A 56137-nucleotide genomic window follows, 5' to 3' on the forward strand; every position below is an offset into this window, starting at 1 on the left:
GACCCAAGGCCGATGCGCAGCGAGGCCCCGCCTTAAGTCCTCAGCGATTCGGGCGCGTTGCGCAGCGCTTTGMASTACCCGCTGTGTACCCTCGGAGGTTGTCCCACAACGACGCACCTCAAGCGTTCGGGCTTATCCCAACACGATGCTGCGGGCGTTATCAGGCCATTCTCTTTGGGTTACTTTCGACGCGAAGCTAGTCCCGTGGGATCTTTTGGGCCAGCAAGAGAAAAGTGACTCGGTCGGCGGCAGCCGATCGAAACGCCCGCCGCGTAGGCGGCACGCTGGCCTCGTGGCGACAACGGAGACCAAGGCTCTGGAAGACCAGCCCTTCGGCTATTAAAGAGCGCCTCCGGCCTCCGCCTGGATGACGATCAAAAGCGCGCATCCAAGTGGGCGAAGCCACCACCACCCACCCAACCCCCTCACTCCTCCAGCGCCGCCGCCGGCACCCGATCCACATCCTCACTAGGCATGCACCCCGGCACCACGGCATCAGCCTTGAACATCCACCACTCACGCCGATTCGCATGCCCCAGGCTCACCGCCTTGCTGCGATCCACGCACTGAGCCATCACCCCATCCAGCGCAAACAACCAGCGATGCTCGGGATCGGCAGCCTGCCATTTCACCGCAGCGCTGTACTGCTCATGCCACGGTCGCGTAAAACCGAAATCCGTAGCGGGATGATTGAACATCAGCAGGTTCTGTTCCTTCCACGCCACCATGCCGATCTGGTCGCCCGCCGGCAGGCGCTCGCGCACGTCCTGCATCAGCCCGGCAGCCGAGCTGGAATCGTTGAGGATGGGGTAAGCCCACAAGCTCCACACCAGCCACATGGCCGCCATCCCGCCAGCGACGGCGGCGACGGCGCGACGCATGCGCAGCGTGGCGATCAGCAGCAGTTGCACGGCGCCGATGGTGACGAACATCCACCACAGCGCATGGCCGCCATCATCAAAACCGCGCGCCGTAGCGAACTCGCTCGCAAACTTCGGATGCGCCACCAGCGCCGTGGCGCCCACGCCGAGCATGGCGGCGCCCATGATGCCGATGAAGACGAGCCCAGCCGCACGCAGCCAGCGCTTCTGCAGCAGCTCGTCCAGATACGGCGCACTGACCAGCGCCAGCATCGGCAGCGCCGGCATGATGTAGACGTCGCGCTTGCCCTTGGGAATCGAGAAGAACACCAGCAGCAGCACGATCCAGCCCAGCGGCAACAGGATGCGCGCGTCCCTGGCCTTGAGCGACTGCCACCAGCGCGGCAGCGTGCCCGGATAGGTCAGCGACAGCGGCAGCCAGGTGAACAGCACGATGGGCACGTAGTACAGCGCGTTGTGGTGGTGATCCCAGGACTTGCTGTAACGGCCGGCCGTCTGGTGGAACAGGATGTCGTTGATGTAAGCGGCATAGGCCGGATCGCCCGCGTGCGCTTTCGCGCCCAACAGCATCGGCACCAGCCACAATGCCATCGCCAGCAACAGCGCAACCAGACCCAATGCCCAGCGCCACCAGGCGCCCTCACCCATGCGCGACACGCCATTCCACTGGCCAAACGCGGCCACCAGATACGGCACAAACATGAAGAGCGCGAGCACGCCAACGCCCTTGGTGATCACGCCCAGCCCCGCGCAGAAACAGCCGAACCAGAACGCGCGCCAGTTAGGCCCTTTCAGCATATGCACCAGCAGGCCCCAGTTCGCCGCCGTGATGTAAAACATCACCAGTGGATCGATCTGCGCCCGTTTGGTCTGGTAGACGAACTGGAACGTGATGAGCAGGGCCGAAGCGGCATACAAGCCGACCTGGCGATTCCACAGGCGGCGGCCGAGGTCATAGACCAGCGCCAGGCAACCCAGTGCCGCCAGCAGCGAAGGCAGCAGGAAGGCGATGCGCCAGCTGCGGATCACCGTATAGCTGGCAGCTTCCAGCCAGAACAGCATCGGCGGCTTGTCCGAATACAGTTCGCTGCCGCGATGTGGGAACAGCCAGTCGCCGCTCTCCACCATGTGCTTGGCAGCCAGCGCAAAGCGCGGTTCGTCCGACGGCCAGGGATCACGCAGGCCCATGCCGGCGCCGATCACCACCAGGGCAATCAGCAGCAACAGCCAGAATCGGCGGCGTTCCAGGGGAGTGGCTTGAGAAAAGACAGACATGCGTGGATTCCGGGGCTGCGGCGGGCCGCGTCGCAAACTCATAGCTTAATGCCGTGGCCCGAGCTTAACGGCCTTGGCCTGGTTCCTGGCTTAGCGGCGGCGCCTGCGGGCGCCTTCAGGCCTTCTCGAGGACGGCATAGTACATGCCGTCCAGGTCGCCATCCCCGGGCAGAACCTGCCAGCCCACACTCGCCGCCTGTCCCACTGGCAGGGAGAACTCCACGACCCGCACATCGGACCGGCCCTGGAGCCAGGCGCCGACCACGGCGTCGTTCTCGGCGCGCAGCATGGAACAGGTGATGTAGACCAGCCGGCCGCCCGGCGCCAGCAGCGGCCACAGGGCCGTCAGGATGCGCTTCTGCTGGGCTACGAGCGGGGCGATGTCGCTGTCGCGGCGATGCAGGCGTACATCGGGCCGCCGGCGCAGCACGCCAGCAGCCGAACAGGGCGCATCGATCAGGATGCGATCGAACGGCTTGCCGTCCCACCAGCCTTCAGGCTCGCCTGCATCGCCGACGACGATATCGGCCTTGAGGCCGAGACGTTCCAGGTTCTGGCTGATGCGCTGGGTGCGCCTGGCGTCGAATTCCAGCGCCGTGAGCGAGAGATCCGCGCGCTCCAGCAAATGGCAGGCCTTGCCGCCAGGCGCGGCGCAGGCATCGAGCACGCGCTGGCCGTCGCGCACGTCAGCAAGATCGGCGGCAATCTGCGCGGCGCCATCCTGCACTGCGAACTCGCCGGTGGCGAAACCGGGCAGGCGGGTCACGTCGGTGCTGTGCGGAAGCACGATGCCGTCAGCGAGCCACGCATGGGCATCGGCCGTATAGCCGTCCGTACGCAGGCGCTCGATCAGCGAGTCGCGTTCACTGCGGCGATGGTTGACGCGCAGCATCAGCGGCGGCTCAACATTGTTCGCCGCCATCACCGCATCGGCTTGCTCCGGCCAGTCGCGTGTCAGCGTCTTGGCCAGCCACAGYGGATGCGCGTGTCGCGTCTGCGGCTTGGCGTCGAGTTCGGCCAGCAGCGCCTCGCGTTCGCGTTGCCAGCGACGCAGCACCGCATTCACCAGTCCTGCCATGCGCGGGCGTTGCAGCGCTCGCGTGGCTTGCACCGTAGCGGCCACGGCGGCATACGCCGGCAGCTGCAGGATTTCCAGTTGCACCAGTCCCAGTACCAGCAGTGCATGCACCACGGGCTCCTTCTGGCGCAACGACTTCTCCATCAGGCGATCGAGCAYGGGGTCAAAACGCAGCCACCAACGTGCACCATCGCTCAGCAAGGCCATCAGCAGCGCGCGATCGCGACCGTCGGCCAGCTTGGGCGCATGACGCTCCATCGCGTCGCGCAGTGAAGTGCCGCGCAAGGCGACGTCGGCAAGGGCTTGGGCGGCTAGAGCGCGGGTATCGGTCATCAGGGGAAGGTAGTGGATGTGGGTGAGAAGCGGGGGTAAACGGAAGCGCGCTTTTTAGCTCGTCATTCCGGCGCAGGCCGGAATCCAGTAGCGTCAGTGCTCGGTTTTCGCTGGCGCTCATGAGACTTACCACTGGCGTCGCGAAAGCCAATGGTTCCCGCTACTGGATTCCGGCCTGCGCCGGAATGCCGATCTTTAGAGGCCGCGAGTCTTCATGGCGTTGAAGTAATCGGCCGCCGTAATGCGCTTGCCACCCGCACGCTGCAACGCGGTTACCCGCAGCACGCCTTCACCGCAGGCGATATCGATACCCTCGCGGCTTATGCCAAGCACCGAACCCGGCGCACCGCTGCCTTCGATGGCGCGCGCGGCCCAGATTCGYAGCATTTCGCCAGCGACTTCACCTTCAGCCACCGGCCACGGATCAAAGGCGCGCACCTGGCGCTCCAACTCAATCGCCGGTCGCGTGAAGTCGAGTCGCGCCTCGGCCTTGTCCAACTTGTGCGCGTAGGTGACGCCTTCGTCCGGCTGGGCCTGGGGGGCCAAGCTTTCACCGGCCATCACACGCGCCAGACCCTCAGCGAGCACGTCGGCGCCCAACATGGAGAGGCGATCATGCAGCGAGCCGCCGGTGTCCTCGCCGCTGATCGGCGTGCGGCGCTCCAGCAGTACCGGGCCGGTATCCAGGCCGGCTTCCATCTGCATCAGGTCGACGCCGCTTTCGCTGTCGCCGGCCASGATGGCGCGMTGGATCGGCGCCGCGCCGCGCCAGCGCGGCAGCAGGCTGGCGTGCACGTTCCAGCAGCCCAGGCGCGGAATGGCCAGCACCTTGCGCGGAAGAATCAAGCCGTAAGCCACCACCACCATCAGGTCCGGCGCGTACGCGGCCAGTGTGGCCCGTGCCTCGTCGGACTTCAGCGATTCGGGTTGCTCGACGGGAATGTCGGCTGCCAGGGCCGCCTGTTTGACCGGGCTGGGTGTGAGTTTGCGGCCGCGACCGGCGGGGCGATCGGGTTGGGTGTAGACCGCCACCACCTGCGCACCGCTCGCACGGCACGCTTCAAGGCAGGGTACGGAGAATTCGGGAGTGCCCGCGAAGACGACGCGGAGCTTCAAGCGGTGGCCGCCTGCTTGCGCTGCTTTTCCAGGCGCTTGAGCAACATGGAGCGCTTGAGCGGCGACAGATAGTCCACGAACACCTTGCCGGCGAGGTGATCCATCTCGTGCTGCACGCACACGGCCAGCGGGCCTTCAAACTCGTGCTCGATCTCGTTGCCGTCCACGTCGTTGGCTTTCACCTTCACCTTGAGGGCGCGGGTGACATCGGCGTAAATGCCCGGGAACGACAGGCAGCCTTCCTGGTAGACCTGGGCGCCGTCCTTCTCGATGATGCGTGCATTGATCAGCGCCAGCGGCTCATTGCGCTCGTCGCTCATGTCGGCCACCAGCACCTGCTTGTGTACATTCACCTGGGTAGCGGCCAGGCCGACACCATTGGCGTCATACATGGTCTCGAACATATCGGCCACGAACTGCTTGAGTTCGGCGTCGAACACGGTCACCGGTTCGGCCTTGGTACGCAGGCGGGGATCGGGAAATTCGATGATGGTCAGTACGGACATGGCTTTACCTCAAGCGCCGAAACTGCGGGCGAATCGGTGAAAACCAAGCCCCGGGCGCATCTAGAATGACCTTTATTGTACGCCGCCAAGCGCCCGTCTGGCATGCTGTTTTGCCAACTGGTCACGGTTGCGTGAACAAGTTGTTCGGTTACACTCGCCCGAGCGTCGGGGGATGGGGGATTCCCGTTTATGATCAGAAAGTCCATAGGGCTGCTGGCCGGCATGCTGGTCACGGTGGCTGTTTACGCTGCGGGCGCGCAATTGCGTGCCGATCACCCGGATACCTATACGGTTCGAAAGGGCGACACCCTTTGGGCGATTTCCGCACGTTTCCTGTCCAAGCCGTGGCTGTGGCCGGAAATCTGGCAAGCCAACCCGCAAGTGCAGAACCCACATCTCATCTATCCGGGTGACGTGCTGAATCTGTCGTTTGCCAACGGTCCGCGCCTGGGCTTGCAGCCCCGCGTGCGTGCCGAGGGCGATGCAGTGCCGGCCATTCCGCTGGATCAGCTGCAGACGTTCCTCAAGGAAATGCGCGTACTCAACAGCGACCAGGTCAAGGCACTGCCTTACGTGGTGGGCTTCGAGGAAGCGGATCTGCGCGGCACGGTGGGCAAGAACGTCTATGCCCGCAACCTGCAGTCCGAGCCGGGCCAGCGCTTTGCGATCGTGCGTCCCACCCAGACCTTCCGCGACTTCGACAGCAAGAAGGGTCGCGACAGTGGTTCGGATCTGGTCGCCCATCCGCTGGACAGCAATGTGTCGCTGGTCCAGACGCCGTGGAAGGAAGATTTCCGCGCGGACGGCCACTACGGCCATGGCGAGGACATCGGTACCGAGGTGATGGTGATCGGCACCGCCGAGGTGTTGCGCACCGGCGACCCGACCACCTTGCTGCTGTTGAACGGCACCATGGAGATCAACAAGGGCGACCGCCTGTTGCCGATCGACGACAAGCCGTATGACGCCTACTACTACCCGCATGCGCCCAAGTCGCTGCCGGGCAATGCGCGCGTGATCGCCTTCGCCGATGCCTACGATGCGGTGGGTCCGCATCAGGTAGTGGCGTTGAATATCGGCTCGCAGGATGGCGTGGACAACGGCCAGACCTATTCGATCTACCAGCCGGGCGAAACCATCAACGACGACGTCGCCCACAACAGCTGGAATCGCGGCACCGGCGTGGACGTGACGCTGCCCCAGGAGTTCGTGGGACACGTGATGGTGTTCCGCACCTTCGACCGCGTCAGCTACGGCCTGATCATGGATGGCCTGCGCCCGGTGCACAGGCACGACAAGCTCGAACTGCCGAACTAAAACCCCGGCGGTACAGGACGACAGAACGGCGCGGTCACGACCGCGCCGTTTTTTTTTGCGCCGTGCCTAGGCTGGACGGCGATGAACGACCCTCAACATCTACGCACCTGGCTGATCCTGCTGCGCACGCCGCGCCTCGGGCCGGGCGCGCTGCGCGAACAGCTGGCGGCCCATGACGGCCAGGTCGATGCCGTGCTCGCGGCTCTCCAGCAACGACTGGCCGACCTGCCCGCCGACACCCGCCGCTGGCTGCAGCGCCCCGACCCGCGCCGTCTCGACGCCGATCTGGCCTGGCTGGCGCAGCCCGGCCATCGCCTGATGCTGTACACCGACGAGGACTTCCCCCCGCAGCTCGAAGCGATTGCGCAGCCGCCGGCGGTGCTGTTTGTCGCCGGCGACGCCAGCCTGCTGTTGCACGCGCAGTTGGCCATCGTCGGCGCTCGCGCGGCGACCCTGAGCGGTTGCGCCGACGCGCGCGCCTTCGCCCAGGACCTGGGCCATGCCGGCTTCACCATCACCAGCGGCATGGCCGAGGGCATCGATGGTGCTGCCCATCTGGCCGCGCTCGAGGCCGGGCTGCCTACGGTGGCCGTGGTGGGCACCGGACTGGACCGCGTCTACCCGCACAAGCACCAGGCCCTGGCCCGGCGGCTGGCGGCCGAGGGTGCGCTCGTGAGTGAGTTTCCGCCGGGGACGCCGGGCCGCGCGGATCACTTTCCCCGCCGCAATCGCCTGATCGCCGGCTTGTCGCTGGGCACCCTGGTGATCGAGGCCGGCCTGCAATCGGGCTCGCTGATCACGGGCCGCCTGGCGGCCGAACAGGGGCGCGAGGTATTCGCTTTGCCCGGTTCCATACATAATCCCCTCGCTCACGGTTGCCATCGGCTGATTCGCGATGGTGCGCGGTTGGTCGAAACGGCTGCCGAAATCGTGGAAGCGCTTGCTCCTGTTGCTGTCGCGCTGGGGCGTGAGCTGGCAAGCCGGTTACAAGGCCTTGCCGTCGCGTCTCCTCAAGAGACGGCGTCCGAAGCCGATCCATCCCGCCGGGCCTTGCTCGACGCGCTCGGTTACGGGCCGGTCGCGCTCGACGATCTGGCGGGTTTCACCGGCAAAACTGTCGCAGACCTTACATCTGTGTTGTTGATGCTGGAGCTGGACGGCCAGGTCGAAGCGCTGCCAGGCAATCGCTACCAACGCTTGCCGGGCTAGCGTAAGGCCAACTGCAGCGCGCTTTCACATGGTTCAGCTTGACGGCGTGATGCCGCCATGCCTTTAACTAAATATAGGAAGCCGGCCCGGACAGGTCGGCTATAGATGGCGGATAGCAAGCTTCATGGCAAAAAACCTGCTTATCGTCGAGTCGCCGGCTAAGGCGAAGACGATCAATAAATATCTCGGCAAGGACTTCCAGGTCCTGGCTTCCTATGGCCACGTGCGCGACTTGCGCCCGAAGGAAGGGGCGGTCGACCCGGACAACAACTTCGCCATGGCCTACGAGGTCATCGACCGCAACGAGAAACACGTCGACGCCATCGCCAAGGCGGCCAAGCTGGCCGACGACATCTATCTGGCGACCGACTTGGATCGCGAAGGTGAGGCGATCTCCTGGCATATCAGCGAGATCCTCAAGGAGCGCGGCCTGACCAAGGGCAAGACGCTGCATCGCGTGGTGTTCTCCGAGATCACGCCCAAGGCGATCAAGGCCGCCGTGGCCTCACCGCGCCAGCTGTCGCTGGACATGGTCGATGCGCAGCAGGCGCGCCGCGCGCTGGACTACCTGGTGGGCTTCAATCTTTCGCCGGTGCTGTGGCGCAAGGTGCAGCGCGGTCTTTCCGCCGGCCGCGTGCAGTCGCCCGCGCTGCGCATGATCGTGGAGCGCGAGGAAGAGATCGAAGCCTTCGTCGCTCGCGAGTACTGGACCATTGAAGCGGCGATGCGCCACCCGGAGGGTGATTTCAACGCCCGCCTCACCAAGCTCAACGGCAAGAAGTTCGAGCAGTTCGACCTCACCAACGAGCACGATGCGCTGGCCGCTCGCCATGCGCTGAAGCAGGCGGCACACGGCCACCTCACCGTCAGCGAGGTTGGCAGCAAGGAGCGCAAGCGCCGCCCGGCCCCGCCGTTCACCACCTCCACGCTGCAGCAGGAGGCCGCGCGCAAGCTCGGTTTCTCCACCAGCCGCACCATGAAGGTCGCGCAGGGTCTGTACGAAGGCGTGTCGATCGGCAGCGAGGGCAACGTTGGCCTGATCAGCTATATGCGTACCGACTCGGTGGCACTGTCCGAGGACGCCGTGGTCGAGTTGCGCGAGTTGATCGCACGCGACTTCGGCACCAAGGCGCTGCCGGATCATGCGCAGGCCTACAAGTCCAAATCCAAGAACGCGCAGGAAGCGCATGAGGCGATTCGCCCGACCTCGGCCATGCGCACGCCGCGCGACGTGTCGGCGTATCTCAACGATGAGCAGCGCAAGCTTTACGAGCTGATCTGGAAGCGCACGGTTGCGTGCCAGATGATCCACGCCACCCTCAACACCGTGTCGGTGGAATTCGCCGTGCCGCACGTGCACGGTGGCGATGCCTCGTTCCGTTCGACCGGCACCACCGTGGTCGATCCGGGCTTCCTCGCCGTATACGAGGAAGGCCGCGACCAGAAGACCGCCGACGACGATGACGAAGGCCGCCGCCTGCCCAAGCTCGACGTGGGCGAGAAAGTGGCGCTGCAGGACATCCTGGCCGACCAGCACTTCACCGAGCCGCCGCCGCGCTACTCCGAAGCGAGCCTGGTCAAGACGCTGGAAGAGCACGGCATCGGCCGTCCGTCGACCTATGCCAGCATCATCCAGGTGCTGCTCAACCGCGAATACGTGTTCCTCGACAGCCGCCGCTTCAAGCCGACCGACGTGGGCCGCGCGGTGAGCAAGTTCCTCACGGCGCATTTCACCCGCTATGTCGACTACGACTTCACCGCCAAGCTCGAAGACGAGCTGGACGCGGTGAGCCGTGGCGAAGAAGCCTGGGTGCCGCTGATGGAGCGCTTCTGGCAGCCGTTCAAGCAGCAGGTGGACGAGAAGACCGAAACCGTCGATCGCAGCGAAGCGACCGGCGCGCGCGAGCTGGGCAGCGATCCCAAGAGCGGCAAGCCGGTGTCGGTGCGCCTGGGCCGCTACGGGCCGTATGCGCAGATCGGCGACAAGGACACGGACGAGAAGCTGCAGTTCGCAAGCTTGCGTCAGGGCCAGAGCATGCACACCATCACGCTGGCCGACGCGCTGGAGCTGTTCAAGCTGCCGCGCAAGCTCGGCCAGGCTGAGAACGGCGATGAAGTGTCGGTGGGCGTGGGCCGCTTCGGTCCGTTCGTGAAGCAAGGCAGCACGTACGCCTCGCTCAAGCCTGAAGACGATCCGTACACCATCGAATTGCCGCGCGCCCTGCAGATCGTGCAGGAGAAACTGGAGATGATCGCCAACCGCATCATCCAGGACTTCGGCAACGGCGTGCAGGTGCTCAACGGCCGCTTCGGTGCGTACATCACCGATGGCGAAAAGAACGCGCGCATTCCCAAGGACCAGGAGCCGAAGGAACTGACCGAAGCGCAGTGCATCGAATTGCTCGCCGCCGCACCGGTCAAGAAGGGCCGCGGCGCGTTCAAGAAGACCGCCAAGAAGGCAGCCGCCGAGAAGAAGCCGGCGGCCAAGAAGGCGGCCGCCAGCAAGACGGCCACCAAGAAGGCCCCGGCGAAGAAGACCACCGTCAAAAAGGCTGCGAGCAAGAAGACCGCCACGAAGAAGACGGCGGCCAAAAAGGCTCCGGCCAAGACCGCCACCAAGAAAGCTGCCGCCAAGAAGGCGGCAACGGAAGCCTGAGTGACGGCTCGCTTCAGCCTGTCCGACCTGGATGCCGCCGCCGCGCTGCTGCGCCGCGGCGGTGTGCTGGCCTATCCGACCGAGGCCGTGTTCGGCCTCGGTTGCGATCCGCACAATCCCGTCGCGTTCGAGCGCCTGTTTGCGCTCAAGCAACGGCCACCCACCCAGGGCGTGCTGTTGATTGCGTCGGAGTTTGCCCAGGTCGAGCGCTATATCGATCTGTCCGCCGTGCCCGCCGCCGTGCTGGCGCAGGTGCGCGAGAGCTGGCCCGGACCCAACACCTGGATCTTTCCGCGCTCCGCGGACGTTCCGGCCTGGGTGGCCGGCGCGCACGCCGGCATCGCCCTGCGCGTGACGGCGCACGAACCTGCTGCTGCGCTATGCCGCGCCTATGGCGCCGCCCTGGTTTCCACCAGCGCCAATCCGCATGGCGAGCCGCCGGCGCGCACCGCTGACGTAGCTGCCGGCTACTTCGGACCCGCGCTGGACGGCCTGCTGGACGCACCGACCGGCGATCAGCTACGCCCCACCGTGATCCGCGATGCGCTCTCGGGCGCTATCATCCGTGCCTGAGTGAAGCCGCAAGGACTTGCTGACCGGGTCAGCGAGGATGAACGGTTTCCGCATGCCACGCGCTCTCAGTAGGGAGTGATTCAGTGGCTACCGCGAGGATGGGGATCATCGCGGGCTCTCTATTCCGTCCGCACGTCGGACCGGCCTGGCCGGACCGAGGGGCAGACTGCCGTTGCCGGAGAACACCTTGGCCATCGTTTTTGAAAACGTCCAGCTCGAACGATCCGCCATCGAGTTGCCGTTGCTGGCAGCGACCGCGCCGGATCGCCCGCTGGTGTGGCGCGATGGCGAGCCGGTCACCGCCGCGCGCTTCCTGGTGCACGTGCTGGCGGTCGCCGAGCAGCTGCCGGTGGCCCCTGCCGCCGTGAACCTGTGCGAAGACCGCTACGCCTTCCTGGTGGCCTTCTGCGCCATTGCGCTGCGTGGCCAGACCAACCTGCTGCCGTCCTCGCGCGCACCGCAGGCCGTGGCCGAGGTGATGGCCGCTCATCCCGGCAGCTATGCCCTGGGCGAACTTGCACTCGATGCGCCGCCGAGCCATTACCGGCATCTGCCGAGCCTGATGGACGTCCCCGAGTCGCAGGCAGACCTGACGATTCCGACCCTGCCGGCCGACCAGGTCGTGGCGATTGGCTACACCTCCGGCTCGACCGGCACGCCCAAGGGCAACCCCAAGACCTGGGGCAGCTTCAACGCCAGCAATGCGGGCAACCTGCGCATGCTGCACGACTCGGTGGCCACGCAGTTCCACGTGGTGGCGACGGTGCCGCCGCAGCACATGTACGGCATGGAGATGTCCGTGCTGCTGCCCCTGCTCGGGCATATCGCCGTCCATGCGGGCCGCCCGCTGCTGCCGGYGGACGTGGCGGCTGCGTTGGCCGAGGTACCCGCGCCGCGCGTGCTGATCACCACACCGGTGCATCTGCGTGCGCTGATCGAATCGGGCGTGACGTTGCCGCCGATCGACGCCATGGTGTCCGCCACCGCGCCGATGCCGGTGGAGCTTGCGCAGGCGGCTGAGGCGCGTTTCGGCGCGCCGCTGCTGGAAGTGTTCGGATCCACGGAAACCTGCGTGTTCGCCAGCCGCCGTTCGGCCAATGACGAGCCGTGGCTGCTGTACGACGACGTGCAGCTGCATCCCCAGCCCGACGGCACGCAGGTGCGCGCACCGCAGCTGGATGAGCCGATGACGCTGGCCGACATCGTGACGCTGCATGACGGCGGACGCCGTTTCCGCTTGTGCGGACGTCATTCGGACTTGCTCGAGATTGCCGGCAAGCGTGCTTCGCTCGGTGATCTCACCCGTCGGCTGCAGGCGATCCCGGGTGTGAAGGACGGCGTGGTGTTCCAGCTGGAGAACGGCGATGCGCTCGGTGTGCATCGCATTGCGGCGCTCGCGGTGGCGCCGGACATGGATGAGCAGACCATCCTGGACGCATTCCGTCAGTCGGTGGATCCGGTGTTTTTGCCGCGGCCGTTGAAGTTGGTGGCCGGGTTGCCGCGCAACGAGACGGGGAAGTTGCCGAGGGCCGCGTTGTTGGCGCTGCTCTAGCCTTGCTCTAGCTTTGCTCCCTCTCCCCTGCGGGGAGAGGGCTGGGGTGAGGGGCGGGTGCTCGCGGGAACGTTTCTTCTTCGCCGTCGTCCCGGCGCAGGCCGGGAGCCAGAGCCTCGGTTTCTGGTTGTCGCGTTACCGCAAGGGTGCCGCCTACGCGGCGGGCGTTTCGATCGGCTGCCGCCGACCGAGTCACTTTTCTCTTGCTGGCCCAAGAGATCCCTCGGGACTAGCTTCGCGTCGAAAGTAACCCAAAGAGAATGGCCTGATAACGCCCGCAGCATCGTGYTGGGATAAGCCCGAACGCTYGAGGCGCGYYGTTGTGGGACRACCTCCGAGGGTACACAGGGGATACTTCCAAGCGCTGCGCAACGCGCCMGAATCGCTGAGGACTTAAAGCSGGGCCTCGCTGCGCATCGGCTGTGGSTCACAGATGGCGCACTTGGTGCCGCRCCTGGCGCTTGGCTTGTCTGTGGGAGCGCACCCTGTGCGCGACGGCCACGCTGGGGTGTACCGCTCCGTWGGTTTGTCGCGCACAGGGTGCGCTCCCACAAAGAACTGAGCGGCAGCATTGATCCGCCATCCACAGGCCAGCGCGATCCCTTGTAGGAGCGCACTTGTGCGCGACCGCGGAGCTCAGATGTRCCGCTCCGTAGGYTGGTCGCGCACAAGTGCGCTCCTACAGTTGCGCCGTGGCCAGCTTGCCGCCACGCGATGCGCCGCACTCCTCACTCTCACCTGGCCCCAACCCAGCCTCCCGCTGAAGCTCCCCCGGTGCTGCACTGCGAAAACCCCCGCCGCCCTTTACAATGGCCCGCTGCGCCGCTCCAGGCGCACCCCTATGGCAGTTGGAGTCCCCATGAAAGTCCTGGTCATCGGCAGCGGCGGGCGTGAACACGCGTTGGCGTGGAAGCTCAAGCAGTCGCCGCGCGTGAGCGAAGTGATTGTCGCCCCGGGCAATGCGGGCACGGCGCGGGAAAAGGGTGTGCGCAACGCCGACGTGGCGGTGACCGACCTGGATGGCTTGTTCAAGTTGGCCAAGGACGAAAAGATCGGGCTGACCGTGGTCGGTCCCGAAGTGCCGCTGGTAGCCGGTGTGGTCGACAAGTTCCGCGCGGCGGGGCTGCGCTGCTTCGGCCCGCGCGCGGTGGCCGCGCAGCTGGAGGGCTCCAAGGCATTCGCCAAGGACTTCCTGCTCCGCCACAACATTCCCACCGCGCGCTACGCGGTGTTCACCGAACTCAACCCCGCGCTCGCCTATGTGCGCCAGCATGGCGCGCCCATCGTGATCAAGGCCGATGGCCTGGCCGCGGGCAAGGGTGTGGTGGTGGCGTTGACGCTGGCGGATGCCGAGCAGGCGCTGCATGACATGCTGGGCGCGCATCAGTTTGGCGATGCATCCGCGCGCGTGGTGATCGAGGAATTCCTCGACGGCGAGGAAGCCAGCTACATCGTGGTGAGCGATGGCCAGCACGCCTTGCCGATGGCGAGCAGCCAGGACCACAAGCGCCGCGACGAAGGCGATCTGGGTCCCAACACCGGCGGCATGGGCGCGTATTCGCCKGCGCCSGTCGTCACGCCTGACGTCGAGAAGCGCATCCTCAAGGAAGTGATCGAACCCACCCTGCGTGGCATGGCGATGGAAGGTGCGCCCTTCATCGGCTTCCTCTACGCCGGCCTGATGATCGACAAGAGCGGTACGCCCAAGGTCATCGAGTTCAACGTGCGCTTCGGCGATCCGGAAACGCAACCGATCATGCTGCGCCTGAAATCCGATCTGGTGGATCTGATCGAAGYCGCGCTCGACGGTGAGCTGCATCACACGCATGTGCAGTGGGACGCGCGCCCGTCGCTAGGCGTGGTGATGGCGGCGGGTGGTTATCCGGGCAAGGTGCGCAGCGGCGACGTCATTACCGGGCTGGACAGCGATTTTGGCCCCAGCGTGAAAGTGTTCCACGCCGGCACGCAGCTCGATGCGCAGGGCAAGGTCGTCACTGCCGGCGGTCGCGTGTTGACGGTGTGTGCGCTGGGCAAGGACATCGCGGCTGCTCGTGAACACGCTTATGCGGCAGTGGCCAAGATTCACTACGAGGGCGGCTTCTGCCGTCGCGATATCGCGCATCGCGCGCTGCATCGCCTCTGAGCTGATCGATTCATCCCGCTGAAAGCCCCGGATTTCCGGGGCTTTTCTTTTGCATCATCCGTGACAGCGCATTCATCGCGCCTCTTCCACGATCTTCTTCAGCGAACGCAGTACGTCGCCAAAATCGCCCGTCACCTGCGGCCCGATCGCCTCAGCCTCGGGGCCGGTGATCCCGGTGGCGTAAGTCACTCTCACCCGATGTGGCGAGAGTGCTTCGATACGGTGGTCGACCACAACGCGCGTTTCATCGATAACGGTTGCGTCGGTAAAAGCCTTGCGCTCGTCCACCGCGATCAAGGTGCTGACGAACGCGTCCGTGCCCGGCGGCTGCATGGTGAAGGTGGTGCCGGTGGCAAACGGCCCATGCAACTGGATGTGTTCGATGCCTGCGTTCCAGCGCTGCCAGCCGTGCACATCGGCAAACACCGCCCAGACTTGCGCCGGTGTGGCGTCGATCTCGATGCCTTCTTCATGCGTCCACATGACAGCTCCTTGCGAGTCGTGGAACGCAGGCGTTCCATCAATGAATCAGCCGGGAATCTCCGGCTCGACCAGGTTCGCCAGATGCAGCAGCGACTCCTGCCAGCCCAGATAGCATGCCTCGGTGGGGATCATCTCCGGGATGCCTTCCTGCACCACGTTCATTTCCGTGCCGCAGGAAACTTGCCTCAGGGTGACCGTGGTCTGCATCTCGCCAGGCAGGTTCGCATCGTCGAAGCGCGCGGTGTAGCGAATGCGTTCACCGGGCACGAGCTCCCGATAGGTGCCGCCAAACGAATGGCTGTGACCGCTGGTGAAATTGGTGAACGACATCTGATAGGTGCCGCCGACCTTGCCATCGAGATACTGCACCTTGCCGGTGAAACCATTGGGCGGAAGCCAGCGCGCCATGGCGTCGGCATCGAGGAAGGCGCGATAGATCTTCTCGGGCGTGGTGCGAAGGACACGGTGGAGCGTAACGGTACCGGTGGTCATGCCTGGGACTCCTGTTCAGGGAAGAACGGTCCGCGGTGGGACCTTCATCCATACGACGAACCTGTCGCGCCTTTTTCGACGTCTGCTATCGATCCTCTCGACGCAGGATGACGTGAGTGGCGCGTTCGCCTGCGATGCTGTCCACCGCCTGGTAACCGAGCTCAGGCAGGTCCAGGCCCTGGAACAAGGCTTCGCCACAACCCATCAACCACGGCCGCACAGCCAGATGAAGCTCATCGATCAGGCGCGCCTCAAGGTACTGGCGCACCGTGGACACACCGCCACCGATGCGAACGTCCTGGCCGTTCGCGGCRACACGTGCCTGTTCCAGTGCGGCGTCGATGCCATCAGTGACAAAATAGAACGTGGTGCCACCCGCCATGGTGAGCGGTGCGCGTGCGTACTGGGTCAAGACGAACACCGGCACGTGATACGGCGGCTCCTCACCCCACCAACCCTTCCAGCTGTCATCAGGCCATGGGCCACGAACCGGGCCGAACATATTGCGGCCGAGTATCCACGCGCCAATGTTCGCGAAGCCCTTTTCCGCCATGTCGTTGTCAACGCCGGTTTCGCCCTCGCTGCCGCTGTCGCCATGCATGCGCTGGAACATGCGGGTGGGGAAAACCCATTCCATCAGGCCCAGGCCACCCACGCCGAGCGGATGCTCAAGATCCTGGGCGAGTCCCGCGGCGTAACCATCCAGCGATACGGCAAAACTTTGCACGCGAACTTTCGACATGACGACTATCCGTGTTGGAGGAGTTACCTATCCGACGAACCATCGGCGCCGATATCGACACGAGCTGATCCCGGCGCCTGCCGACGCAACGGAGCATGCCAGAAAGCGAGCGGAGGCGATGTCGACGCCCGGTCGTCACCGCTTGCCGATGCAGACGCCGACGAGCGTCCGTGCGTGATGTCCCCGCTGCTATGCTCCGCGCGTGAAGGACACCACGCCACCGAGCTGCGCATGAGCCAATTCAACCTGCTGGGAAGCCGACGTTTCGCGCCATTCTTCTGGACGCAGGCGCTGGGCGCGTTCAATGACAATGCGTTCCGCAACGCGATGGTCATGCTTGTGGCGTTCCAGATGGGGCTGGATGACAAGACGGTGTCGCTCTACACCAATCTGGCGCCGGCCCTGTTCATTCTTCCCTACTTCCTGTTTTCGGCCACGGCCGGGCAGCTGGCGGAGAAATACGAGAAGTCGCGCATCATCCGCTATGTGAAGCTGTTCGAGATCGCTGCCATGGCGATCGCCGCAGTCGGCTTTTACACGCACCACACCACCTTGCTGCTGGTGGTGCTGTTTCTGATGGGGCTGCACTCGACCACGTTCGGTCCAATCAAGTACGCGATCCTTCCGCAGGCGCTGAAGCCGGAAGAACTGGTCGGCGGCAACGGCCTGGTGGAAATGGGCACGCAGCTGGCGATGCTGATCGGCATGATCGCCGGCAATTCGTTGATGTTGATTGCGGGTTATGGGCCGTTGGCTGCCTCCGCCACCACGATTCTTGTCGCGGTGCTTGGCTATCTCGCCAGCCGGCGCATTCCGCCAGCACCTGCCACGGCGCCGGATCTCGTGTTCAACTGGAATCCAGCCAGCGAAACCATGCGCGTGCTTGGCATCACCAAGCAGGATCGTCGCGTGTTCAACGCGGTGCTCGGCATTTCCTGGTTCTGGTTTTTCGGCACCGTGTTGATCGCGCAACTGCCCAATTACACGCGCCTCAACCTGGGTGGCGACGGTTCGGTCAATACGCTGGTGCTTACGCTGTTTTCGCTGGGCACGGGTGTCGGCGCCTTGCTGTGCGAACGCATGTCCGGACGCCGCGTGGAAGTGGGCCTGGTGCCGTTGGGTGCATTCGGCCTGACGGCATTTGGCGTCGATCTCTACCTGGCCCATCCGCATCTGGCGACCGCGCATGGCCTGGACTGGCTGGGTTTCATCCATGGCGCGGGCAGTTGGCGCGTGGTGATGGATCTCACCCTGATCGGCGTCTTCAGCGGTTTCTACGTAGTGCCGCTGTTCGCCTTCGTACAGGCGCGCACGCCGCGCGACCGGCTGTCGCGCGTGATCGCGGGCAACAACATCATCAACGCGCTGTTTATCTGCCTGGCCTCGGGTTTCGGGCTGGCGCTGGGTGCACTGGGTTTCACTGCCGTGCAGATTTTCCTCGCCGCCGCGCTGCTCAACGTGCTGGTGGCGGCGTACATCTTCACCATCGTTCCCGAATTCCTGATGCGCTTCATCACCTGGGTGCTGGTGAATACGCTGTACCGCGTGCGCGTCGACGGACTGGAAAACATTCCGCAGGAAGGTCCTGCCCTGCTCGTGTGCAATCACGTGAGCTTTATGGATCCGTTGCTGCTGATGGCGAATCTGCGCCGGCCCGCGCGCTTCGTCATGTACTACAAGATCTTCAATATCCCGGTGTTGAAGTTCGTGTTCCGCACGGCCAAGGCGATCCCAATTGCAGGACAGAAGGAAGATCCGGTCGTGCTGCAGCGCGCCTATGACGAAGTGGATGCCGCACTCGCCGATGGCGAGCTGGTGTGCATCTTCCCCGAGGGCGGCTTGACCAAGGACGGCGACATCGCGCCGTTCCGGCCTGGCGTCGCGCGCATTCTGGAGCGACGCCCCGTGCCGGTCGTGCCCCTGGCCTTGCGCGGTTTGTGGGGCAGTGTGTGGAGCCGGCGCGATTCGATGTTGCACCGAGCGCGCCTGCCGCGACGCTTCCGCGCTCGCGTGGAACTGGTCGCCGGTACGCCCTGTTCACCTCAGGACGTGCAGTTGGACACGCTGGAGGCTCGCGTGCGAGAGCTGCGTGGCGATTTCGCCTGACAACTTGCTTGGCGATCGCACCGGTCCCGTGCGATCGCCCGCTTGATCATCCCATCCAGCCAGCCAGTACGATCAGGGCCACGACACTGAGCCACGCCAGCAGTGCGCGCAGCAAGGCGCCGCGCAGGCGGATGAGTTCGGCCAGCGTATCGATGCGTTCCTCGGCGTAACCGTCGCCTGCTTCGATATCCACCTGCACATCCGCACGCGCGGCAGCGCCGAGGAAACCCGGGCCTTCCACGTACCAGCGGTTGGGCGGCTGTTGCTGGTGCCAGTGCTTCCACGCGCCAATCACTGCATCCCAATGGCCAACCAGGGCGAGCGTAAACACCATCAGCTGCGCCGGCAGCCAGTCGGCCACGTTGGCGAAGGCACGGGCGGCATGGCGCGCGGCGGTGTCCAGGCGCAGGGTCTGGTCACGGCCCAGTGTCTGCGCCAGGCGATAGAGCAGTGCGCCGGCAGGACCGAGCAGGAAGAACCACAGCAGCACGCCAAAGCGTCGGCGCAGCGCGGCATAGGCGGTCGCTTCACCAAGTGCGAGCGCATTCCAGGCCACCGGCTCGCCGTCGTCCGACAACGCCTGGGCGGCGGCTTCGCGTGACGGCTGGTCGGGTGCCTTGATGATGGCTTCGAGATCCGCTTCGTACGCGTGCGGACCGAAGCAGTACAACAGCACCACCAGGGCAAAGATCAGGCGAAAAAGATCGCTGCCCGGCAACAGGTCGATCAGCCATATCGCGATCAGGCACAGCACCACCGGCACGCCCAGGGTCACCGCGACGCGCGCCGGTCCGCTGGTGTCACCCAGCTGCGCCACCCAGCGCCGGAAGCCGCCGTCGCCGCGCCAGTGCGCGAGCTGCGGCATGACATGCACCAGGCCAAGTGCGATGAGTGCAGATAGCAAACTGACAGCCATGAACGCGTTACTCCCGGTCGATGGGCGCATTGTAGGACAACGCTGTGACGGGTCAGTGGGTACGCAGCCGGGCGTGCTGCTGGTCATTGCGGCGCAGGCCGGAACGACAGCCAGGGAGGTCCGGAAAACCTCAGCCCTTGCGCTGCGCGACCAACTCATCGAGCTCCAGGCCCGCCTGTTGGCGCAGCCAGTGCTCGAGCAATCGGTAAGACACCGACAGCGGCAACGAAGGCAGGAAGCTGCCATCGGCGATGCCGTCGACGATGTCCTGCGGCGTAAACCAGCGAGCCTCTTCCAGCTCTTGATCGCGCAAGCGGATGGTGCGTGACAGCGCCTTTGCCGTGAAACCCACCATCAGCGATTGCGGCAGCGGCCATGGTTGCGACGAGTGATAGTGCACCTCGCCCACGGTCACGCCGGATTCTTCCGCCACTTCGCGGCGCACCGCATCTTCCAGTGATTCGCCAGGTTCCACAAAGCCCGCGAGCGTGGAATAACGGCCCTTCGGCCAGCCGGCCTGGCGACCGAGCAGGCAGGCGCCCTGGTGTTCCACGATGACGATGACGGCGGCATCCGTGCGCGGAAAATGCACGCGTCCGCATTCGGCATTGGTGCACTGCGCGCGATGACCCGACGCCACCAGCACCAGCGGCGAGCCGCAGTAAGGGCAATGTCGTGTTTCGCGCTGCCAGTGCACCAGACCCTTGGCGTAGGCGAAGAGACCCGCTTCGTCGGCGGGCAGCAACAGACCGATATCGCGCAGGCCGCCGCGGCGGGCACCGAGAGCCAGTTCCAGCGCTGCCGCACGTTCCGCCTCGTCGATCGCCAGCAGGAAACGCGGCTGCTCGTCCGCCAGGCCCATGAAGCTGGCCTTGATGTCGCCAAGCAGACGCTCGCGCTCGGCGCTGTCCAGCCAGCGCAGCGTGTCGCTATCGGGTAACAGGTAGGTCTGGCCGAGCGGGTCGATCAGCAGGTAGCGCGCGTTCTCGGATGCGCCCAGCTCGTTCACCCACATGCCTTCGTCGCGCCGTTCGGCGACGCGATCGAGGATCAGGCTGAGTCCCGCGAAAGTATTGGGTCGCGCCAAGGTGATGCGATCCATGCCGTGACGACTCTCAGGTGGAGAAGGACGAGCCGCAGCCGCAGGTGCTCTTGGCATTGGGATTGCGGATGACGAACTGCGAGCCGCTCAGGCTTTCCGAGTAGTCGATCTCGGCGCCGGTGAGGTATTGCAGGGACAGCGGGTCGACCAGCAGGGTGACGCCCTCGCGGTCGATCGCGAAATCGTCTTCGGCCTGGGCTTCGTCAAAAGTGAAGCCATACTGGAAACCCGAGCAGCCGCCGCCGGTGATGTACACGCGCAGCTTCAGCTCCGGGTTGCCCTCTTCCTGGATGAGTTCGTGCACCTTGCGGGCCGCCGCCTCGGTAAACACCAGGGCAGAGCCGGCGCTGCGGTAATCGGGAACGATGGGGAGAGAGACGACGGTATCCATGATGCTCAAGTGGGGATGCGACAACGCGTACGCAAGGATACCGCGATCAGGCCGGTACGGCTTCGGCGTCCCGCATCGACGGCGCCGGCAGCTCGCGAGTCAGCTCGGCGGCCTGGTGGCTCATCCGCCCGTTGACCTGCGCGCCGGCGGCCATTTCTAGCGTTTTGTAGTGAACGTCGCCGATCACGCGCGCTTCGGGCGCCAGTTCCAGGCGGTCGCTGGCATGGATGTCGCCCCTCACTTGCCCGTTGATGATGGCGTGGGGGACATGGATCTCGCCCTGTACGTGACCGTTCTCGCTCAAGGTGAACACGGCGCCTGCTTCATCGGCCAGCACCGAACCGACGATCTGGCCGTCGAGGTGCAGCGCGCCGCTGAAGCGCACGTCGCCGTGGACCACCGTGCCGCGGGCGATCAGGCTGGTGTCGTGGCTGTTGGGTGCGCGCTCGCTGCGCTTACGGTTGAGCATCTTGTTCCCCTTGGGTCGGTGTCAGGTGGCCCGACAGCGCCTCGCCCCAGGCGACCGCGCGGGTGACCGGGTCGTCCCCGGCTGGCTGGGCCTTGATGATCAGGCGGGTGGGCCGAAAATCGGTGGGCAACACGATGGTGCCCTGCAGCTGCTGGAAATATTTGAAGCGGAAAGGCATGCCGTCGCGCTGCGCGTTGTCGCCCAGCGCCGACCAGTCGAGCTGGATCACCTTGTCGCCGCGCAGGCCCTCGACACTCACGCTGGCGTTGCCGGTGACATCGTCACCGCGCTTGGCATTCTGGGTGAGGCTGAGCGTGAGGTTCCACGCGTGCGAATTGTCCACCGGCTGCAGGCGTACCTCCTGCACCTTGAGTCCCTCGCGCTGGGCATCGCCGCCGGTCAGGCGGGAGTAAAAGCCCAGGTCGGCGCGCAGGCCGCTGATTTCCTCTTCGCGCTCGCCCAGCGTCTTGCGCAACGAGCGCGTGGCGATGTCGGCCACCTGGCCCGCTCGCTGCAGGTTGGCCACCTGCTGCTGGAGGTCGTCGTTCTGCTGGGTCAGCGCCTTGAGCTGGCGCGCTTCATTGGCGGCCGGGGTGGCGCGGTGGGCAAGGCCGCCCACCACCAGGGCGACGATGACCAGGCTGGCCAGCCAGGCTGCGCCTAGCCACAACGCGCGGCGCCGCCCGACGGACGCGTCGTGCGGACGTACCACGAAGCGCGGCGGTGGGCGTGAAGCCATGCTTGGCTATCCGGGGGAAAGGCCAAGGTATAGCCCCGCTGTGTAGAAAGCGTCAAGGAACGGCGGCACGCTTTGCGCGCCGCTCCGGGGGTGCCAAATGGCCGATCAGCTGTCGATCTTGGACTGCAGGTAGCGCTCGGCGCTCAGGTCCTTGATCAGGCTGAACTGGGTTTCCAGCCAGTCGATGTGTTCTTCCTCGTCATGCAGGATGTTCTTGAACAGGTCGCGGCTGACGAAGTCGGCAATGCTTTCGCTGTGGACAATGGCTTCGCGCAGATCCTTCACGGCGGCCATTTCCAGGTCCAGGTCGCCCTGCAGGCATTCCACCGGGTTTTCGCCGATGCGCAGCTTGCCCAGGTGCTGCAGGTTCGGCAGCCCGTCGAGGAACAGAATGCGCTCGACCAGGTTGTCGGCGTGCTTCATTTCCTCGATCGATTCCTTCCTCTCGTGCTCCGCCAGCTCGTCGTAGCCCCAGTCCTTGTACATGCGGTAATGCAGCCAGTACTGGTTGATCGCGGTCAGCTCGTTGTAGAGGACCTTGTTGAGGAATTCGATAACTTTCGCGTCGCCCTTCATGGGAAGTCTCCTTCAGCGCAGAGGGCGACTATACGGCGAGTTTTTCAGCCATGTCGGAACGAGAATGACTAAGAGTTGCGCATGCAAAAACGCGCAGCTAATGCCGCGCGTTTCGGGGGAGATCTGTGGGGTGCCGGGTCAGGCGATGGCGACTACTGGCAGGGTCGACATGACGTGCTGCACCGCCTTGTCCAAGGTGGCGCGCGCTTCCTGTTCGCAACAACCGCAGCAGTCCGAACAGCCCGTGCGAGCCTGCAGCTCGGCGAACTGATGGACGCCTTCGCTGGCGGCCCGGCGGATGTCGCCGTCGGTGACGGCGTTGCACATGCAGATATACATGGCACATATGGGAACGCAAATGCGAATGATTGTCAACTCAGAACTCGTGTCGTTCCCGGCGGGGTGATTCAGCTGCCGTCAGGGTTGGTGAAGAAGGCAAGCGGGCGAATACCGCTCTGCCGTGGGCGAACCTGGGCATCGGCTGTGGGCGAGCCGGCTGGCGGCCCGTCAGGCCGCGGCCTTGCCCTTGCGGGGGGTATCGCCCGCGTCCGGACCGTCGCGGTGCGGCAGGTCACCCAGCTGGACGCTCAGCAGGGTCTCCACCAGCGGCGCAAAGTGGCGCAGCGCGCGTTCGTAGACCTGGCGCTTGAAGTTGACCACGTGGGCGGCCGGGTACCAGAAATCCACCCAGCGCCAATGGTCGAATTCCGGCTTCTCGCAGGCATCCAGACGCAGCGCTTCCTCGCTGCCCACCAGGCGGAGCAGGAACCACACCTGTTTCTGGCCGATGCAGGTCGGGTGCTGGTGGTGGCGTACATAGCGGCTGGGCAGGCGGTAGCGCAGCCAGCCGCGGGTCACGCCGATCACTTCCACATGGTGCGCGGCCAGGCCGGTTTCCTCTTCCAGCTCGCGGTACATCGCCTCCAGCGGCGTCTCGTCGCTGCGCATGCCGCCCTGGGGGAACTGCCAGCCATCACGATTGACGCGGCGCGCCCAGAACAGCCGGCCGTCCGCATTCAGCAGAACGATGCCCACATTCGGACGATAGCCATCGACGTCGATCATGTTGCCTCCTGGAGCCGGGCGGATACGGCGGACTACAGGAAACCACCGCGGCTCGGAGTCGATTCAAGCACAGCGCAGGAAGCGGGGGCAACCGGCCCCCTTGAACCGGAAGGCGCTGACAACTAAACTGCCGGGCCCTGCCTGGTCGACCTCACGTCGACAACCCTGGCAGGCGGCACCCAAGGCTATGTAGCTCAGCCGGTTAGAGCACAGCACTCATAATGCTGGGGTCGGTGGTTCGAGTCCACCCATAGCCACCATCGATCCGATGGTCCCAATCTCCCTGAATCCAGCGGCAAGTCTGTTCTCCGCCCGTTTCGTGACGGGACGGGAGCGAGCCGTCGTCGTGTCTCGGATCTTCGCCGCGCCGCTCCCCCTGGCTTATCTGTTCCGCATTCAGTCGATCGCGGCATCAAGATCAAAACCGCCCCGTCGTGTTGCCTCCGCGTGTTGCCCTCGCCAATAAGCGCTCCCTCTGTGATGAAGGGCGACGCATCGCGCGCTACGCGCTGCCCTAAGTAGTGGAGTGGCTACTCCCCAGCGCGGATAGACGCTCTCCTGACCCGTTGTCAGTTTCATCGCGTACCCATCCGTCGACGTCTTCGGCGCGCGGACATCGAGCCACCGTTTGTTTTTGAAAGCACCGATGCGGATCGACAAGTTGGCTGCAACAGTGCGGAGCACCATGGAAAAGAGGTCGGTCATGCCGGCCGGACACTGCGTCGCGATGACGCGTCATCGAGCGTGCCCCGTCGCCATCAGCGTAGCGAGGGATCCGTCACCCGCCCGATGCCGTGTTCTGGCGTCAGTTCCACCACGTCGCTGTTGGCATCACATCCATGATGGTTCCCCAATCCAGTTTCCGGTTATCCATGCTCACCAAGCGCGAGTACGAGATCCTGCGCCTGATCGCCTGCGGCATGAGTTCGCTCACGATTGCCGCGGCATCGGGCATTTCCATCCATACCGTGCGCCAGCACCGCACCAATATGCGCACGAAGATGGCCATGCGCCATCCGGGCGCGCTGATCCGCTACGCCATTCTTCATCTGGGTGAGCGCCGGTCGGACGATGCCAGCGACAGCCGCGATCTGCTCAGCACACGCGAGCGCGAGATCTGTCGGCTGGCGGGGACAGGCGTGTCCAACGACGATATCGCCGCGCGCCTGAGCATCTGTCCGATTACCGTGCGCAAGCATCGTCAGAACGCGATGCGCAAGTTCGGTGCGCAGAGCACCGCAGATTTCATCCGGCGTGTCGCCCATGCCTTCGTCGAATGAAGCTTATTTGGGGCAGCCCTGCGTGAGCGGTTCACGCCTGCCATTGCGGCCGCCCGACTTCGTCGCGCTGCTTGAGCCCAGGGGGCGCGACGATGAGGCCTTGCCAGCAGGCGTGTGGGACACCGTGCTCTATGTGCAAAGCCACTGCTGGAGTGCGCAGGCGCGTCTACTGGCGTGGTCCGACGATGCAGGCCGCGTCGCTGAAGTGTGGCTGCGCCATCGGCAGAGTGCGCGGGCCGTGTTTGCACCCCGCGCGGAATTCCAGTTTTGGTACCGAGGCGCGCGCACGAACGCGCGCGTGATCGTCGTCGTGTGATTCATCACCTGGCGCGGCAAGCACGCCATCGCCGTGTGCAATCGCACCACACAGGTGCTGCCTGCCAAGGCCGGCCCCGCTGCGATGCCCCTCGCTTAAGAAGTCGCAGTCAGCGCAAAACCGCGCCTGCCCGGCATTCCGGGCTCTTTTCCACGAGCGGTGGGCCGAGTCGATCCTTGAAGCTCCGATTCCTCCCGCGCTTCGGCAAGCTGCCGCTGGAGTGGGTGTAAGCCGCCAGGCGCTAGAATGGCCGCATGCATATCTTCAAAGAATTCCACATCGAGGCGGCTCACCGCCTGCCGAACGTGCCGCCGGGCCACAAGTGCGCGCGGCTGCACGGGCATTCGTTCCGTATCCAGATCCACGTCGAGGGCGAGCCTGATCCCACGCTGGGCTGGGTGATGGACTTCGCGGACGTCAAAGCGGCCTTCGCGCCGCTGTTTGACCAGCTCGACCATCATTACCTCAATGACATCGAGGGCCTGGAGAATCCCACCAGCGAAGTACTGTGCCGCTGGATCTTCAAGCGCCTGCAGCCGGCCCTGCCGGGTCTGGACAAGGTGGTGGTGCACGAGACCTGTACCTCGGGTGCCAGTTGTAGCCGTGACAGCTTTTGACGCGTCGCAATAAATGAGCGTTTGACTGTAACGGATTGGTAATCTTGAATTTTTCATGACACGTGTTCGTGTTCAGGAAAAATATATTGCAATGCACAAAATGATTTGGTAGGGTAGCCGCCACTACCCCTAATCCCGTCGAGGGACCCAAGTCATGACGCAGCAACTGAACTCCCAGGTTTTCGCCTACGCCAAGCAGCTGGCCGATAGCGCCTTCAAGGCACAGTCGGTGGCCTTCAAGGGTTTGGAGCAGGTCGCCGATCTGCAGATCCGTGCGCTGGAAAAGCAGACGGAAGCTGCGGCTGACTTCTTCAGTGGCGCCCTCGAGACCCGCGATATCGACGGTTTCCGCGTCCTTTGGGAAAAGGCAGCTGCCGCCGGTCGTGAAAACGCCGAGCGCGCCGTGGCCGTCACCCAGGAAATCATCGCCGTGACGCAGAAGACCGCCGAATCGCTCAGCGCGCTCGCGCAGGAGCAGCAGCAGGCTGCCAACGACGCCGTGGCCGCTCCGGTTGCCGCCGTCAAGAAGGCCGCTGCCGCCGCTGGCGCCAAGTAAGACCGCTTAGCGACGCAGCGCTTCTTCCCCCCAGTTGCGTCTAAGGGCCGGACGGTTGTCCGGCCCTTTTTCTTTCGTGAGTTCTCACGACGGCTGCTAGTTTTGTGAACAGATCGGCCTGTGGACAAGATGTCGCGCCAGCCGCGGCTTGTCGCTGTAAATGCCCCGCTGATATACTTTTTGGGATTGGACCGTGGCCCGCAGCTGGTTCGGTGCCGCCTTGAGCGAAGCCGCGCGGGAACATCACGTGATCAACAGTCTTGCTTCCGGTCGTCGTCTGGCACTGCGCATGATTTTGCTGCAGCTCGCCGTGGCGGTGGCCGTCGGTCTCACCTTCCTGATGCAGGGGCCCCGCGAAGCCGTGGCGGCCGCTGCAGGCGCCACGCTGGTGGCGCTGGGTTCCGCGCTGCTGGCGTGGCGCTCCTTCAAGGGGTTGGGTGGGGGAGGCACGGCCATGTGGCACGTGATGTCAGGTTTGGTCCTGAAGTGGATCGTGATCTTCGGAGGGCTGATCGCGATCCTGGGTCAATGGAAATTACCGCCACTAGCTGCCATCACGGGGCTGGTGGCTGCTTACGCAATAAATCTGCTGGCGTTCAGATTCAAGGGCTAACACATGGCAAGCGAGCCGCAGGGCGGACTAACTGAGTACATCCAGCATCACCTTCACCACAATGTGGTGAGCCTGGGTGATGGTGCGTTCATGAAGATCCACGTCGACTCGCTCGTCGTGTCCTTCGTGCTGGGTGCCCTGTTCTGCCTGTGGTTCTGGCTGAAGGCCCGCAAGGCGACTTCGGGCGTACCGTCCAAGGGCCAGGCCTTCGTCGAGATCATCGTGGAGTTCGTCGACACCCAGGTGAAGGACACCTTCCACGGCGATCGCCGTACGGTGACCCCGCTGGCGTTGTCCATCTTCATGTGGGTCGTGTTCCTGAACACGATGGACCTGTTGCCGCTGGATGCGCCCGGCTGGGGCGTGAAGACCATCGCCGGTGCCGAGGTTGCTCACCACACCTTCTTCCGCTGGGTTCCCACCGCCGACATCAACACCACCATGGGCCTGGCCCTGGCCGTGTTCTTCATCGTGCTCGCGCACGGCATGAAGGCCAAGGGCGTGGGCGGCTTTGGCTGGGAGCTGATCACGGCGCCGTTCCATGCGGACAACGTGGTCGTCAAGATCATCCTGATGCCGTTCAACCTCGCGCTCAACGTCATCGAATACCTGTCCAAGCCGGTCTCGCTCGCCATGCGACTGTTCGGCAACATGTACGGCGGTGAGCTGGTCTTCATGCTGATCGCGGGCCTGTTCGCGGGCTGGATCAGCTTCCTGCCGGGTGTGCTGTTCAACACCGTATGGGCGATCTTCCACATCCTGATCATCCTGCTGCAGGCGTTCATCTTCATGATGCTGACCATCGTCTACATCGCGACGGCGCGTGAGCATCACTAAGTTTCGCTTTACTCCAAGTTTCGCTTCATCTTTCTTGTTCCAACCAACAACCCGTTATCGATTCACAGGAGAACACCATGGAACTCATCGCACACGTGCAGGGCCTGACCGCCATTGCCATCGGCATCATCATCGGCCTCGGCGCTCTGGGCGCTTGCTTGGGTATCGCCATCATGGGTTCCAAGTTCCTTGAGTCCGCCGCACGTCAGCCGGAGCTGGTGCCGCTGCTGCAGGGCCGCATGTTCCTGCTCGCCGGCCTGATCGACGCTGCGTTCATCATCGGCCTGGCCGTTGCGCTGCTGTTCGCCTTCTCGAACCCGCTGATCAGCGTCCTGCCGCACTAAGTATTCGCTTGGCCGCAAGGCCGATCGGAGAGCGGGTTAGGTGGTGCCGCGGCGAATCCAAAGCCGCGGCTTCACGTCAGCTTCAACGCGTTCGGGAGTATTTGGAAAGCTCATGAATATCAATCTGACTTTCCTGGGCCAGATGGTTTCTTTTGCCATCCTGGTCTGGTTCACCACCAAGTTCATCTGGCCGCAGCTCAATCACGCGATTGAAGAGCGCCAGAAGAAGGTTGCCGATGGTCTGGCCGCCGCTGAAAAGGCGCGCGCCGAACTCAAGGACGCCGACGCCAAGGTGGCCGTCGAGATCAAGCAGGCCCGTCAGCAGGCCAACGAGATCATCGAGCGAGCACAGCAGCAGGCCAACCAGATCGTGGACAAGGCTCGCGCCGAAGCCGTGACCGAGGCCAGCCGTCTGAAGGCCGCCGCTGCCGAGGAAATCGTCAGCATGCAGCAGCGTGCGCGCGAAGAACTGCGTGGCTGGGTCGGCCGTCTGGCGGTCCAGGGTGCGGAGAAAATCGTGCAGCGCGAAGTCGACGTCAACGCCCACAAGGCGATGCTCGACCAGCTCGCGGCCGAGATCTAAGCCATGGCACAGGCAATCACCCTCGCCCGTCCGTATGCGCGTGCCGCCTTCGAGGTAGCCCATGCGGCCGGCTCGCTGGGCGCATGGTCGCAGGCGCTGGCCTTTGCCGCGGAAGTGGCAAAGGACTCGCGCGTGGCCGGTTTCGGCAACGATCCGCGCGTGACGTCGGACCAGCTGGTCGCGTTGCACCTGCCGCAGGGCATGGCTGCCGACGCGCCGTTCGCCCGTTTCCTGGGTGAGCTGGCCGAGCACCGTCGCATGGCGCTGCTGCCGGAAATCGCCGCGCTGTACGAACAGTACAAGCGCGAATCCGAATCGCAGCTGTTGGTGAAGGTGACCAGTGCATTCGCGCTGGATGCCGCCCAGGCTGAACAGCTGAAGGTGTCGCTGAAGCGTCGCTTCAAGCGCGAGATCGAACTGGAAACCCAGGTCGACGCCTCGCTGCTGGGTGGCGTGGTGATCGATACCGGCAGCGAAGTGATCGACGGTTCGGCTCGTGGACGTCTGGCGCGCATGACCCGCGCCTTGACTGCCTAAAAATTTAAGCGAAGTCCGTTTCGCGAAGAGCCCCGCCCGCGGCAGGCGCTTCAAAAAAGACTCAAATCTCAGGATATCGACCCATGTCCAGCTCCACCTTGAACCCGTCCGAGATCAGCGAACTGATCAAGACCCGCATCGAGCAGTTCAAGCTCGGCGCGGAAGCACGTAACGAAGGCACCATCATCAGCGTGTCCGACGGCATCGTGCGCATCCACGGCCTGGCCGATGTGATGCAGGGCGAAATGATCGAACTGCCGGGCAACTCCTATGCGCTGGCGCTGAACCTCGAGCGCGACTCGGTGGGCGCCGTGGTGCTGGGCGAATACCAGCACCTGCGCGAAGGCGACACCGCCAAGACCACCGGCCGCATCCTCGAAGTGCCGACCGGTCCGGAGCTGCTGGGTCGCGTGGTCGATTCGCTGGGCAACCCGATCGACGGCAAGGGCCCGCTGAACGCCAAGACCAGCTCGGCCATCGAAAAGGTCGCGCCGGGCGTGATCTGGCGTAAGTCGGTCGACCAGCCGGTGCAGACGGGCTACAAGTCCGTCGACTCGATGATCCCGATCGGCCGCGGCCAGCGCGAGCTGATCATCGGCGACCGCCAGACCGGCAAGACCGCGCTGGCCATCGACGCGATCATCAACCAGAAAGATTCCGGCATTAAGTGCATCTACGTTGCCATCGGCCAGAAGCGTTCGTCGATCGCCAACGTGGTGCGCAAGCTCGAAGAGAACGGCGCGCTGGCCAACACCATCGTGGTGGTGGCTTCCGCTTCCGAGTCGGCCGCGCTGCAGTACATCGCGCCGTATTCGGGTTGCGCCATGGGCGAGTACTTCCGCGACCGCGGCGAAGACGCGCTGATCRTCTATGACGAYCTGWCCAAGCAGGCCKKGGCCTACCGCCAGRTSTCGCTGCTGCTSMRSCGCCCGCCGGGCCGCGAAGCCTACCCSGGCGACGTGTTCTATTTGCACTCGCGTCTGCTCGAGCGTGCGGCTCGCGTCTCCGAGGAGTACGTCGAGAAGTTCACCAACGGTGAAGTGAAGGGCAAGACCGGTTCGCTGACCGCGCTGCCGATCATCGAAACGCAGGCCGGTGACGTGTCCGCCTTCGTGCCGACCAACGTGATCTCGATCACCGACGGCCAGATCTTCCTGGAAACCGACCTGTTCAACGCCGGCATTCGCCCGGCGGTGAACGCCGGTATCTCGGTGTCGCGCGTGGGCGGTGCCGCCCAGACCAAGATCGTCAAGAAGCTGTCCGGCGGCGTGAAGCTGGCCCTGGCGCAGTTCCGCGAGCTGGCTGCGTTCGCGCAGTTCGCCTCGGACCTGGACCCGGCCACCCGCGCCCAGCTGGACCGCGGCCAGCGCGTGACCGAGCTGATGAAGCAGGCGCAGTACGCGCCGCTCTCCATCGCCGAACTCGCACTGTCGGTGTACGCCGCCGAGAAGGGCTACCTCGACGACCTGCCGGTCAACAAGGTGCTGCCGTTCGAGAAGGGCCTGCACGCGTTCATGCACCAGAACCACGGCGAGCTGATGAAGAAGATCGTCGCCACCGGTGACTGGAACAACGACATCGAAGCCACCTTCAAGTCCTCGCTCGACGAGTACAAGAAGACCGGCAGCTGGTAAGCAATAAAGGGTGTACGGCCGTCCAGACGGCCGTACCGCACTCCGGTCAGCTGACCGGGATCGCACTAACCCAGATAGGTTGAGGCAAACGTGGCAAGCGGACGCGAAATCAAAACCAAGATCAAGAGCACGCAGAACATGCGCAAGGTGACGCGCGCGCTCGAGATGGTCTCGGCCTCGAAGATCCGCAAGGCGCAGGATCTGATGAAGGCCTCGCGTCCCTATGCGCGTGCCATGCGCAAGGTGATCGCGCACGTGGCCCAGGCCAGCACCGACTTCAGCCATCCGTTCCTGCTGGAGCGCGAGAAGGTGCAGCGCGTCGGCTTCCTGGTGGTCAGCACCGATCGCGGTCTGTGCGGCGGCCTGAACTCGAACCTGTTCCGTCGCCTGCTGCCGATCATCCGCGAGTGGCAGGACAAGGGCGCGGAAATCGACGTCGTCGCCGTCGGCCAGAAGGCCACCCAGTTCTTCCGCCGCATCAAGGGCGTGAACCTGATCGGCAGCGTCACCCACCTGGGTGAGAAGCCGAAGGTCGAGAGCCTGATCGGTGTGATCAAGGTCATGCTCGATGCCTACACCGAAGGCAAGCTCGATCGCGTGTTCCTGGCCCACAACGACTTCATCAACACCATGACGCAGAAGCCGGCGGTCCACGCACTGCTGCCGCTGCCGGTGGTGGCACAGGAGATGGTCAGCGGCGAAGGCAAGCCGAACTCGCCGGATTTCCCGGTGGCGGGCCTCAAGCTCGAGCAGAAGCACGACTGGGATTACATCTACGAACCCGATGCCGCCACCGTGCTTGAGCACGTGCTGGGTCGTTACATCGAGTCGGTGGTGTACCAGGGTGTGCTGGAAAACCTCGCCAGCGAGCATGCCGCGCGCATGGTCGCGATGAAGAGCGCATCCGACAACGCCAACAAGGTGATCGGCGAACTGACGCTGATTTACAACAAGGCGCGCCAGGCGGCGATCACGCAGGAAATTTCCGAGATTGTTGGTGGTGCCGCGGCGGTATAACCGGCGCTGTAGCCCAAAATTATTTTGGCGACGCATAGCGGCGCCGCAACAGACACTAAAAGATCCATCCGGAGCACATCCATGAGTCAGGGCAAAGTTGTACAGATCATCGGCGCGGTCATCGACGTGGAGTTCGCACGCGATCAGGTGCCGCAGGTTTACGACGCGCTGAAGGTCGACGGCACCGACATCACGCTGGAAGTCCAGCAGGTGCTGGGTGACGGCATCGTCCGTACGATTGCCCTCGGTTCCACCGATGGCCTCAAGCGCGGCCTGGTGGCCCGCAATACCGGCGAAGGCATCAAGGTGCCGGTCGGCAAGGCCACGCTGGGTCGCATCATGGACGTGCTCGGCAATCCCATCGACGAAGCCGGCCCGATCGGCGAGGAAGACCGCTGGGTCATCCATCGCGAAGCCCCGAGCTACGACGACCAGGCCACCGCCAACGACCTGCTGGAAAYCGGCATCAAGGTCATCGACCTGATCTGCCCGTTCGCCAAGGGCGGCAAGGTCGGCCTGTTCGGCGGCGCCGGCGTGGGCAAGACCGTGAACATGATGGAGCTCATCAACAACATCGCCAAGGCGCACTCGGGTCTGTCCGTGTTCGCCGGCGTGGGCGAGCGTACCCGCGAGGGCAACGACTTCTACCACGARATGAARGACTCSAACGTKCTCGACAAGGTSGCSATGGTGTWCGGCCAGATGAACGAGCCGCCGGGCAACCGTCTGCGCGTSGCRCTGWCCGGCCTGACCATGGCCGAGWASTTCCGCGACGAGAAGGACGCGTCGGGCAAGGGCAAGGACGTGCTGCTGTTCGTSGACAACATCTACCGCTACACGCTGGCCGGTACSGAAGTGTCCGCGCTGCTCGGCCGTATGCCGTCCGCMGTGGGTTACCAGCCGACGCTGGCCGCCGAAATGGGCRWGCTGCAGGAGCGCATCACCTCGACCAAGACCGGTTCGATCACCTCGATCCAGGCCGTGTACGTGCCCGCGGATGACCTTACCGATCCCTCGCCGGCGACCACATTCGCCCACTTGGATTCGACCGTCACGCTGTCGCGTAACATCGCCTCGCTGGGTATCTACCCGGCCGTGGATCCGCTGGACTCGACCAGCCGCCAGCTCGATCCGGATATCGTCGGCGCCGAGCACTACGACGTGGCCCGCCGCGTGCAGGGCACGCTGCAGCGCTACAAGGAGCTCAAGGACATCATCGCGATCCTGGGCATGGACGAGCTCTCCGAAGACGACAAGCAGGCCGTGTCGCGCGCCCGCAAGATCGAGCGCTTCTTCTCGCAGCCGTTCCACGTGGCCGAAGTGTTCACCGGCTCGCCGGGCAAGTACGTGCCGCTGAAGGAAACCATCCGCGGCTTCAAGATGATCGTGGACGGCGACGTGGACCACCTGCCTGAGCAGGCGTTCTACATGGTCGGCGGCAYCGACGAGGCCATCAAGAAGGCCGAGGAAATGGGCGCCAAGAAGGCGGCCTGATCCCTGTGAGGCATCACGGTGAAGCGCGCAGGCCGCACTTCACTTAGCTCCACACAGCATCGTCTGCTTTTCACCGAACGCACCGGAATACCGTCATGAGTCATACCCTCCGTGTCGACATCGTCAGCGCCGAAGCCGAGATCTTCTCCGGCGACGCGCAGCTCGTGGTCGCTACCGGCGAGATGGGCGAACTGGGCATCGCGCCCCGCCATGCGCCGCTGATCACCCGCCTGAAGCCCGGCCACGTGGATGTGGTGCTGGCCAATGGCGAGCGTCAGCAGTTCTGGGTGTCCGGCGGCATCCTGGAAGTGCAGCCGCAGGTTGTCACCGTGCTGGCCGATACCGCCGCACGCGCCTCCGACCTGGATGAAGCCGCCGCCCAGCGCGCCAAGCAGGAAGYGGAAGACGCCCTGGCCAATCGCACCGACGCGGTCGAGATCGCCGAGGCGCAGGCCAAGCTGGCCCAGGCCATCACCCAGCTGCAGGCGCTGGAGCGCATGCGCAAGACGCTCAAGCACTGAGCAAGCTTGCCCGGGTAGCACCCCGCAGAACGCCGGCCCTGGGCCGGCGTTTTTGTTTATGCTGAGGCTACTCGACAGCGAGGGGGCTACGACATGGATGCGAAGCAGCAAGCTGATTGGCACAGGTTCCCAAGGTTCCTGTTGGTCGCGTTGATCGCTTCGCTGGCCGGGTGCGCGAACGCACCTCACGCCACCTCGACCAAGCCGTCCACTGAAGGTGACACCTCGTATAGGTCCGTGGCCAAGGACGATATGCAGCACTACCAGCTCGCCATGGGTGAGATCTCTACCGGGGCGATTCCCTGGGATCATCCCTCGCCGCCGTACCCGGCCGCCCTGCTCGATCAGCGCCTGCCGCCACAGGAGGTGGAGGCCACGCTTGTCGTCAACGAAGCAGGCAAGGTGGTCGAGGTACGCATCACCGATGAGGCGCAGGCCGATGCGCAGATCCGCCTGTTCGATCAGGCCGTGCGTGAGACCACCATGCAATGGACGTTCGAGCCGCTGCGTTTCAGCCAGTGGGCCGCGGATGCCAACGGCAATAGTCATCAAGTGAGCAGCCAGACGCGCCCCTTCAGTCTTGACTACGTGTTCCGCTTCGCCTGGAAAGACGGCAAGCCGGTTGCCGATGCCAGCGCGGCCAAACACGCCCTGCCATAGCCATAGGTTCTACATCCTCAGGGCCTTAGGGCACTGAGCCTCGGCTGCTATCCTCCGCCGCTAGTCAAGGACAGGTTGGATCCCATGCTCAAGACCACGCCGTTGCACGTCATCGTTCTCGCCGCCGGCGAGGGCAAGCGCATGAAGTCGAAGAAGGCCAAGGTGCTGATGCCCCTGGCCGGCCGGCCCCTGCTTGCCCACGTGCTCGAGGCGGCGCGTGCATTGCAGCCGAAGGCGATCCACGTGGTCTATGGGCATTGCGGCGACCAGGTGCGTGCGGCGTTCGAGGGCCAGGACGACCTGCACTGGGTGCTGCAGTCGCAGCGGCTAGGCACCGGCCACGCCGTGCGCGAGGCACTGCTGGAAGTGCCCGACGACGTTACCGTGCTGGTGCTCTACGGCGACGTGCCGCTCACGCGTACGCAGACGCTGGAGGCCCTGGTACGAGCCGAAGGCACGGTGAGCCTGCTCGCCACGCGCGTCACCCATCCGCACGGCTACGGCCGCGTCCTGCGCGACGGCAACGGCTTCGTGCGCGCCGTGGTCGAAGAAAAGGATGCCGACGACGCACAGCGCGCGATGAACCTGATCAATACGGGCATCCTGGCGGCCGATGCAGTCGCCTTGAAGCGATGGACGTCCAAACTCGATCGCAACAATGTGCAGGGCGAGTACTACCTCACCGACATCTTCGCCATGGCGGCCGGCGAAAATCGCGCGGCAGCCTGCGTGGAATGCGAAGACGAATTCGAGACCGCCGGCGCCAACAATCCCTGGCAGCTGGCGGAGCTTGAGGCTCAGTACCGTTCGCGTGCGGCCCAGGCGTTGGCGCTGGAAGGCGTGCGCATCGCCGATCCGCTGCGCATCGATGTGCGCGGCAAGGTCAGCGCCGGCATGGATGTCGAGATCGACGTGAACGTCGTGCTCGAAGGCGACGTGCAATTCGGCGATGACGTACATATCGGCCCGTTCACGCGCCTCAAGGACGTGAAGCTAGCCAGCGGCACCGTGGTGCAGGCGCACTGCGACCTCGAAGGCGTGGTGACGCACGGGCCCTGCACGATCGGCCCGTTCGCGCGACTGCGTCCGGGCACGGAGCTGGCGGCGGGCGTGCACATCGGCAATTTCGTCGAGACCAAGAAAGCCGTACTCGGCGAGGGCAGCAAAGCCAATCACCTGAGCTATCTGGGCGACACACTGATCGGCCGCGGCGTGAACATCGGCGCCGGCACCATCACCTGCAATTACGATGGCGCCAACAAGCACCTCACCGTGATCGGCGACCGTGCCTTCATCGGTTCCAACAGCGCGCTGGTCGCGCCAGTCACCGTGGGCGAGGATGCGACGATCGGCGCCGGTTCGGTGATTGGCAAGGAGGCGCCAGCCGGCGAGCTGACCATCGCACGCGCCAAGCAGGTAACGCTGCATGGTTGGAAGCGACCGACCAAGCAGTCGTGAAGGATTGCCGCCGCCCGGCGTCTTGGCCCAATCACGGAGTAGTCATGCGCATCGAAATGTCGATCGGTACGTTGCTCGGGTTGCTGCTGTTGAATGCCTGCGCCAGTTCGCCCAGCGGCGATGCAGCGGTGCAGCTGTTTGGCGCGCAGGACGCGCCACGGTTTCACGCCTATCTGGCATGCACCAGCAGCACGGTCGATTGCGCCATCGTGGAGCGCGCGTTCGACCGCTGGGCGGACGACCGGCACGTCGCGCTGGAAACGGTGGCGTCGGACAACCGGGTCTTCATGACGGGCACGCCGTCGCCCACTGCGGAGCAGGCGCAGCCGTACCGCATCACCATGCGCTACGTGCCTGACTTGTCCGCGCCGGCCAACCCCATGGGCGGCGGCAGCATGCGTCCGATGATCAGCTACAACGCGACGGTGCACGTGTTCGATGCGAGCACGGGGCGCTTGTTGAAGACCATGTCGTTCAAGGACAAGGCCATCATCGACCAGGACAGCGGGCAGGCCAATCCGTATATCAACGGTCAGGTGCGCGCGTTCCTGCATCAACTCGATCCTGCTTACGCGAAGACCTCCGCCTCTTGATCCATCGCGCGCGTCCTCGCCGGCAAGTGCGGCTAGCAACGGCCCGGCCAGAAACAGATGCTGCCTCACACCGGACTTTTGACCGACTCGCGCGCTGCCGGCGCACGCGTATAAGCTGCTAGCCGCTGACGCGACAGGGGGTGGTCATGCGCTTTCGGTTCCGACACGCGGTTGCGCTCGTCGCCACCGCCTTGCTGTGGGGAATGATGCCGCAGGTTCATGCGGCGGCGGGCGTGCGCGAGCTGCCCGCCACGCCTGAGATACGGTCGGCGCCAGGAACCGATTACGCCTTGCGCACGCTCTCGTTTGGCGGCGTCACCGCCACACTGATCGACGTGCATTCGGGCGCGGGTGACTGGACGCGTCCGGACCCGGCGAAACTGCCTGCGCTGCCAAGCTCACCATCGCCTGCGAAGGACGCCGTGCAGTGGTTTTATGGCGATGTGGCCGGGTGGATGGCGGTGCCCCAGGGCTGGCGCGTGCAGCGTGCCACCATCGGCGTGGACGCCAATGCGCACTACACCTTCGCTGCGCCCGAAGGTGCGGCCTCGGGTTGGGTCACCTATACCGTGATTCCTGCCTGCGAGGAATGCCTGTTGCAGGAGTCCGAAGCCCTGCTGCCAGGTGCAGGCGAACAACTGGGGGCCAGGCACGACGCCACGCCGATCTATCTGGGCCAGACCAATCCCGTGATGAGCTGGCAGTCCCGCCCGGATGACTGCACGGCGCTGTTCCGCTATCGCCTCGGTGGGCTGACGGTGCACGCGGCCGTGTTGAGCAGCGTGCCGGTGTCAGCGCTGGAAACCGGCAAAGCAGCACTCGCGCTCGCCGATGTCTATGCGGCGCTGCCTGCGGCCAAGTCCGCGCTGGCGGATTTCATGGTGGGAGGGTTCCGCCAGGCGTTTCCTGCCTGCCGTTCACCGCAGGGATGGTCGGGCTGATCAGGCGTAGCGCCAGCCGTCGATTTCCACCAGCAGCTCGCTGCGGCAGATATCGCCGTGCAGCAGCAGCACCGGCACGCCGGCCAGCCGTTGCTGCAGGAATTCGCGCACCACGGGCGCATCCGTCGGGTGGCGCACATACGCCTTGAGCGGCGACTGCGTGTCGAAGCCGGCCGGCATGTTTGCGCTTGAGAGCAGGGCTTCAAGGTTCACCAGGGTTTCGTCCAGCTGCGCGAGCAGATCATCCTCGTGCGCCGACGCGTGACCCACCACGGCGGCCGTGCCGGAGATGGCGAGCGCGTCCTGGCCCGGCAAGGTCATGGCCCGGGCGAAGCTGGGCGGCGTGCGACCGTATTGGCGTGGGTATCGCCAGGCACTCACCTGGCGGGGATTCTCTACGCGTTCGCCCGGCTCGTCGCACGCCAGCAGGTAAACCTGCAGGCGCGGCGCCGAGGCGTGGTGGCCGATGGCGGTGGCGGCGGGAAATCCGTCAGCGAAAAAGCTGGCCATGCCCTCGGCGCGGCCTTCGCAGAATTGCTTGTAGCGCTCGCTGTCGCCGGCGCCGTCATTGATGTCGACCAGGTAGTTCCAGATGCGCTGCACGTGGCGCTCGCGGCGCGTGGCGACAAACTCGCATAACTGCGCGTAAGCGGTCGCCGCCGCGGCGCGCAGGCCGCCATGGAGGTTTTCATCCAGTGTGATGGCGGCGAACAGCCAGCCGTCACCGCTCGACCATTGCAGATCGCCCACCCGCCCCTGCGTCACGGGGCCATCGACCTGCCAGATCTCCAGCGGCGTCGGAGCGTCAAAGATTTCCAGGTCGACCGGCAGCCAGCGGGGATCGATGCTGCGCGCGGYGCCGGTGCCGAAACCGAATACGGCGAGCGTGCCGGCATCCTGCAAGACTGCATCCGGATCGACCCACCGGTAGGACACCTGCGGCGCGCGACGCAGCGCCGGCCTGACGTTTTCACAACCCTGAACCATGGGCATCCAACCGGAGACTCTGGGACGCTATGGTACACTGGCCGGCCTGCGGCTCTGGGGGAGAGACGCAAGAATTCGGGTACGGAAAGGCATGGCCGAGCAGAGCACCGCACAACACGAACTGGCCACGCTGATCGTGGACAGCCTCAATCTGGAAACCRTCACGGCCGACCAGATTGACCCCGATGCACCGCTTTTCGGCGGCGATCTGGGCCTGGACTCCATCGACGCCCTGGAAATCGCCCTGGCCGTGTCCAAGCGCTACGGCTTCCAGCTGCGCTCGGACAACCCCGAGAATCGCAAGATCTTCACCAGCCTGCGCACGCTCTCCGAGCACATTGAACGGCAGCGCGCCGTTTAATATCCATCGGGCATGATGTACCGCGCACGCGGCAGACTTAGGTCGACGCGGTTTCATCGTCATGCAGGCTGAGCAACCCATGTCGTCACCAAACGCAGCTTCACCGAAATCGACGTCGCGGCGCTGGATGCCGCTGATGTTCGGCTATCCGGTGCTGGCGATGGCTGGCGTGCTGACCCACCGCCAGGGCTTCTCGCTGGCGGCCTGCGCCTTGCTGCTTACCGTGTTGATGATTCCTGCGCTGGCTACGCGCCGCGCCATGCCGTGGATCGTATGGACAGGTACGCTGGCGGCCATGGCCTGGCTGTGGCTGCACGGCATGGTGGGCCTGCTGCTGGAATGCGTGCCGATCGCCATCAATATCCTGCTGGCCTCGCTGTTCGGCCGCACGCTGCGGGCAGGCCAGACGCCGCTGATCGCGCGCTTTATCGAAGCATTGGAAGGTCCTGAGCGACTGGCTGTACCCGGCATTGCGCCGTATGCGCGCCACCTCACCTGGTTCTGGACGCTGCTCACGGCAGCACAAGCCCTCGTGCTGGCCGTCTTGCTGCTGTGTGCGGAACCGGGCGGCCTGCTTGGCTCGCTGGGCATCACCTCGCCCTGGCCGGTGCCGGCGGGCATCGCGCAATCCTATGTGCATGTAGGTGGCTACGTGTTGATCGCCAGCGCTTTCCTGCTGGAGAACCTGTTCCGCCGCTGGCATCTGCGTCATGTGCACCACCCACGCTTCCACGAGCTGGCCATGGGCATCGCGGCGCGCTGGCCGGCGCTGGTGCGCGGCGACGATTCGGCCTCGCCATGAGTCAGGCGGCCTTTCAGCGCGTGTTTCGGGTGAGCGCGGATCATGCCTGCCTGCCGGGTCACTTCCCCGGTTCACCATTGGTGCCCGGCGTCATGCTGCTCGAAGAGGTCGCACTGGCCTTGCGCGATTGGCGCGGCCAGCGGCTTGCGCGCGTGCTGGAAGCAAAGTTTGTCGCGCCGCTCCTACCGGAACAGGAAGCGCGGATCGCGCTCATCGAAGCCCAGGGCCGCGTACGTTTTGAGATTCATCGCGGCGACGATCTGCTCGCGCGAGGCTCCATCGAGGGAACGATATGAGCGAACACTGGCAGAGTCGCCCTGAAGGCGGCGGACGCTTTGCGTTGTGGCTGATCCGCAGCATCGCCCTGTACGGCGGTCGTCCGCTCGCCCGGCTGATCCTGTATCCGATCACGCTCTATTTCTATCTGCGTCGCGGGCCCGAGCGCGTCGCATCGCGCCGTTTCCTCGAGCGCGTGCTGGACAAGCCGATCACGCCCTGGCACGTGATGAAGCACATTCACTGCTTCGCATCGACCATGCTGGATCGTGTCTTCCTGCTCGCCCGCGGCGAGAAGGGCTTCGACGTCACGGTGGAGGGCCTGGAGCAGCTGGAGGCCAGCTTCGCCGAGGGGCGCGGCGTACTCCTGCTTGGCACCCACCAGGGCAGTTTCGAGGCCTTGCGCACGCTGAGMTCGCGTCGCCCGGATACGCATCTGCGCGTGGTGCTGGACAAGCAGAAGACGCCGGCCTTGACCCAGTTGCTCGAGGCGCTCGCACCCGACGTGGGCGCCAGCGTCATCGATGCTTCCGCGGGTGGTACGTCGATCACGCTGGCGATGGCCGAGGCCTGCCAGCAAGGCGCCATGGTCGCCCTGCTGGCCGATCGCGGACGCGAACACGAAGTACTGCGCCGCACGCCGTTGCTGGGTGAGCCCGCGCCGTTTCCGGTCGGCCCCTGGCTGCTCGCGCACAGTTTGCGCGTGCCGGTGGTGCTGTGTTTTGGGCTATATGAAGGCGGCAATCGCTATCGCCTGATTTTCGAGCCGTTTGCCGACCGCATCGAGATTCCACGACAGGATCGCGCCCAGGCGCTGGACGCCGTGATCGCCCGTTTCGCCCATCGCGTGGAACACTACATCCGTGTCGCCCCCTACAACTGGTTCAACTTCTAYGACTTCTGGCAGCAAGACGTGGACACTGCTGTGCGCCCTGACGCTGTCGCTGTGCGCGAACACGAACGCGAACGCGTCGGCGCCTGAAGACGCCGCCACGGCACGCGCGCTGGTGGCCTCGCTGGGCCGTCCGGCGCCTGCCCGCACGCCGTTTGCCGAAGCGCGCTTCATGAAGATGCTGGACAAGCCGCTGGTCGTTTCCGGGCAGCTGGCGTGGCTGGGTGGCGACAAGCTCGAGCGCACGGTCGAACATCCCACGCGCGAAGTGTCGACCATCGGCGATGGTGAAGTAACGCAACAGCGTGAAGGCCGTTCATCGCGAAGCTTTTCGCTGAAGCGCGCGCCACAGCTCCAGCTGCTGCTGGATAGTTTTGTTGCGCTGCTGGGCGGCGATGCATCTCGCCTGGAGCAAGCGTTCACCGTGCAGCACAGCGCCGATGGCGACGATCACTGGACGCTCACCCTGACCCCGCGCGACGCGAAACTCGCGCAAACGGTGAGCCGCATCGACATCGACGGCAGCGGCAACGAGCCGCACTGCATGCGCATGCAGGAAGCCGATGGCGACCTCGCCATCGACCTGCTCGGCGACTACGCCGCCAAGATGCCGACGGCGCCTACGCGCGACGCACTCACCGCACTCTGCAGGGGCAGCTGAGCGTGCGTCGCAGCCGCGTGACGCTGCTGGTGCTCTGGCTGGCGACGCTCGCCGCGCTTGGCCTGTTCGTTACGCGACACCTCACGGTGAGTACCGACCTGCGCAGCTTCATGCCTGCGCCGACCACACCCGATCAACGCCTGTTGATGGAGCAGGTGGGCGAGGGACCGGGTTCGCGCCTGCTTTTGCTCGCCATCAGCGGCAAGTCCGATGAGCAACTGGCCGGGCTGAGCCAGCAACTCGCCGTGGCGCTGCGCAAAGATCAACGCTACACGCAGGTGCTCAACGGCAGCTTCGACATGGGCGCACTCGACGACGCCCTGCTGCCTTATCGCTATCTGCTCTCGCCCACGCTGGATCATCAGCGCTTGGATACCGCGTATCTGCGCGACGAGCTGGAACAGCGCCTGGACGATCTGTCGTCGCCCGCGGCGTCACTGCTGAAGGGACTGTTGCCGCGCGACCCCACCCTGGAAGTGCTCAAGCTGGCCGAGCGCTGGTCGCCGCCGAAGTCGCCCGAGCTCGTGCAGGGCGTGTGGTTTTCGCCACAGCACGAGGCCTTGTTGCTGGTGCTGACGCAGGCGGCAGGTTTCGATCCCGACGCGCAGTCGCAGGCCATCGATGGCATCCACCGTGCCTTCGATGCCTTGCCCGATCACGCGGGTGGCTCGCTGGTGGTCAGCGGGCCGGGGTACTTCAGCGTGGTGGCGAGCGCGCAGACGCGCGGGCAGGCGGAGTGGATCGGGCGTATCTCGACGGTGGGTTTCATCGTGCTGCTGTTGCTGGCGTATCGCAGCATCGGCTCGTTGCTGTTCTCGGCCTTGCCGATCGCCAGTGCGGCGCTGGCGGGCATTGCCGCGCTCGTACTGCTGTTTCCGCAGGTGCATGGCATCACGCTGGCGTTTGGCTTCACCCTGCTCGGTGTGGCACAGGAGTATCCGATACGCGTGCTGAGTCATCGCCGCGCCGGCGAAAGCGCCGTGCAAAGCGTGCGTGACCTGTGGCCGCTGCTGCTCACGGCGATCGCTTCGGCATGCATTGCCTATGCGGCGTTCTTTGCATCCGGCGTGAATGGCCTCAAGCAATTGGCCGTCTTTACCATCACAGGTTTGTTGGTGGCCGGCTTCAGCACACGCTACCTGTTGCCCTATCTGCTGCCGGAGCGCGTGCACGATGTCGCCGCGATGGGCTGGCTGATCCGCGCACGCGACATCGTGGACCGCCTGCCGCGACCGCGTTGGATTCCCTTGCTGGTGGCCATCGCCAGCGTGCTGATGCTGGTGTTTGCGCAGGGCCCGTTCTGGCAGAACGACTTGTCGGCGCTTACGCCGTTGCCGCGCGATCTGCTGATGCGTGATGCACGATTGCGCGAGGCCCTGGGCGCGCCCGATGTGCGCTATCTACTGGTGCTGCAGGCGCCCGATGAGCAGGCGGTATTGGCGCTTTCGGAAAAACTCGAGCCCGCCGTGGATGCCTTGGTGGCCCGCCACGCCGTCGATGCGATCGAACTGCCTTCACGCTATCTGCCCAGCGATGCAGTGCAGCGCGCGCGGCAGCGGGCGTTGCCCGATGCGCAAACACTGAAAAGTGCGCTCGACGAAGCCGAGCAGGGCATGCCGTTCCAGCCGGGCCTGTTCCAGCCTTTCCTCGACGATGTGGCGCAAGCACGCAGCTTGCCCGTGCTGACGCCGGAGCGCTTTGCATCATCGCCATTGGGCCAACGCCTGTCGGCCATGCTGATGCAGCGCGATGGTCATTGGCTCGGCCTGGGCACGCTTACTGGTGTGCACGACTTGGCTGCCCTGCAGTCGCTCGCGCGCGACAGCGGCGGTTCGGTGCGTCTGCTCGACCTCAAGGGTGCCGCTGAATCGCTGGTGGTGGATTACCGTGCGCGCATCCTGCACGCCTTGGTCGGCGCAACGCTACTGCTGGTCATCGCGATCGTGGTTGCCTTGCGCAGCGTGCGCAGGGCCTGGCACGTGCTGGCCCCAATGACACTGGCAACTTTCCTGGTGCTGGCCGTGGAACGTGTGTCAGGCGTGGAGATCTCCCTGTTCCATCTCGTGGCGCTGATCCTCGCGGCGGGGCTTGGCCTGCACTATGCGCTGTTCTTCGAGCGCGACACCGGCGACGCCGCCGAGCAGCGCCGCACGCTGCATGCGACCCTGGTCTGCGTGCTGTCCGCGCTGCTGGTCTTCGGCATGCTGGCCTGGAGCACCATTCCCGTCTTGCGCGCGATCGGCTTGACCGTTGCCCTGGGCGTCGCATTTCACTTCTGTCTTTCGATCCTGATGGCACCGCATGCTCGCCAAGACTGACTGGGCCCACCTCATTCCGCATCAGGGCGCGATGTGCTTGCTCGATGCCGTGGTGACGTGGAACCAGACGACCATCCACGCCATCAGCGAGAGTCACGCGTTGGCAGACCATCCGCTGCGCGGCGGTGCTGGCCTGCACGCGGTGCATCTGGCCGAATACGGCGCGCAGGCGATGGCGGTGCATGGCGCCCTGCTGGCGCGCGAACGGGGTGCGAGTGAGGCCAGGCCCGGGCGTCTGGTCAGTCTGCGTGACGTGTCGCTGGCCATCGAATGGGTGGATCCTTCGCAAGGGCGTTTGGACGTCCATGCCCAAAGCCTCTACGCTGACGATGCGGGCGCACAATATGCCTTTCGCGTCGAACAGGGCGGCCGCTTGCTGGTGAGCGGCCGCGCTGCCGTCATTCATCCTCTTCCCTGATGCCGAGGCGGCCATGACTCAGCTCCATACTCCCCGTCGCGCGCTGGTGACCGGCGGCAGCGGCGATCTTGGCGCGGCGATATCGCAGGCGCTCGCCGCAGGCGGCTACCATGTGATCGTGCACGCCAATACAGGTCTGGCTCGCGCCGATGACGTCGCCGCTGCGATCCGCGATGCCGGCGGTGCGGCGCAGTCGGTGGCTTTTGATGTCACTGATGCAGCCGCCACACGGCATGCGCTGGAGACCTTGTTGATCGACGGCCCTGTGCATGCGGTGGTGAACAACGCCGGCATTCATGAGGACAGTCCGCTGGCGGGCATGTCCGAAGACGCATGGCGGCGCGTGATCGACGTATCGCTGCATGGCTTTTTCCACGTTACACAGCCATTGCTATTGCCGATGGCGCGTGCGCGCTTCGGTCGCATCGTGTCGGTGAGTTCGGTGGCAGCGCAGTTGGGCAATCGCGGCCAGGCGAATTACGCCGCCGCCAAGTCCGCCCTGCATGGCGCCACGCGCTCGCTGGCGCGCGAGATGGCGTCGCGCGGTATCACCGCCAACGTGGTGGCGCCCGGCGTGATCGAAGGACGCATGATCGGCGAGCAATTCCCGCCCGAACGCATTCGCGAGATCGTGCCGGCGCAACGCGCCGGCAAACCGGAAGAGGTCGCGGCACTGGTGGCGTTTCTTTGTTCCGATGCCGCCGGCTATATCAACGGCCAGGTGATCGGCGTCAACGGCGGCATGGTCTAAAGCAGCGGTGCCTGCTCAGGTCACCGCGACGTCGAACACCACCGGACTCGAGGCGCGCGAGCGCCGATAGCTGGCCAGCACATCGCCGTGGCGCAGGATCTGCCCCACGGTGTAGAAGGTGATGCGGCTGACATCGCGGATCGGGCTGAAATGGCTGATGCGGAATTCGCCCTGGTAACGCGAAGCGATCGGCACCGACACCACGCTGATGCCTTTCTCGCGCGTGGCGGCGATCAGGATGGCAGCCTCGAACACAAAGTTTTCCGCCGGCAGATCGACCAGGTCGAGCGCGCCGCGCGGATACCAGCGCTGCCCGCTTTGCGTATCGGCTACCGGCTGTGCGCAGGCCCACGAGATGCCCCAATCGGCCACGCCATTGGCACGACGACGACCCTTCGGCTGCTGTTCGCGCTGGAGCAGACGCGCACCGATGACGATGTGATTGGGATAGCGCTGCGCTGCCGCCGCAATGCGCGGGATATCGGCGGCCAGGTGCTGGCCGTCGCCATCCATGGTGAGCACGGCGTCGAAGCCCTGCCGCAGCGCCTCACGAAAACCCGTGCGCAGCGCTTCGCCCTTGCCGCTGCGTTGCGGATGGCGCAGCAAAGTCACCGGCAGTTCGCGCACGATCTCGGGCGTGCGATCGTCCGAACCGTCGTCGACCACGATGACCGGGACGCCCAGCGCCAGCACGGATTGGACCACCTCGCCGATCGCCGCCTCTTCATTGAGGCAGGGAATCAGCACGCACCAACGGGCAGCGGACGTATTCAAGCAAGTGTCTCCAGCACAACCCTCAACGCCAGGGTTTCGGCGGCGGCCAGGGTGCAGTCACCGTGGCCTGTAGCGAGATTCTGCATCAGCGGCCAGGCGGATGCGGCAATCGGATTGGTTTCGTACCACTGGCCCGTCGCGGGCGCCGGGCGCAGCGGATGGTCGGCGTGGGCCTCAAGCTCGATCGCCATGCTCGCCAGCGTGCCCGAGGTGACGGTCGGGGAAAGCACCAGCGCAAAGCCGAAGGAGCTGCCTGTCGCGCTCATCTCGCCCACCGGACCGGTGCCGGCGATATCGCTGCACACCAGCAGTACCGCGCGCTGTTCGGCGAGGCTCAGCGTGGCCGCTTCCAGCAGGCCTGCGCCAAAGGTGGCGCGACCGGCGGAAATCGCGCTGGACAGCGCCTGGCAGCCGGTGGCGATCGTCCAGTAGCCGGCCGGCGCGTTGTGCACGGAATTGTGGAAGCGCGTGGGCGACAGCTCGGCCGGCGCACTGGCCAGGGTGGCGCACATATAGTCGGAAATCAGCTGGTCGCCATAGGCGGAGCTGAATACGCAAGGCAACTCACTTGCGACGCGACCGCTCATGGCTACCGCCTGGCCGGCCACTTCCACTGCCAGCAGCACGCTCTCGGGTGCGCGGCGTCGCTCGTTGGCGGGCAGGGTCGCTGCCGCGGGGCGTGCAGCCGGGGCGTCGATCGACAAGCCTTGCAGCTGCGCCTTCAGTGCCGCGAAATCGCCCAGTGCCGGCGACCACAGGCCAATGCCTTCCACGTGGACTTGCAGCGCACTCATGCCGGCGCCCTCCCGAAGGCAAGGCAGGCATTATTGCCTCCGAATCCAAACGAGTTGCTCAAGGCCACGTTGACGTTGCGCTGCTCGCTCTGCAGCGCCAGTTGCGGGCCGCAGGCTTCATCCGGATCGGTGCATCCAAGGTTGCCGGGAACCATGTTGTGGCGGATCGCTAGCAGCGCGAACACCGCTTCGAGAATGCCTGCGGCGCCCAGCGTGTGACCGGTGAAACCTTTCGTGGAGCTGGCGCGCGTGCTCGATGGAAAGGCGCGTGCGATCAGTGCGGCTTCCACTTCGTCGTTCTTCAGACTCGCCGTGCCGTGCAGGTTGATGTAGTCCACTTGCTCGGCACGCAAGCCGGCGCGCGCGAGCGCGTCGCGCAGCGCCAGCTCGGCACCGACACCTTCCGGATGCGGCGTCGACATATGGTGCGCATCGCTGGATTCACCATAACCGAGCAGGCGCGGTGCGTGTGGCGCGTTGCCCACGCGTTCCAGCAAGGCGAAGCCCGCCGCCTCGCCGATGGAGATGCCACGACGCGCCTGGTCGAATGGACGACACGGTTCGGGCGACACCAGCTCCAACGCGTTGAAGCCAAACAGCACGCTGTCGCACAACGTATCCACGCCGCCCACGATGGCCGCGTCCACCAGCCCAAGGCGAATCAGCCGCTCGGCCGTGGCGAACACTTTCGCGCTGGACGAGCACGCGGTGGAAACGGTCAGGCACGGGCCTTCCAGCCCGAGCGCTTCGGCCACGAAACCGGCCAGCGAATGGGGCGCGTGGATCAGCGGGCGGCGCAATTCCGCCGGCATCCGGCCGTCGGCATCGAGGTGGCGATAGCCCTCCTCAGTGGCGCCGATGCTCGCCGTGGAGGTGCCCAGCACCAGCGCGACGCGCGCGGCGCCGTAGCGCTGGCGTGCATCCAGCGCCTGTTCGAGAAAGCGGTCCTGCTGCAGCCCCAGCCAGGCCAGGCGGTTGTTGCGGCATTCCCACGACGCGTGCGCCGCGGGCAGCTCAGCCTCTTCGACGCCATCGACACGGCCGATCCAGCAGCCCAGGGGAGCGCTGCTGAAGTCGTTTTCACGGAGGCCACCATGGCTGGAAGACAGGGCGGCGAGATGGCTTTCGAGACCTTGGCCGAGCGCTGAAGTGACCGTATAGGCACTTACGGCAAGGGGTTGGATCGGTACTGACATCGCGCGAGCCTAACGAGCGACTGAAACATTTCCTAGTCTGGACAGCCGCCACGCTGGATCGCGTTCATGTTTGTCAGTGCCGTTTTGACCGCCAGTTACGCCTGGCGTGACGGCTGAGCACGACGCCCGGCCGGTCCCCGTGGGACACTGCGCCGTCCACCCTCCGTGCCCTGCCCCGTGCCGCCGATCACCGCCCCCTTGAAGCGTGGCCCCTGGCGCTATCTCAGCGACCGGGACGTACTACACGCCTTCGTGGTGATGGTGGCCGCGGTGACCCTGAGTCTTGGGCTGGTGTGGGTCGGCTATCTCGTTCATGTATGGCGGGTGGCGGCGCGCAGTCCGGTCGCCCCCGGACAGCCGATGACCGTACTGGTATTCGGTCGCCGGCTGGTGCGCGACGCGCCCGAAATGGACTATCAGGCCCGCCTGCTGCGCGCGCTGGCGCTGATGCGTGCGCACCACACCGAACACGTCCTGTTGCTGGGCGGACGCAGCGGCGGGGCCATCAGCGAGGCGGCCGCCGGACGCAGCTGGCTGGAGCAGCACGAGCTGCCGCCGGGCGTGGTGATGCAGCTGGAACAGGCCTCGGTCGATTCGCTGGAAAACCTGCGCCATGCACGCAGCCTGCTGCAGGAAGACGGTCCCGTGGCTCGCGTGCTGCCGCCGGTCGCGCTGGTGACCAGTCGCTACCATCTCGCGCGCTGCCAGCTGCTGGCGCAACGGCTGGGTTTCCGCAGTGTGCCGGTCGCCGCCGAAGCGCGGCTGGTGCTCAACCGCCGTTACGTCGTGCGACTGCTGGCCGAGTCGGGTTATCTGATGTGGATCGATATCGGCATGCGCTGGGCGCGTCTGATCGGCCATCGCCGCATCAGCGCACGACTGAGTTGATGCGATGCGCGACGCGCCGCCGCAGCGGCCCGCGCGCCACGCTTGCTAAGCTGGCGGCCTTTGCACGCCGACGGACCGCCCCATGAGCCAGCAAGCCGACCAAGCCGAACTGTTCCTGCGCGAGTTGCAAGACCGCATTTGCGCGGCGATCGAGCAGATCGACGGCAAGGCGCGTTTCGAAGAAGACGCCTGGACGCGTCCCGCCGGTGGCGGTGGTCGCACGCGCGTATTGCGCGATGGCGCCATCTTCGAACAGGCGGGCGTGAACTTCTCGCGCGTCTACGGTAACCAGCTGCCGCCGAGCGCTACCGCACATCGTCCCGATCTTGCCGGGGGCGGTTTTGTCGCCACCGGCGTATCGCTGGTGCTGCATCCGCGCAATCCGCACGTGCCGACCACGCATGCCAATGTGCGCTATTTCGAGGCGAGCAAAGAAGGCGTGGATCCGGTGTGGTGGTTCGGCGGCGGTTTCGATCTCACGCCGTTCTATCCGCGCGATGAAGACGTGGCGCACTGGCATACCGTGGCGCGCGACCTGTGCGCGCCGTATGGCGACGATGTGTATGCGCGCTACAAGAAGTGGTGCGACGAGTATTTCTATATCAAGCATCGCGCGGAGACGCGCGGCGTCGGCGGCCTGTTCTACGACGATCTCAACGAAGGCGGCTTCGAGCGCTGCTTCGCCTTTACGCGCGACGTGGGGCAGGGTTTCCTCGATGCCTATCTGCCGATCGTCGAGCGCCGCAAGGACGAGGCTTATGGCGAACGCGAGCGCGAGTTCCAGCTGTATCGCCGCGGTCGCTACGTGGAATTCAACCTGGTCTACGACCGCGGCACGCTGTTCGGCCTGCAGTCGGGCGGGCGCACGGAATCCATCCTGATGAGCCTGCCGCCGCGCGTGCGCTTCGAATACAACTTCCAGCCCGAGGCGGAATCGCCGGAAGCGCGGCTGGCGGAATACCTCAAGCCGCGCGACTGGGTGTGAGGCATGAGCGCGTCATCGATCCGTCGATGACGCGCCCTTCAGGGTTCGATCACTCCGTCGGCATGGCGCCGCTGAACTTCACCGGCGTGGCGCCCTTCACGGGGCCGATCTGCGCGCTGTCGCTCACCTGCAGCACCACCTCGCGGCGGAACTCCAGCGTGCCCTGCACCACCGCATGCGGACCGATCACCACGTGCGGCAGACGGTTGTTGCTGCTCCAGCTCCACCCGCCCGGCTTGTCCACCAGGATGCCGCCTTCGATGCGCGAATTGGCGCCCACGGTCACATCGCCGTTGGTGGTCTGCAGACCGCCGCCCACGTGCGCGGCGTCGAGATTGATGCTGCCGTTGACGTTGCCGACCTTGCCGGCCACATCGGCGCCCTGTTGCAGGTGAATACCGCCGTTGGTGGTGCTGACGGTGCCGCTGACGCGGGCGGCCGAGCCCAGGTTCACGCCGCCGTTGACGGTGTCGACGGCCGTGGCCTGCGCATGATCGCCCAGGTTGACCGAGCCATTGACCGTGCTCGCCTTCTGCACCACGGCGTTGTCGCCAACGCGCACCGCGCCGTTGACCGTGCTGACGTTGCCGGCGTGCTGGCCCGCATCCACCTGCGCGGTGCCGTTGACCTTGTCGATATCGTTGTCGCTGGCCTGGGCTACGACGGGCAGGGCCAGGGCGAGGGCGAGTGCTAGCAGATGACGACGCATGATGAGCTCCATGAATAGACTGACCACCCTAGGATGCACCCGGCGCGGGCAGGGTTTAGCATGACCTTCGACAGGGGCCGCGCGATTTGACGGGGCCGGGGCGGGGCCTCACCATCGCGAGTTTCCCGCCACGAATTCCCGCCATGTACAAGCTCGTACTCATTCGTCACGGCCAGTCCCAATGGAACCTGGACAACCGCTTCAGCGGCTGGGCCGATGTGGACCTCACCGAACAGGGCATGGCCGAAGCGGCTGAAGCCGGCCGCCTGCTCAAGGCCGGCGGCTACCGCTTCGACGTCGCGCACACCTCGGTGCTCAAGCGCGCCGTGCGCACGCTGTGGGGCGTGCTCGATGCGATGGAGCAGATGTACCTGCCGGTAGTCACCGACTGGCGCCTCAATGAGCGCCATTACGGCGGCCTCACCGGCCTCAACAAGGCCGAGACCGCCGCCAGGTACGGCGAGGACCAGGTCAAGGTGTGGCGCCGCAGCTACGACATCCCGCCGCCGCCGCTGGACCGCGCCAGCAACGAGTCGGTGAACGATCCGCGCTACGCCAATCTCGATCCCTCGATGATTCCCGACACCGAGTGCCTCAAGGACACCGTCGACCGCGTGGTGCCGTACTGGCACGACGTGCTGGCCCCGGCGATCGCCTCGGGCCAGAACGTGGTGGTCGCGGCGCATGGCAACTCGCTGCGCGCGCTGGTGAAGTACCTGGACAACATCTCCGAAGAGGAGATCGTCGAGCTCAACATCCCCAACGGCGTGCCGCTGGTGTACGAGTTCGACAAGGACCTCAAGCCGATCCGTCACTACTACCTGGGCGATGCCGACGCCATCGCGGCGAAGATGGCCGCCGTGGCGAATCAGGGCAAGGCCAAGTAAGGCCAGTCGCGGGTGACAAGCGTCACCCGCGATGGTTGTGCCCCGTCAGTCGTGCGGGTGTGCCCGGCCCTATAAGCTGCGCGCATCCCATGACCAGGCGATCGCGATGACCCCGAACATGATCTACGCGCTGATGATCCCGCTGATGGCGTTCGCGATCTGGCGCCGTGTGCGCGGGACCTTCGGGCGCCAGCCGATCCGCCGCAAGCGGATGATGGCCCGCATCGCCGTCTTCACGGCGATCGGTGCCCTGATCGGCCTGGGCGGCCTGCACAATCCCCGCCTGCTGGAAGGGCTGCTGGGCGGTGCCTTGGCCGGGGCGGCGCTGGGGGTGGTGGGCATCAAGCTGACCCGCTTCGAGCGCGACGCCGCCGGCAACGACCTCTATATCCCCAACCCCTGGATTGGTGGTCTGCTGACGATGTTGCTGATCGGGCGCCTGGCATGGCGCTTCGTGGTGGTGATGCCGCAGCTGCAGGATCCGGCCATGGCGCACAGCGGGCCCGCCATTGGCAACAGCCCGCTGACCCTGGCGATCTTCGGCCTCACCATCGGCTACTACATCTGCTACTTCGCCGGCCTGCTGGTGCATCACCGCCGCTTCGAGCGGGCCCAGCTGGCGACCTGATGGCGCTTAGAGCGCGTCGCCGTCCATCTCGCCGGTGCGGATGCGGATGACCTGCTCAAGCGAACTGACGAAGATCTTGCCGTCGCCGATCTTGCCGGTCTTGGCCGAGGCCTGGATGGCTTCGACCACGCGGTCCACCTGCTCGTCGCTCACCGCCACTTCCAGTTTGATCTTCGGCAGGAAGTCCACCACGTACTCGGCGCCGCGGTASAGYTCGGTGTGACCCTTCTGGCGRCCGAARCCCTTGACYTCRGTCACSGTGATGCCSKRCACGCCCACWTCSGMSAGGGCYTCGCGCACMTCGTCSAGCTTGAACGGCTTGATGACCGCAACCACCAGCTTCATGGGTTTTCCTCTTGATCGTCAGGTGGCCCGTCGTCCGGGCCGCAGTTCCACATTTTGCCTGTGCAGGGATATCGCTGTCGCGCCCGGGCTCTCTGTAGGAAAATGCCTACAAGTAGAAGTGGAGCACCCTGATAGTGGCATTTACAGACATGAACCTAAACTCCACCCTGACGAGCTCGAGGTGCTATCCATGATGGATAGGCAGGATATCGATCAACTTGCCCAGCGTCTTGTTTCGTTGGTTCCATCTGGACTGGCTCAGGCGCATCAGGATTTGCGCACCAACTTCGGCGATGTTCTGGCGCAGGGATTGCGCCGCCTTGATCTAGTCACCCGCGAGGAGTTTGACGTCCAGAGCCAGTTGTTGGCGCGCACCCGCGCCAAGGTCGAGGCCCTGGAAAAGCGAATCGCAGATCTCGAGGCTGGTGCTGGCACCTGACTGACGGGGTGCGGCGCGGGCCCAAGTCCCGGGAGCCGTCCCCGATCCGTCACCCTCACCCCGAGAACGATCGGGGGCGGCTATTTTTCTCTGCAGGCCGCTGTGGGAGTCGCTCCGTGTTTCAGCCTGGCAGCCGCTCCCGCGTCGTAGCAGGCGTGCGGGCGACATGAGTCTTGCCGTCACCCTCAGTCGAGCCCAGGAAGGCGTGGCGGCTCCCCAGGTCATGGTGGAAGTCCATCTGTCCGGCGGCTTGCCCAGCACCAATATCGTGGGTCTTCCCGAAGCCGCCGTGCGCGAAGCGCGCGACCGTGTCCGCGTAGCCATCCAGAACACGGCGTTCGAATACCCCAACCGCCGGGTCACCGTGAACCTGGCGCCGGCCGAACTGCCCAAGGATGGCGGCCGCTTCGACTTGGCCATCGCGCTGGGCATCCTTGCCGCCGGCGGCCAGGTGCCCCGCGACAAGCTGGACGACTGCGAATTCCTCGGCGAACTGGCCTTGTCCGGCGCTTTGCGCGCCGTGTCGGGCGTACTCCCTGCCTTGTTGCGCGCGCGCGCGCGTGGCCGCCGCGTGGTGGTGCCACGCGGCAATGCGGCCGAGGCCGCCCTGGTGTCCGATGCCGAGGTGCTGGTGGCCGACACGCTGGCCGATGTCTGCAGCTGGCTGCGTGGCGCACAGGAATTGTCGCCGCCGGGCGCGGCGGCCGGCATCTTCGACGAAGTGATCGGTCCCGACCTGGCCGACGTGCGCGGCCAGCTGCAGGCGCGACGGGCGCTGGAAATCGCCGCGGCCGGCGGTCATCACCTGTTGCTGCTGGGGCCGCCGGGTACGGGCAAAACCATGCTGGCTGAGCGCCTGCCCGGCATCCTGCCGCCGCTGAGCGAGTCGGAAGCGCTGGAAACCTGCGCGGTGCGCTCTGTCGCCGGACAAACAGTCGATCCGAAATTCTGGCGTCGCCGTCCCTTTCGGGCGCCCCACCACACCAGTTCGGCCGTAGCCTTGGTAGGCGGCGGTGCGCTGCCGCGGCCGGGCGAGATCTCGCTGGCGCATAACGGCGTGCTTTTCCTGGACGAATTGCCCGAGTTCGGTCGGCATGTGCTGGACGTGCTGCGCGAACCCATGGAATCGGGGCATATCGTGATCTCCCGGGCGGCGCGGCAGTCCACTTTTCCCGCCCAGTTCCAGCTGGTGGCGGCGATGAATCCCTGTCCCTGCGGTTATGCAGGCGATCCTCGCCAGCGTTGCCAGTGCACGCCCGACCAGGTGCAGCGCTATCGCGGCCGCATTTCCGGGCCGTTGATGGACCGCATCGACTTGGGCATCGAGGTGCCGCGCGTGCCTCTGGGTGAACTGGGGACGCCGCCAGGTCCGCAAGACGAAGACTCGGCGACGGTGAGGGCGCGCGTGATCAAGGCGCGCCACCACGGCTTGATGCGGGCAGGACGCGCCAACGCCGAGATCAGCTCGCGTGAACTGGAGCGCGACTGCGCCCTGGGACCGGCCGAACGTCGCTGGTACGACAGCGCGCTGGAGCGGCTGGGGCTGTCGGCCCGCGCCTATCACCGTACCCTGCGGGTGGCCCGCACGATTGCCGACCTGGACGGCGGCGCAGCCTTGCTCGACCGCAACCACCTCGCGGAAGCCTTGATGTATCGCCGTTTCTAAGGACGGCCAGCATGCCTTATGGCCCTTGCGGGTAATTTTTGAACTGACGGGTATTGACTTGGTCGGACGCAGGCGTATTATCTGTACTCGCTGGTTCTGCATTGAGCCATGCCTGCCACCCCGGTATCGGTACTCCCTCCCCCTCCCCCGTCCGATACCGGGGCTTGGCCCTCCCTCTCCCCCCTTGTAGATGCTTCCCCGTCGACCGACGGCTTGCCGTCGTGGACGTCGGCGCGCGGCGCGTGCTCCGATAGCCGCACTGCGACCGCACGAAGGACCGCGCATGACGCTCGATCTCGGACTCCTGCTGGTAGGCATTCTGGGCATCGGCTTTCTTGCCCAATGGCTTGCGTGGCGCGTCAGGCTGCCGGCGATCCTGTTCCTGCTGCTGGCGGGCATCGTGATGGGGCCCGTGGTCGGCGTGCTGGCGCCGGACCGCCTGCTGGGACCGCTTCTATTCCCGATCGTATCGCTGGCCGTGTCGGTGATCCTGTTCGAAGGCAGCCTGACGCTGCGCTTCAGTGAGTTGCGCGAGATCGGTCGCGCGGTGCGTGGCCTGGTGACCTACGGTGCGGTGATCGCCGTCCTCATGCTCGCCGTGGCGGCGCATTACTTTGCCGGCCTCAGTTGGGAAGTTGCCTTGCTGTTCGGCGCGTTGACCTGCGTCACCGGCCCCACCGTGATTGCGCCGATGCTGCGTACGGTGCGGCCCAATGCACGCATTGCCAACACGTTGCGCTGGGAAGGCATCGTGATCGATCCGCTCGGCGCGCTGTTTGCCGTGCTGGTCTACGAGGCCATCGTCTCGCGCCAGCAAGGCCACACGGTGGGCGTGTTTCTGGCGGTGATCGCCAGTGGCGTCGTGATCGGTCTGCTGGCGGCGTGGATACTCGCGTTCCTGCTGCGCAGGCAGATGATTCCGGAATATCTGCAGAACTACGGCACGCTGGTCGCCGTGCTGCTGGCCTTCTCGTTGTCGAACGCGATCACGCATGAGTCGGGCCTGCTGACGGTCACCATCATGGGCATCGCGCTGGGCAATATGCGCGGCGTGCATATCGACGACATCCTCGATTTCAAGGAAAACCTCACCACCCTGCTGGTCTCCACGCTCTTCATCCTGCTCGCGGCGCGCCTGAGTTGGCCGTTGCCCGACGGCATGCTGGGGGCCGGCATCGCCATCTTCATCGTCGCGCAGCTGATCGTGCGGCCGGTGACCGCGACGATCGCCAGCATCGGCAGCGGCTTGAACTGGCGCGAGCGCGCCTTGATCGCATGGATCGCACCGCGCGGCATCGTAGCAGCGGCGGTGTCCGCGCTGTTTGCGCTCAAGCTCGAAGCGCTGGGCATGGCTGGCGCGAAGGAGCTGGTGCCGCTGGTCTTCATCTTGATCATAGGCACCGTGGTGCTGCAGAGCGCGACGGCGCGTCCGCTGGCGCGCTGGTTGAAGGTGGCCGAGCCCGATCCCACCGGCGTGCTGATCTATGGCGCGGATCAGGCGGCGCGCGTGGTGGCGCGTGCCCTGGCCGATGCGGGCTTCCACGTGATCGTGGCGGACGAACAATGGGAAGGCATCAAGCTGGCGCGCATGGATGGCCTGCCGACCTTCTACGGTTATCCCGCGTCGTCACATGCGGAG

The 56137-nt window shown here is 65.2% G+C and carries 60 protein-coding genes and 1 tRNA gene (1 of these 61 cut by a window edge); 40 read left to right on the forward strand and 21 right to left on the reverse strand.

What is annotated here, in order from left to right; genetic code table 11:
- Positions 1-425 precede the first annotated feature (425 nt).
- From AC1DMG_RS04420 to def, 4 genes are all read right to left on the reverse strand, one after another.
- Positions 426-2156, reverse strand: coding sequence for an ArnT family glycosyltransferase (locus AC1DMG_RS04420; protein ID WP_441601914.1), 1731 nt, complete (start codon positions 2154-2156; stop codon positions 426-428).
- A gap of 115 nt (positions 2157-2271) precedes the next feature.
- The gene (gene rsmB / locus AC1DMG_RS04425; RefSeq protein ID WP_477180212.1) at positions 2272-3570 is read right to left on the reverse strand and encodes a 16S rRNA (cytosine(967)-C(5))-methyltransferase RsmB; all 1299 of its coding nucleotides are present in this window, start codon (positions 3568-3570) and stop codon (positions 2272-2274) included.
- Between the two features lie 192 nt (positions 3571-3762).
- The gene (gene fmt / locus AC1DMG_RS04430) at positions 3763-4683 is read right to left on the reverse strand and encodes a methionyl-tRNA formyltransferase (protein WP_477180200.1); all 921 of its coding nucleotides are present in this window, start codon (positions 4681-4683) and stop codon (positions 3763-3765) included.
- Positions 4680-5189: a peptide deformylase gene (def, locus tag AC1DMG_RS04435; protein ID WP_441601916.1), complete on the reverse strand. Its 510-nt coding sequence runs from the start codon at positions 5187-5189 to the stop codon at positions 4680-4682. Before def ends, fmt begins: the two co-directional genes overlap by 4 nt.
- 189 nt (positions 5190-5378) lie before the next feature.
- Here def and AC1DMG_RS04440 point away from each other — a divergent pair, with 189 nt between their 5' ends.
- The 6 genes from AC1DMG_RS04440 to purD all read left to right on the forward strand — a co-directional run bounded on the left by AC1DMG_RS04440 (position 5379) and on the right by purD (position 14639).
- Positions 5379-6506, forward strand: coding sequence for a LysM peptidoglycan-binding domain-containing protein (locus AC1DMG_RS04440; protein ID WP_441601917.1), 1128 nt, complete (start codon positions 5379-5381; stop codon positions 6504-6506).
- A gap of 81 nt (positions 6507-6587) precedes the next feature.
- Complete coding sequence (gene dprA / locus AC1DMG_RS04445) at positions 6588-7715, forward strand: DNA-processing protein DprA (protein ID WP_441601918.1); 1128 nt, start codon at positions 6588-6590, stop codon at positions 7713-7715.
- Between the two features lie 124 nt (positions 7716-7839).
- Positions 7840-10371 carry a DNA topoisomerase I gene (locus AC1DMG_RS04450; protein WP_441601919.1) on the forward strand — a complete coding sequence of 844 codons (2532 nt, stop codon included), beginning with the start codon at positions 7840-7842 and terminating at the stop codon, positions 10369-10371.
- Positions 10372-10944, forward strand: a complete 573-nt coding sequence (gene tsaC / locus AC1DMG_RS04455) for an L-threonylcarbamoyladenylate synthase type 1 TsaC (protein ID WP_441601920.1) — start codon at positions 10372-10374, stop codon at positions 10942-10944.
- Positions 10945-11188: 244 nt separating this feature from the next.
- Complete coding sequence (locus AC1DMG_RS04460; RefSeq protein ID WP_477180213.1) at positions 11189-12496, forward strand: AMP-binding protein; 1308 nt, start codon at positions 11189-11191, stop codon at positions 12494-12496.
- Between the two features lie 859 nt (positions 12497-13355).
- Positions 13356-14639 carry a phosphoribosylamine--glycine ligase gene (gene purD / locus AC1DMG_RS04465; RefSeq protein WP_477180201.1) on the forward strand — a complete coding sequence of 428 codons (1284 nt, stop codon included), beginning with the start codon at positions 13356-13358 and terminating at the stop codon, positions 14637-14639.
- Positions 14640-14711: 72 nt separating this feature from the next.
- Here the strand turns inward: purD and AC1DMG_RS04470 are convergent, their stop codons facing one another.
- The 3 genes from AC1DMG_RS04470 to AC1DMG_RS04480 form a co-directional block, all read right to left on the reverse strand.
- Positions 14712-15122 (reverse strand): SRPBCC family protein, encoded by a 411-nt coding sequence (locus AC1DMG_RS04470; RefSeq protein WP_441601923.1) that lies wholly within the window; start codon positions 15120-15122, stop codon positions 14712-14714.
- A 45-nt stretch (positions 15123-15167) separates the two neighbouring features.
- Positions 15168-15614: an SRPBCC family protein gene (locus tag AC1DMG_RS04475; protein ID WP_441601924.1), complete on the reverse strand. Its 447-nt coding sequence runs from the start codon at positions 15612-15614 to the stop codon at positions 15168-15170.
- An 85-nt stretch (positions 15615-15699) separates the two neighbouring features.
- Positions 15700-16356: a dihydrofolate reductase family protein gene (locus tag AC1DMG_RS04480; RefSeq protein ID WP_441601925.1), complete on the reverse strand. Its 657-nt coding sequence runs from the start codon at positions 16354-16356 to the stop codon at positions 15700-15702.
- A gap of 231 nt (positions 16357-16587) precedes the next feature.
- Between AC1DMG_RS04480 and AC1DMG_RS04485 the strand changes: the two genes are divergently transcribed.
- Positions 16588-18462 carry an MFS transporter gene (locus AC1DMG_RS04485; RefSeq protein WP_441601926.1) on the forward strand — a complete coding sequence of 625 codons (1875 nt, stop codon included), beginning with the start codon at positions 16588-16590 and terminating at the stop codon, positions 18460-18462.
- A gap of 46 nt (positions 18463-18508) precedes the next feature.
- Here AC1DMG_RS04485 and AC1DMG_RS04490 read toward each other — a convergent pair whose 3' ends face one another.
- The 8 genes from AC1DMG_RS04490 to AC1DMG_RS04525 form a co-directional block, all read right to left on the reverse strand.
- Positions 18509-19378, reverse strand: coding sequence for a beta-lactamase induction protein (locus AC1DMG_RS04490; protein WP_441601927.1), 870 nt, complete (start codon positions 19376-19378; stop codon positions 18509-18511).
- A 130-nt stretch (positions 19379-19508) separates the two neighbouring features.
- The gene (nudC, locus tag AC1DMG_RS04495; protein WP_441601928.1) at positions 19509-20480 is read right to left on the reverse strand and encodes an NAD(+) diphosphatase; all 972 of its coding nucleotides are present in this window, start codon (positions 20478-20480) and stop codon (positions 19509-19511) included.
- A 13-nt stretch (positions 20481-20493) separates the two neighbouring features.
- A complete protein-coding gene (erpA, locus tag AC1DMG_RS04500; RefSeq protein WP_441601929.1) occupies positions 20494-20871 on the reverse strand; it encodes an iron-sulfur cluster insertion protein ErpA in 378 nt (125 codons plus the stop codon).
- Between the two features lie 46 nt (positions 20872-20917).
- Positions 20918-21340 carry a bactofilin family protein gene (locus AC1DMG_RS04505; RefSeq protein WP_441601930.1) on the reverse strand — a complete coding sequence of 141 codons (423 nt, stop codon included), beginning with the start codon at positions 21338-21340 and terminating at the stop codon, positions 20918-20920.
- The gene (locus tag AC1DMG_RS04510) at positions 21327-22079 is read right to left on the reverse strand and encodes a DUF6776 family protein (RefSeq protein WP_441601931.1); all 753 of its coding nucleotides are present in this window, start codon (positions 22077-22079) and stop codon (positions 21327-21329) included. The genes AC1DMG_RS04505 and AC1DMG_RS04510 overlap by 14 nt, the downstream gene beginning before the upstream one ends.
- A 105-nt stretch (positions 22080-22184) precedes the next feature.
- Complete coding sequence (gene bfr / locus AC1DMG_RS04515; protein WP_204634695.1) at positions 22185-22655, reverse strand: bacterioferritin; 471 nt, start codon at positions 22653-22655, stop codon at positions 22185-22187.
- 138 nt (positions 22656-22793) lie between these two features.
- The gene (locus AC1DMG_RS04520) at positions 22794-22994 is read right to left on the reverse strand and encodes a (2Fe-2S)-binding protein (protein ID WP_441601932.1); all 201 of its coding nucleotides are present in this window, start codon (positions 22992-22994) and stop codon (positions 22794-22796) included.
- A 168-nt stretch (positions 22995-23162) separates the two neighbouring features.
- Entirely contained in the window at positions 23163-23720 is a 558-nt protein-coding gene (locus tag AC1DMG_RS04525) for an RNA pyrophosphohydrolase (RefSeq protein WP_441601933.1), read from the reverse strand.
- Between the two features lie 183 nt (positions 23721-23903).
- Here AC1DMG_RS04525 and AC1DMG_RS04530 point away from each other — a divergent pair.
- The 18 genes from AC1DMG_RS04530 (at position 23904) to AC1DMG_RS04615 (ending at position 37721) form a co-directional block, all read left to right on the forward strand.
- Positions 23904-23980, forward strand: a tRNA-Met gene (locus AC1DMG_RS04530).
- 579 nt (positions 23981-24559) lie between these two features.
- Positions 24560-25000 (forward strand): LuxR C-terminal-related transcriptional regulator, encoded by a 441-nt coding sequence (locus tag AC1DMG_RS04535; protein WP_441601947.1) that lies wholly within the window; start codon positions 24560-24562, stop codon positions 24998-25000.
- Between the two features lie 22 nt (positions 25001-25022).
- Entirely contained in the window at positions 25023-25316 is a 294-nt protein-coding gene (locus AC1DMG_RS04540; protein ID WP_441601948.1) for a hypothetical protein, read from the forward strand.
- Positions 25317-25570: 254 nt separating this feature from the next.
- Complete coding sequence (gene queD, locus AC1DMG_RS04545) at positions 25571-25933, forward strand: 6-carboxytetrahydropterin synthase QueD (RefSeq protein WP_441601949.1); 363 nt, start codon at positions 25571-25573, stop codon at positions 25931-25933.
- Positions 25934-26087: 154 nt separating this feature from the next.
- Positions 26088-26489, forward strand: coding sequence for a phasin family protein (locus AC1DMG_RS04550; protein WP_441601950.1), 402 nt, complete (start codon positions 26088-26090; stop codon positions 26487-26489).
- Positions 26490-26709: 220 nt separating this feature from the next.
- Positions 26710-27102: a hypothetical protein gene (locus tag AC1DMG_RS04555; protein ID WP_441601951.1), complete on the forward strand. Its 393-nt coding sequence runs from the start codon at positions 26710-26712 to the stop codon at positions 27100-27102.
- Positions 27103-27105: 3 nt separating this feature from the next.
- Positions 27106-27939, forward strand: coding sequence for a F0F1 ATP synthase subunit A (gene atpB / locus AC1DMG_RS04560; protein ID WP_441601952.1), 834 nt, complete (start codon positions 27106-27108; stop codon positions 27937-27939).
- 77 nt (positions 27940-28016) lie between these two features.
- Positions 28017-28283, forward strand: coding sequence for a F0F1 ATP synthase subunit C (atpE, locus tag AC1DMG_RS04565; RefSeq protein WP_266159141.1), 267 nt, complete (start codon positions 28017-28019; stop codon positions 28281-28283).
- A 112-nt stretch (positions 28284-28395) separates the two neighbouring features.
- Positions 28396-28866 carry a F0F1 ATP synthase subunit B gene (locus tag AC1DMG_RS04570; RefSeq protein WP_441601953.1) on the forward strand — a complete coding sequence of 157 codons (471 nt, stop codon included), beginning with the start codon at positions 28396-28398 and terminating at the stop codon, positions 28864-28866.
- A 3-nt stretch (positions 28867-28869) separates the two neighbouring features.
- Positions 28870-29403 carry a F0F1 ATP synthase subunit delta gene (locus AC1DMG_RS04575; RefSeq protein ID WP_441601954.1) on the forward strand — a complete coding sequence of 178 codons (534 nt, stop codon included), beginning with the start codon at positions 28870-28872 and terminating at the stop codon, positions 29401-29403.
- Between the two features lie 83 nt (positions 29404-29486).
- The gene (atpA, locus tag AC1DMG_RS04580; protein WP_477180202.1) at positions 29487-31037 is read left to right on the forward strand and encodes a F0F1 ATP synthase subunit alpha; all 1551 of its coding nucleotides are present in this window, start codon (positions 29487-29489) and stop codon (positions 31035-31037) included.
- A gap of 90 nt (positions 31038-31127) precedes the next feature.
- Positions 31128-32054 carry a F0F1 ATP synthase subunit gamma gene (gene atpG, locus AC1DMG_RS04585; RefSeq protein WP_204634670.1) on the forward strand — a complete coding sequence of 309 codons (927 nt, stop codon included), beginning with the start codon at positions 31128-31130 and terminating at the stop codon, positions 32052-32054.
- An 81-nt stretch (positions 32055-32135) separates the two neighbouring features.
- A complete protein-coding gene (gene atpD / locus AC1DMG_RS04590) occupies positions 32136-33548 on the forward strand; it encodes a F0F1 ATP synthase subunit beta (protein ID WP_477180203.1) in 1413 nt (470 codons plus the stop codon).
- A 95-nt stretch (positions 33549-33643) separates the two neighbouring features.
- Entirely contained in the window at positions 33644-34069 is a 426-nt protein-coding gene (locus AC1DMG_RS04595) for a F0F1 ATP synthase subunit epsilon (protein ID WP_477180204.1), read from the forward strand.
- Between the two features lie 141 nt (positions 34070-34210).
- Complete coding sequence (locus AC1DMG_RS04600; protein ID WP_477179529.1) at positions 34211-34729, forward strand: energy transducer TonB; 519 nt, start codon at positions 34211-34213, stop codon at positions 34727-34729.
- A gap of 84 nt (positions 34730-34813) precedes the next feature.
- The gene (gene glmU, locus AC1DMG_RS04605) at positions 34814-36187 is read left to right on the forward strand and encodes a bifunctional UDP-N-acetylglucosamine diphosphorylase/glucosamine-1-phosphate N-acetyltransferase GlmU (RefSeq protein WP_441601959.1); all 1374 of its coding nucleotides are present in this window, start codon (positions 34814-34816) and stop codon (positions 36185-36187) included.
- A gap of 44 nt (positions 36188-36231) precedes the next feature.
- Positions 36232-36780, forward strand: a complete 549-nt coding sequence (locus AC1DMG_RS04610; protein ID WP_441601960.1) for a hypothetical protein — start codon at positions 36232-36234, stop codon at positions 36778-36780.
- A gap of 146 nt (positions 36781-36926) precedes the next feature.
- Positions 36927-37721: a DUF4850 domain-containing protein gene (locus tag AC1DMG_RS04615; RefSeq protein ID WP_441601961.1), complete on the forward strand. Its 795-nt coding sequence runs from the start codon at positions 36927-36929 to the stop codon at positions 37719-37721.
- On the opposite strand, the gene AC1DMG_RS04620 is transcribed toward AC1DMG_RS04615, so the two are convergent.
- Entirely contained in the window at positions 37722-38708 is a 987-nt protein-coding gene (locus AC1DMG_RS04620; protein ID WP_477180205.1) for a chorismate transformation FkbO/Hyg5 family protein, read from the reverse strand. It lies immediately after the preceding gene.
- 91 nt (positions 38709-38799) lie between these two features.
- Between AC1DMG_RS04620 and AC1DMG_RS04625 the strand changes: the two genes are divergently transcribed.
- From AC1DMG_RS04625 to fabG, 8 genes are all read left to right on the forward strand, one after another.
- Positions 38800-39069 (forward strand): phosphopantetheine-binding protein, encoded by a 270-nt coding sequence (locus AC1DMG_RS04625; RefSeq protein ID WP_477180206.1) that lies wholly within the window; start codon positions 38800-38802, stop codon positions 39067-39069.
- A gap of 79 nt (positions 39070-39148) precedes the next feature.
- Positions 39149-39871: a COG4648 family protein gene (locus tag AC1DMG_RS04630; RefSeq protein ID WP_441601963.1), complete on the forward strand. Its 723-nt coding sequence runs from the start codon at positions 39149-39151 to the stop codon at positions 39869-39871.
- Positions 39868-40167, forward strand: a complete 300-nt coding sequence (locus AC1DMG_RS04635) for an ApeI family dehydratase (protein ID WP_441601964.1) — start codon at positions 39868-39870, stop codon at positions 40165-40167. Before AC1DMG_RS04630 ends, AC1DMG_RS04635 begins: the two co-directional genes overlap by 4 nt.
- Positions 40164-41129 (forward strand): LpxL/LpxP family acyltransferase, encoded by a 966-nt coding sequence (locus tag AC1DMG_RS04640; protein ID WP_477180207.1) that lies wholly within the window; start codon positions 40164-40166, stop codon positions 41127-41129. The genes AC1DMG_RS04635 and AC1DMG_RS04640 overlap by 4 nt, the downstream gene beginning before the upstream one ends.
- Before the next feature lie 25 nt (positions 41130-41154).
- On the forward strand, positions 41155-41700 hold the full coding sequence (locus AC1DMG_RS04645) for a LolA-related protein (protein ID WP_477180208.1): 546 nt from the start codon (positions 41155-41157) through the stop codon (positions 41698-41700).
- Between the two features lie 2 nt (positions 41701-41702).
- Complete coding sequence (locus AC1DMG_RS04650; protein WP_441611127.1) at positions 41703-44018, forward strand: MMPL family transporter; 2316 nt, start codon at positions 41703-41705, stop codon at positions 44016-44018.
- On the forward strand, positions 44002-44436 hold the full coding sequence (locus tag AC1DMG_RS04655) for a hotdog family protein (protein ID WP_441601968.1): 435 nt from the start codon (positions 44002-44004) through the stop codon (positions 44434-44436). The genes AC1DMG_RS04650 and AC1DMG_RS04655 overlap by 17 nt, the downstream gene beginning before the upstream one ends.
- A gap of 13 nt (positions 44437-44449) precedes the next feature.
- Positions 44450-45187: a 3-oxoacyl-ACP reductase FabG gene (fabG, locus tag AC1DMG_RS04660; RefSeq protein ID WP_441601969.1), complete on the forward strand. Its 738-nt coding sequence runs from the start codon at positions 44450-44452 to the stop codon at positions 45185-45187.
- Positions 45188-45202: 15 nt separating this feature from the next.
- Here the strand turns inward: fabG and AC1DMG_RS04665 are convergent, their stop codons facing one another.
- From AC1DMG_RS04665 to AC1DMG_RS04675, 3 genes are read right to left on the reverse strand one after another with little or no spacing between them, the layout of a single operon-like run.
- On the reverse strand, positions 45203-45961 hold the full coding sequence (locus tag AC1DMG_RS04665; protein WP_441601970.1) for a glycosyltransferase family 2 protein: 759 nt from the start codon (positions 45959-45961) through the stop codon (positions 45203-45205).
- Positions 45958-46755, reverse strand: a complete 798-nt coding sequence (locus AC1DMG_RS04670; RefSeq protein WP_441601971.1) for a beta-ketoacyl synthase chain length factor — start codon at positions 46753-46755, stop codon at positions 45958-45960. The genes AC1DMG_RS04665 and AC1DMG_RS04670 overlap by 4 nt, the downstream gene beginning before the upstream one ends.
- The gene (locus AC1DMG_RS04675; RefSeq protein ID WP_441601972.1) at positions 46752-47951 is read right to left on the reverse strand and encodes a beta-ketoacyl-[acyl-carrier-protein] synthase family protein; all 1200 of its coding nucleotides are present in this window, start codon (positions 47949-47951) and stop codon (positions 46752-46754) included. The genes AC1DMG_RS04670 and AC1DMG_RS04675 overlap by 4 nt, the downstream gene beginning before the upstream one ends.
- A 198-nt stretch (positions 47952-48149) precedes the next feature.
- Between AC1DMG_RS04675 and AC1DMG_RS04680 the strand changes: the two genes are divergently transcribed.
- Together AC1DMG_RS04680 and hemF are read left to right on the forward strand one after the other, a co-directional pair.
- Positions 48150-48839 (forward strand): YdcF family protein, encoded by a 690-nt coding sequence (locus tag AC1DMG_RS04680; protein ID WP_441601973.1) that lies wholly within the window; start codon positions 48150-48152, stop codon positions 48837-48839.
- Positions 48840-48921: 82 nt separating this feature from the next.
- Entirely contained in the window at positions 48922-49824 is a 903-nt protein-coding gene (gene hemF / locus AC1DMG_RS04685) for an oxygen-dependent coproporphyrinogen oxidase (RefSeq protein ID WP_441601974.1), read from the forward strand.
- Between the two features lie 49 nt (positions 49825-49873).
- Here the strand turns inward: hemF and AC1DMG_RS04690 are convergent, their stop codons facing one another.
- A complete protein-coding gene (locus AC1DMG_RS04690) occupies positions 49874-50533 on the reverse strand; it encodes a DUF4097 family beta strand repeat-containing protein (protein ID WP_441601975.1) in 660 nt (219 codons plus the stop codon).
- Between the two features lie 143 nt (positions 50534-50676).
- On the opposite strand from AC1DMG_RS04690, the gene gpmA reads away from it, so the two are divergent.
- Together gpmA and AC1DMG_RS04700 are read left to right on the forward strand one after the other, a co-directional pair.
- Entirely contained in the window at positions 50677-51420 is a 744-nt protein-coding gene (gene gpmA / locus AC1DMG_RS04695; RefSeq protein ID WP_441601976.1) for a 2,3-diphosphoglycerate-dependent phosphoglycerate mutase, read from the forward strand.
- A gap of 118 nt (positions 51421-51538) precedes the next feature.
- Entirely contained in the window at positions 51539-52048 is a 510-nt protein-coding gene (locus AC1DMG_RS04700) for a CcdC protein domain-containing protein (RefSeq protein ID WP_441601977.1), read from the forward strand.
- 6 nt (positions 52049-52054) lie between these two features.
- On the opposite strand, the gene AC1DMG_RS04705 is transcribed toward AC1DMG_RS04700, so the two are convergent.
- Complete coding sequence (locus AC1DMG_RS04705) at positions 52055-52393, reverse strand: P-II family nitrogen regulator (protein ID WP_477180209.1); 339 nt, start codon at positions 52391-52393, stop codon at positions 52055-52057.
- A 190-nt stretch (positions 52394-52583) separates the two neighbouring features.
- Here AC1DMG_RS04705 and AC1DMG_RS04710 point away from each other — a divergent pair, with 190 nt between their 5' ends.
- The 3 genes from AC1DMG_RS04710 to AC1DMG_RS04720 form a co-directional block, all read left to right on the forward strand.
- Positions 52584-52832 carry an accessory factor UbiK family protein gene (locus tag AC1DMG_RS04710; RefSeq protein WP_354015077.1) on the forward strand — a complete coding sequence of 83 codons (249 nt, stop codon included), beginning with the start codon at positions 52584-52586 and terminating at the stop codon, positions 52830-52832.
- A gap of 166 nt (positions 52833-52998) precedes the next feature.
- Positions 52999-54498 (forward strand): YifB family Mg chelatase-like AAA ATPase, encoded by a 1500-nt coding sequence (locus AC1DMG_RS04715; RefSeq protein WP_441601978.1) that lies wholly within the window; start codon positions 52999-53001, stop codon positions 54496-54498.
- Between the two features lie 283 nt (positions 54499-54781).
- Positions 54782-56137: the 5' portion of a cation:proton antiporter gene (locus AC1DMG_RS04720; protein WP_441601979.1), read on the forward strand. The gene runs 435 nt beyond the window's last position; the window shows 1356 of its 1791 coding nt (coding positions 1-1356); the start codon lies at positions 54782-54784; the stop codon falls past the right edge of the window.

It is taken from the genome of Dyella sp. 01N36, assembly GCF_056399745.1.

Coding starts and splice junctions, on each gene's coding strand:
- AC1DMG_RS04420 (WP_441601914.1), bottom strand. CDS start 2,156: ATGTCTGTCTTTTCTCAAGCCACTCCCCTGGAACGCCGCCGATTCTGG.
- def (WP_441601916.1), bottom strand. CDS start 5,189: ATGTCCGTACTGACCATCATCGAATTTCCCGATCCCCGCCTGCGTACC.
- AC1DMG_RS04440 (WP_441601917.1), top strand. CDS start 5,379: ATGATCAGAAAGTCCATAGGGCTGCTGGCCGGCATGCTGGTCACGGTG.
- dprA (WP_441601918.1), top strand. CDS start 6,588: ATGAACGACCCTCAACATCTACGCACCTGGCTGATCCTGCTGCGCACG.
- AC1DMG_RS04450 (WP_441601919.1), top strand. CDS start 7,840: ATGGCAAAAAACCTGCTTATCGTCGAGTCGCCGGCTAAGGCGAAGACG.
- AC1DMG_RS04470 (WP_441601923.1), bottom strand. CDS start 15,122: ATGTGGACGCATGAAGAAGGCATCGAGATCGACGCCACACCGGCGCAA.
- AC1DMG_RS04475 (WP_441601924.1), bottom strand. CDS start 15,614: ATGACCACCGGTACCGTTACGCTCCACCGTGTCCTTCGCACCACGCCC.
- AC1DMG_RS04485 (WP_441601926.1), top strand. CDS start 16,588: ATGAGCCAATTCAACCTGCTGGGAAGCCGACGTTTCGCGCCATTCTTC.
- AC1DMG_RS04490 (WP_441601927.1), bottom strand. CDS start 19,378: ATGGCTGTCAGTTTGCTATCTGCACTCATCGCACTTGGCCTGGTGCAT.
- nudC (WP_441601928.1), bottom strand. CDS start 20,480: ATGGATCGCATCACCTTGGCGCGACCCAATACTTTCGCGGGACTCAGC.
- erpA (WP_441601929.1), bottom strand. CDS start 20,871: ATGGATACCGTCGTCTCTCTCCCCATCGTTCCCGATTACCGCAGCGCC.
- AC1DMG_RS04505 (WP_441601930.1), bottom strand. CDS start 21,340: ATGCTCAACCGTAAGCGCAGCGAGCGCGCACCCAACAGCCACGACACC.
- AC1DMG_RS04510 (WP_441601931.1), bottom strand. CDS start 22,079: ATGGCTTCACGCCCACCGCCGCGCTTCGTGGTACGTCCGCACGACGCG.
- bfr (WP_204634695.1), bottom strand. CDS start 22,655: ATGAAGGGCGACGCGAAAGTTATCGAATTCCTCAACAAGGTCCTCTAC.
- AC1DMG_RS04520 (WP_441601932.1), bottom strand. CDS start 22,994: ATGTATATCTGCATGTGCAACGCCGTCACCGACGGCGACATCCGCCGG.
- AC1DMG_RS04525 (WP_441601933.1), bottom strand. CDS start 23,720: ATGATCGACGTCGATGGCTATCGTCCGAATGTGGGCATCGTTCTGCTG.
- AC1DMG_RS04535 (WP_441601947.1), top strand. CDS start 24,560: ATGATGGTTCCCCAATCCAGTTTCCGGTTATCCATGCTCACCAAGCGC.
- queD (WP_441601949.1), top strand. CDS start 25,571: ATGCATATCTTCAAAGAATTCCACATCGAGGCGGCTCACCGCCTGCCG.
- AC1DMG_RS04550 (WP_441601950.1), top strand. CDS start 26,088: ATGACGCAGCAACTGAACTCCCAGGTTTTCGCCTACGCCAAGCAGCTG.
- atpB (WP_441601952.1), top strand. CDS start 27,106: ATGGCAAGCGAGCCGCAGGGCGGACTAACTGAGTACATCCAGCATCAC.
- atpE (WP_266159141.1), top strand. CDS start 28,017: ATGGAACTCATCGCACACGTGCAGGGCCTGACCGCCATTGCCATCGGC.
- AC1DMG_RS04570 (WP_441601953.1), top strand. CDS start 28,396: ATGAATATCAATCTGACTTTCCTGGGCCAGATGGTTTCTTTTGCCATC.
- AC1DMG_RS04575 (WP_441601954.1), top strand. CDS start 28,870: ATGGCACAGGCAATCACCCTCGCCCGTCCGTATGCGCGTGCCGCCTTC.
- glmU (WP_441601959.1), top strand. CDS start 34,814: ATGCTCAAGACCACGCCGTTGCACGTCATCGTTCTCGCCGCCGGCGAG.
- AC1DMG_RS04610 (WP_441601960.1), top strand. CDS start 36,232: ATGCGCATCGAAATGTCGATCGGTACGTTGCTCGGGTTGCTGCTGTTG.
- AC1DMG_RS04615 (WP_441601961.1), top strand. CDS start 36,927: ATGCGCTTTCGGTTCCGACACGCGGTTGCGCTCGTCGCCACCGCCTTG.
- AC1DMG_RS04630 (WP_441601963.1), top strand. CDS start 39,149: ATGTCGTCACCAAACGCAGCTTCACCGAAATCGACGTCGCGGCGCTGG.
- AC1DMG_RS04635 (WP_441601964.1), top strand. CDS start 39,868: ATGAGTCAGGCGGCCTTTCAGCGCGTGTTTCGGGTGAGCGCGGATCAT.
- AC1DMG_RS04655 (WP_441601968.1), top strand. CDS start 44,002: ATGCTCGCCAAGACTGACTGGGCCCACCTCATTCCGCATCAGGGCGCG.
- fabG (WP_441601969.1), top strand. CDS start 44,450: ATGACTCAGCTCCATACTCCCCGTCGCGCGCTGGTGACCGGCGGCAGC.
- AC1DMG_RS04670 (WP_441601971.1), bottom strand. CDS start 46,755: ATGAGTGCGCTGCAAGTCCACGTGGAAGGCATTGGCCTGTGGTCGCCG.
- AC1DMG_RS04675 (WP_441601972.1), bottom strand. CDS start 47,951: ATGTCAGTACCGATCCAACCCCTTGCCGTAAGTGCCTATACGGTCACT.
- hemF (WP_441601974.1), top strand. CDS start 48,922: ATGAGCCAGCAAGCCGACCAAGCCGAACTGTTCCTGCGCGAGTTGCAA.
- AC1DMG_RS04690 (WP_441601975.1), bottom strand. CDS start 50,533: ATGCGTCGTCATCTGCTAGCACTCGCCCTCGCCCTGGCCCTGCCCGTC.
- gpmA (WP_441601976.1), top strand. CDS start 50,677: ATGTACAAGCTCGTACTCATTCGTCACGGCCAGTCCCAATGGAACCTG.
- AC1DMG_RS04700 (WP_441601977.1), top strand. CDS start 51,539: ATGATCTACGCGCTGATGATCCCGCTGATGGCGTTCGCGATCTGGCGC.
- AC1DMG_RS04710 (WP_354015077.1), top strand. CDS start 52,584: ATGATGGATAGGCAGGATATCGATCAACTTGCCCAGCGTCTTGTTTCG.
- AC1DMG_RS04715 (WP_441601978.1), top strand. CDS start 52,999: ATGAGTCTTGCCGTCACCCTCAGTCGAGCCCAGGAAGGCGTGGCGGCT.